The sequence below is a fragment of the Brevundimonas sp. GW456-12-10-14-LB3 genome (genome assembly GCF_059424365.1).
Map to the genome: position 1 here is coordinate 55,745 of NZ_JBWKZJ010000007.1, position 46,614 is coordinate 102,358.

General features: G+C 68.3%; 49 protein-coding genes and 1 tRNA gene (1 of these 50 running past the window's edge). 25 read left to right on the plus strand and 25 right to left on the minus strand.

Annotation, left to right across the window (positions count from 1 at the left end; genetic code table 11):
* Window positions 1–240 carry the final stretch of a tyrosine recombinase XerC gene (locus AC07XS_RS04930; protein ID WP_182713750.1) on the plus strand. 684 nt of this gene lie to the left of the window's left edge, so 240 of the gene's 924 nt are visible here — the last part of the coding sequence; the start codon falls outside the window, past its left edge; it ends in the stop codon at window positions 238–240.
* 4 nt (window positions 241–244) lie between these two features.
* On the opposite strand, the gene AC07XS_RS04935 is transcribed toward AC07XS_RS04930, so the two are convergent.
* Together AC07XS_RS04935 and AC07XS_RS04940 are read right to left on the minus strand one after the other, a co-directional pair.
* A complete protein-coding gene (locus AC07XS_RS04935; RefSeq protein WP_182713749.1) occupies window positions 245–1,078 on the minus strand; it encodes a hypothetical protein in 834 nt (277 codons plus the stop codon).
* A gap of 66 nt (window positions 1,079–1,144) precedes the next feature.
* Window positions 1,145–3,748, minus strand: coding sequence for a TonB-dependent receptor (locus tag AC07XS_RS04940; RefSeq protein WP_182713748.1), 2,604 nt, complete (start codon window positions 3,746–3,748; stop codon window positions 1,145–1,147).
* Window positions 3,749–4,029: 281 nt separating this feature from the next.
* Between AC07XS_RS04940 and AC07XS_RS04945 the strand changes: the two genes are divergently transcribed.
* A complete protein-coding gene (locus tag AC07XS_RS04945) occupies window positions 4,030–4,407 on the plus strand; it encodes a hypothetical protein (protein ID WP_054766780.1) in 378 nt (125 codons plus the stop codon).
* 14 nt (window positions 4,408–4,421) lie between these two features.
* Here the strand turns inward: AC07XS_RS04945 and AC07XS_RS04950 are convergent.
* Window positions 4,422–4,497, minus strand: a tRNA-Ala gene (locus tag AC07XS_RS04950).
* Between the two features lie 164 nt (window positions 4,498–4,661).
* On the opposite strand from AC07XS_RS04950, the gene AC07XS_RS04955 reads away from it, so the two are divergent.
* The 6 genes from AC07XS_RS04955 (at window position 4,662) to AC07XS_RS04980 (ending at window position 10,691) form a co-directional block, all read left to right on the plus strand.
* Window positions 4,662–4,967, plus strand: coding sequence for a YggT family protein (locus AC07XS_RS04955; protein WP_054764334.1), 306 nt, complete (start codon window positions 4,662–4,664; stop codon window positions 4,965–4,967).
* A gap of 106 nt (window positions 4,968–5,073) precedes the next feature.
* Entirely contained in the window at window positions 5,074–5,955 is an 882-nt protein-coding gene (locus tag AC07XS_RS04960) for a 3-hydroxybutyryl-CoA dehydrogenase (protein ID WP_182713747.1), read from the plus strand.
* Window positions 5,952–6,497, plus strand: coding sequence for a phthalate transporter (locus AC07XS_RS04965; protein WP_182713746.1), 546 nt, complete (start codon window positions 5,952–5,954; stop codon window positions 6,495–6,497). The genes AC07XS_RS04960 and AC07XS_RS04965 overlap by 4 nt, the downstream gene beginning before the upstream one ends.
* Window positions 6,498–6,547: 50 nt before the next feature.
* A complete protein-coding gene (locus AC07XS_RS04970; RefSeq protein WP_182713745.1) occupies window positions 6,548–7,789 on the plus strand; it encodes a DUF418 domain-containing protein in 1,242 nt (413 codons plus the stop codon).
* 41 nt (window positions 7,790–7,830) lie between these two features.
* Entirely contained in the window at window positions 7,831–9,714 is a 1,884-nt protein-coding gene (cobT, locus tag AC07XS_RS04975; protein WP_182713744.1) for a cobaltochelatase subunit CobT, read from the plus strand.
* Complete coding sequence (locus tag AC07XS_RS04980; RefSeq protein ID WP_182713743.1) at window positions 9,711–10,691, plus strand: esterase-like activity of phytase family protein; 981 nt, start codon at window positions 9,711–9,713, stop codon at window positions 10,689–10,691. The genes cobT and AC07XS_RS04980 overlap by 4 nt, the downstream gene beginning before the upstream one ends.
* 13 nt (window positions 10,692–10,704) lie before the next feature.
* On the opposite strand, the gene AC07XS_RS04985 is transcribed toward AC07XS_RS04980, so the two are convergent.
* Genes AC07XS_RS04985 through otsB form a run of 3 tightly spaced genes read right to left on the minus strand, consistent with a single transcriptional unit; the run spans window position 10,705 to window position 14,707 of the window.
* Window positions 10,705–12,117 (minus strand): trehalose-6-phosphate synthase, encoded by a 1,413-nt coding sequence (locus AC07XS_RS04985; protein ID WP_182713742.1) that lies wholly within the window; start codon window positions 12,115–12,117, stop codon window positions 10,705–10,707.
* Between the two features lie 42 nt (window positions 12,118–12,159).
* Window positions 12,160–13,944 (minus strand): glycoside hydrolase family 15 protein, encoded by a 1,785-nt coding sequence (locus AC07XS_RS04990; RefSeq protein WP_182713741.1) that lies wholly within the window; start codon window positions 13,942–13,944, stop codon window positions 12,160–12,162.
* Window positions 13,945–13,948: 4 nt separating this feature from the next.
* Window positions 13,949–14,707: a trehalose-phosphatase gene (otsB, locus tag AC07XS_RS04995; protein ID WP_227976023.1), complete on the minus strand. Its 759-nt coding sequence runs from the start codon at window positions 14,705–14,707 to the stop codon at window positions 13,949–13,951.
* A 168-nt stretch (window positions 14,708–14,875) separates the two neighbouring features.
* On the opposite strand from otsB, the gene AC07XS_RS05000 reads away from it, so the two are divergent.
* The 10 genes from AC07XS_RS05000 to truA all read left to right on the plus strand — a co-directional run bounded on the left by AC07XS_RS05000 (window position 14,876) and on the right by truA (window position 22,448).
* Window positions 14,876–15,868 carry a KpsF/GutQ family sugar-phosphate isomerase gene (locus AC07XS_RS05000; protein ID WP_054764326.1) on the plus strand — a complete coding sequence of 331 codons (993 nt, stop codon included), beginning with the start codon at window positions 14,876–14,878 and terminating at the stop codon, window positions 15,866–15,868.
* Window positions 15,869–15,875: 7 nt separating this feature from the next.
* Entirely contained in the window at window positions 15,876–17,165 is a 1,290-nt protein-coding gene (locus AC07XS_RS05005) for a glycosyltransferase family 4 protein (protein WP_224764298.1), read from the plus strand.
* A gap of 31 nt (window positions 17,166–17,196) precedes the next feature.
* Window positions 17,197–18,369: a polysaccharide biosynthesis/export family protein gene (locus tag AC07XS_RS05010; RefSeq protein ID WP_182713740.1), complete on the plus strand. Its 1,173-nt coding sequence runs from the start codon at window positions 17,197–17,199 to the stop codon at window positions 18,367–18,369.
* A 5-nt stretch (window positions 18,370–18,374) separates the two neighbouring features.
* Entirely contained in the window at window positions 18,375–19,037 is a 663-nt protein-coding gene (locus AC07XS_RS05015) for a hypothetical protein (RefSeq protein WP_182713739.1), read from the plus strand.
* A gap of 113 nt (window positions 19,038–19,150) precedes the next feature.
* Window positions 19,151–19,552, plus strand: a complete 402-nt coding sequence (locus AC07XS_RS05020) for an acyl-CoA thioesterase (RefSeq protein ID WP_182713738.1) — start codon at window positions 19,151–19,153, stop codon at window positions 19,550–19,552.
* 68 nt (window positions 19,553–19,620) lie between these two features.
* Window positions 19,621–19,878: a hypothetical protein gene (locus AC07XS_RS05025; protein ID WP_182713737.1), complete on the plus strand. Its 258-nt coding sequence runs from the start codon at window positions 19,621–19,623 to the stop codon at window positions 19,876–19,878.
* 64 nt (window positions 19,879–19,942) lie between these two features.
* Window positions 19,943–20,521: a peptide deformylase gene (gene def, locus AC07XS_RS05030; RefSeq protein ID WP_182713736.1), complete on the plus strand. Its 579-nt coding sequence runs from the start codon at window positions 19,943–19,945 to the stop codon at window positions 20,519–20,521.
* Window positions 20,521–20,763 (plus strand): hypothetical protein, encoded by a 243-nt coding sequence (locus tag AC07XS_RS05035; protein WP_182713735.1) that lies wholly within the window; start codon window positions 20,521–20,523, stop codon window positions 20,761–20,763. Before def ends, AC07XS_RS05035 begins: the two co-directional genes overlap by 1 nt.
* Window positions 20,764–20,781: 18 nt before the next feature.
* Complete coding sequence (gene fmt / locus AC07XS_RS05040; RefSeq protein ID WP_182713734.1) at window positions 20,782–21,705, plus strand: methionyl-tRNA formyltransferase; 924 nt, start codon at window positions 20,782–20,784, stop codon at window positions 21,703–21,705.
* Window positions 21,705–22,448, plus strand: a complete 744-nt coding sequence (gene truA, locus AC07XS_RS05045; RefSeq protein WP_182713733.1) for a tRNA pseudouridine(38-40) synthase TruA — start codon at window positions 21,705–21,707, stop codon at window positions 22,446–22,448. Before fmt ends, truA begins: the two co-directional genes overlap by 1 nt.
* Before the next feature lie 16 nt (window positions 22,449–22,464).
* Here truA and AC07XS_RS05050 read toward each other — a convergent pair whose 3' ends face one another.
* Together AC07XS_RS05050 and AC07XS_RS05055 are read right to left on the minus strand one after the other, a co-directional pair.
* Window positions 22,465–23,508 (minus strand): aspartate-semialdehyde dehydrogenase, encoded by a 1,044-nt coding sequence (locus AC07XS_RS05050; protein WP_182713732.1) that lies wholly within the window; start codon window positions 23,506–23,508, stop codon window positions 22,465–22,467.
* 207 nt (window positions 23,509–23,715) lie between these two features.
* Complete coding sequence (locus tag AC07XS_RS05055; RefSeq protein ID WP_182713731.1) at window positions 23,716–24,654, minus strand: DMT family transporter; 939 nt, start codon at window positions 24,652–24,654, stop codon at window positions 23,716–23,718.
* A 135-nt stretch (window positions 24,655–24,789) separates the two neighbouring features.
* Between AC07XS_RS05055 and AC07XS_RS05060 the strand changes: the two genes are divergently transcribed.
* Window positions 24,790–25,155 (plus strand): hypothetical protein, encoded by a 366-nt coding sequence (locus tag AC07XS_RS05060; RefSeq protein WP_182713730.1) that lies wholly within the window; start codon window positions 24,790–24,792, stop codon window positions 25,153–25,155.
* A 31-nt stretch (window positions 25,156–25,186) separates the two neighbouring features.
* Here AC07XS_RS05060 and dapB read toward each other — a convergent pair whose 3' ends face one another.
* The 3 genes from dapB to dnaK form a co-directional block, all read right to left on the minus strand.
* Window positions 25,187–25,936, minus strand: a complete 750-nt coding sequence (gene dapB, locus AC07XS_RS05065; RefSeq protein WP_054764315.1) for a 4-hydroxy-tetrahydrodipicolinate reductase — start codon at window positions 25,934–25,936, stop codon at window positions 25,187–25,189.
* A complete protein-coding gene (gene dnaJ / locus AC07XS_RS05070) occupies window positions 25,933–27,132 on the minus strand; it encodes a molecular chaperone DnaJ (protein ID WP_182713729.1) in 1,200 nt (399 codons plus the stop codon). Before dnaJ ends, dapB begins: the two co-directional genes overlap by 4 nt.
* Before the next feature lie 173 nt (window positions 27,133–27,305).
* Window positions 27,306–29,204, minus strand: coding sequence for a molecular chaperone DnaK (gene dnaK / locus AC07XS_RS05075; RefSeq protein WP_182713728.1), 1,899 nt, complete (start codon window positions 29,202–29,204; stop codon window positions 27,306–27,308).
* A gap of 236 nt (window positions 29,205–29,440) precedes the next feature.
* Here dnaK and AC07XS_RS05080 point away from each other — a divergent pair, with 236 nt between their 5' ends.
* The gene (locus tag AC07XS_RS05080) at window positions 29,441–30,064 is read left to right on the plus strand and encodes an alpha-ketoglutarate-dependent dioxygenase AlkB (protein ID WP_054764312.1); all 624 of its coding nucleotides are present in this window, start codon (window positions 29,441–29,443) and stop codon (window positions 30,062–30,064) included.
* Here AC07XS_RS05080 and AC07XS_RS05085 read toward each other — a convergent pair.
* On the minus strand, window positions 30,051–30,860 hold the full coding sequence (locus tag AC07XS_RS05085; protein WP_182713727.1) for a siderophore-interacting protein: 810 nt from the start codon (window positions 30,858–30,860) through the stop codon (window positions 30,051–30,053). The genes AC07XS_RS05080 and AC07XS_RS05085 overlap by 14 nt on opposite strands.
* The gene (locus tag AC07XS_RS05090; protein WP_054766777.1) at window positions 30,857–31,486 is read right to left on the minus strand and encodes a PadR family transcriptional regulator; all 630 of its coding nucleotides are present in this window, start codon (window positions 31,484–31,486) and stop codon (window positions 30,857–30,859) included. The genes AC07XS_RS05085 and AC07XS_RS05090 overlap by 4 nt, the downstream gene beginning before the upstream one ends.
* Window positions 31,487–31,594: 108 nt before the next feature.
* On the opposite strand from AC07XS_RS05090, the gene AC07XS_RS05095 reads away from it, so the two are divergent.
* From AC07XS_RS05095 to AC07XS_RS05110, 4 genes are read left to right on the plus strand one after another with little or no spacing between them, the layout of a single operon-like run.
* Window positions 31,595–32,344 carry a dienelactone hydrolase family protein gene (locus AC07XS_RS05095; RefSeq protein WP_054764310.1) on the plus strand — a complete coding sequence of 250 codons (750 nt, stop codon included), beginning with the start codon at window positions 31,595–31,597 and terminating at the stop codon, window positions 32,342–32,344.
* Window positions 32,345–32,401: 57 nt separating this feature from the next.
* The gene (locus AC07XS_RS05100) at window positions 32,402–32,857 is read left to right on the plus strand and encodes an Rrf2 family transcriptional regulator (RefSeq protein WP_054764309.1); all 456 of its coding nucleotides are present in this window, start codon (window positions 32,402–32,404) and stop codon (window positions 32,855–32,857) included.
* Window positions 32,858–33,808, plus strand: coding sequence for an NAD(P)/FAD-dependent oxidoreductase (locus AC07XS_RS05105; RefSeq protein ID WP_228184930.1), 951 nt, complete (start codon window positions 32,858–32,860; stop codon window positions 33,806–33,808).
* 58 nt (window positions 33,809–33,866) lie between these two features.
* On the plus strand, window positions 33,867–33,995 hold the full coding sequence (locus tag AC07XS_RS05110) for a hypothetical protein (protein ID WP_260171187.1): 129 nt from the start codon (window positions 33,867–33,869) through the stop codon (window positions 33,993–33,995).
* Between the two features lies 1 nt (window position 33,996).
* On the opposite strand, the gene AC07XS_RS05115 is transcribed toward AC07XS_RS05110, so the two are convergent.
* The 5 genes from AC07XS_RS05115 to typA all read right to left on the minus strand — a co-directional run bounded on the left by AC07XS_RS05115 (window position 33,997) and on the right by typA (window position 41,836).
* Window positions 33,997–34,461 (minus strand): OsmC family protein, encoded by a 465-nt coding sequence (locus AC07XS_RS05115; protein WP_054764308.1) that lies wholly within the window; start codon window positions 34,459–34,461, stop codon window positions 33,997–33,999.
* Window positions 34,461–35,501 (minus strand): tryptophan--tRNA ligase, encoded by a 1,041-nt coding sequence (trpS, locus tag AC07XS_RS05120; protein ID WP_182713726.1) that lies wholly within the window; start codon window positions 35,499–35,501, stop codon window positions 34,461–34,463. Before trpS ends, AC07XS_RS05115 begins: the two co-directional genes overlap by 1 nt.
* A 123-nt stretch (window positions 35,502–35,624) precedes the next feature.
* Entirely contained in the window at window positions 35,625–37,220 is a 1,596-nt protein-coding gene (gene murJ, locus AC07XS_RS05125; RefSeq protein ID WP_182713725.1) for a murein biosynthesis integral membrane protein MurJ, read from the minus strand.
* Window positions 37,221–37,256: 36 nt separating this feature from the next.
* Window positions 37,257–39,959, minus strand: a complete 2,703-nt coding sequence (gene glnD / locus AC07XS_RS05130) for a [protein-PII] uridylyltransferase (protein ID WP_182713724.1) — start codon at window positions 39,957–39,959, stop codon at window positions 37,257–37,259.
* Between the two features lie 44 nt (window positions 39,960–40,003).
* Window positions 40,004–41,836: a translational GTPase TypA gene (gene typA / locus AC07XS_RS05135; protein WP_152949182.1), complete on the minus strand. Its 1,833-nt coding sequence runs from the start codon at window positions 41,834–41,836 to the stop codon at window positions 40,004–40,006.
* A gap of 222 nt (window positions 41,837–42,058) precedes the next feature.
* Between typA and AC07XS_RS05140 the strand changes: the two genes are divergently transcribed.
* Window positions 42,059–42,370 (plus strand): UrcA family protein, encoded by a 312-nt coding sequence (locus tag AC07XS_RS05140; RefSeq protein ID WP_152949181.1) that lies wholly within the window; start codon window positions 42,059–42,061, stop codon window positions 42,368–42,370.
* On the opposite strand, the gene AC07XS_RS05145 is transcribed toward AC07XS_RS05140, so the two are convergent.
* The 7 genes from AC07XS_RS05145 to AC07XS_RS05175 all read right to left on the minus strand — a co-directional run bounded on the left by AC07XS_RS05145 (window position 42,367) and on the right by AC07XS_RS05175 (window position 46,609).
* Window positions 42,367–42,843: a GNAT family N-acetyltransferase gene (locus tag AC07XS_RS05145; protein WP_054764302.1), complete on the minus strand. Its 477-nt coding sequence runs from the start codon at window positions 42,841–42,843 to the stop codon at window positions 42,367–42,369. The genes AC07XS_RS05140 and AC07XS_RS05145 overlap by 4 nt on opposite strands.
* A gap of 11 nt (window positions 42,844–42,854) precedes the next feature.
* Entirely contained in the window at window positions 42,855–43,325 is a 471-nt protein-coding gene (locus tag AC07XS_RS05150; RefSeq protein ID WP_182713723.1) for a DUF6265 family protein, read from the minus strand.
* Window positions 43,326–43,358: 33 nt separating this feature from the next.
* Window positions 43,359–44,183: a helix-turn-helix domain-containing protein gene (locus AC07XS_RS05155; protein ID WP_182713722.1), complete on the minus strand. Its 825-nt coding sequence runs from the start codon at window positions 44,181–44,183 to the stop codon at window positions 43,359–43,361.
* Between the two features lies 1 nt (window position 44,184).
* Window positions 44,185–44,619, minus strand: coding sequence for a DUF1178 family protein (locus AC07XS_RS05160; RefSeq protein WP_182713721.1), 435 nt, complete (start codon window positions 44,617–44,619; stop codon window positions 44,185–44,187).
* 18 nt (window positions 44,620–44,637) lie between these two features.
* Complete coding sequence (locus AC07XS_RS05165) at window positions 44,638–45,477, minus strand: carbon-nitrogen hydrolase family protein (protein ID WP_182713720.1); 840 nt, start codon at window positions 45,475–45,477, stop codon at window positions 44,638–44,640.
* Window positions 45,478–45,481: 4 nt separating this feature from the next.
* The gene (grxC, locus tag AC07XS_RS05170) at window positions 45,482–45,739 is read right to left on the minus strand and encodes a glutaredoxin 3 (RefSeq protein ID WP_182713719.1); all 258 of its coding nucleotides are present in this window, start codon (window positions 45,737–45,739) and stop codon (window positions 45,482–45,484) included.
* Window positions 45,740–45,802: 63 nt separating this feature from the next.
* Window positions 45,803–46,609 (minus strand): ComF family protein, encoded by an 807-nt coding sequence (locus tag AC07XS_RS05175; protein ID WP_182713782.1) that lies wholly within the window; start codon window positions 46,607–46,609, stop codon window positions 45,803–45,805.
* Between the last annotated feature and the right edge of the window lie 5 nt (window positions 46,610–46,614).

The following is a 46,614-nucleotide window of genomic DNA, read 5'->3' on the forward strand; positions in this document are numbered from 1 at the left end:
CACGTTCAAGCCTCGGTCCAGCGACTGCGCGGCCGGCTGGGCCTGCCCGAACGCACCACCCCCCACGCCTTGCGCCACAGTTTCGCGACCCATCTGCTGGGGGCCGGCGCCGATCTGCGCTCGATCCAGGAACTGCTGGGCCACGCCAGCCTGTCCACCACTCAGAAATACACCGGCGTCGATGCGGAGCGCCTGTTGAGCGCCTATTCTGCGGCCCATCCGCGCGCGAGCGGCGCCTGACAGATCAGGGCGCCGTGGTCGTGACGGGCGTGCGCATCGCCAGGATTTCCCGTGTTCGCCGGGTGATGCCGTAGAGGACGCCGGGCTCGCTTTCATCCCAGTCGATCGCCTGTCCCTCGGCCTCTATGCCGAGGGTCTCCAGATGATCCAGAACTCCCCCGCCGTCGGGCAGGGCGACGACATAGAGTTCGGGCCGGTCGTGGCCGGTCAGATAGAGACGTCCGTCCGGTCCCCAGCCGCCGCCGGAAATGCTCATCGGCGCAATCCGCTCCAGAATGGAGGCCGGCAGCCCCCAGGCCTCCAGCCGTCGCCACTGGTCGTCGAACCGCACCAGGGTGGTGTGGCGGTGGTCGCGCGGCGCCTCGCCCCCGCGACCGTCATAGTTCGCGAACATGGCCCACCAGGCGCCGTCATGTCGATCAACCCAGGTGATCGAACCCGTCCCCAGACCCAGGGCGACGCTGCGCTTGTGATGCAGGTCGACGGCGTCGAAGACCTCCACCGTGCTGATCTGAGGAACGGCGGGAAAGTTGGAGCTGGCGCAGACCAGTTCGCCGTCGATCACGGCGCAGGAGTTGATGTGCGGAAATCGGGCGCGGTCGCCGGTCCATTCGGCCTGTTTGGCGCCCGTCTTCTTGTCATAGCGCACAATCGACCAGTTGGAGACGGCGTAGACGTCATCGGGTCCCACCGCCGCGCCCTGACGCGCCTCGGCCTCATAGCGACGCAGGGTCTGAGCCTCGCCCGCGAGAACGATCGGCGCGACCGCGTCGCCTCCGCCCGTCGGCGCGGCCTGGGCGGCGGAGACAAGCAGAGACAAGAGCATTGAAGCGAGCATGACGGAGGTTCCTTCAAAAGGACAGGGGCCGCCTCCTGGGGGAGGCGGCCCCTTGCGTGGCGGGGATCAGAAGCTGGCGGAGAGGCCGACCCAGTAGGTCCGGCCGTAGTTCGCCGATTCCTGAAGATAGGTTCGACCCGGGCCGGTCACTTCGCGACGGCCCGAGTTGGACAGGTTCTGGCCTTCCACAAAGACGGTGAGGCCGTTGCCGAAGCGCCAGCTGACCGAGGCGTCATAGACGTGGCGCCCCTTCCAATACTGGTCGGCGTTCGGGATGGTGTCGTTGATCGTTTCCAGGAAGCCGCCGATATAGTTGTGCGAGACGCGGGCCTCGATCGGGCCGCGCTGATACCAGATCGATTCATTGGTGGTGGTCGCAGGCTGCTGGAACAGGCCCGTGTGACGCTTGCCCGCCGTGGTCAGGAAGGTGAACTCCGTGTCCAGGAAGGTGGCGTTGGCGCTGACGCCCAGGCCGTCGAACGGCGCCGGCAGCATGGTCAGGGCCTGCTGGAAGGCGACTTCGACGCCGCGAATCTTGGCCGTTTCGGCGTTCGTCGGCGTCGAGACGATCACCGCCTCCACGCCCCGGCCCACGTCCAGGTTCTGGACCGAGCTGAGGGTGAAGATCTCGTTGGCGATGTCCTTGGTGAACAGGGCCACCGACATCAGCCCGTCGGTCGGATAGTATTCGAACGACAGGTCCAGACCCTCGCTCTCACGCGCCTTCAGGCCGGGGTTGCCGCGTGACAGGGTCGGCTGCGAGCCGTCGAAGCTGATGCTCTCGCTGGCGGCGAGCGAACCGAAGTCCGGTCGGCCGATGGTGTTGGTCCAGGCGGCGCGGACGACCATGTTTTGACGCAGGTTCCAGCGCAGGTGCAGGCTGGGCAGCCAGTTGTCGTAGTCGCCGCTGTTCGACACCGGCGTCAGGACGCCGCCGGACAGGCGGGCGGCGTCCGAACTGACCTCGGTCTTCTCATAGCGCAGTCCGCCCAGCAGGGTCAGGTCGCCGATCTTGTAGCTGGCCTGGGCGTAGCCGGCGAAGACGTCCTCGGTGACGTCATAGTCGCCGGTCGGGGCAGCGGTCTTGGCGTCGAAGCTGGCCGCGTTGGCCGCATAGAAGGCCTCCGCCGTGGCGACGTCGATGCGCGGCGTCAGACGATACTGGCCTTCGATCAGCTTGTCCGGCCCCGGACGATCGACCTGATCCAGCGTATAGATGAAGCCCGGCTTGGTCGTGTAGTCGGTGCGGCTGGACCGATAGCTGCGATCGCTGGAGCGCCACACGGCGCCGACCTTCGCCTTCAGGTTCCGCGTCTCGCCGCCGTCGTCGAAGGCCAGGTTGAACCGCGCCTGGGTGGTGTCTTCATCGGTCCGCAGCAAGGACACGCGCCGTTGCTGGAGATTGAACAGGGTTGGGTCGCGGAAGGCCGTCGGATTGGTCGGCGTGAACACCGGGAAAAAGTTCGAGGTGTCGTAGCGGAAGCCGAAGTTGGCGTTCGACGCCGTGCGGAACTCCATCGAGGTGTTGGGGGTCTCTGAGCCCGCCTGTGAATAGACCAGATCGCCGTCCAGCCGCCATTGCGGGGCGGCGTCCCACCGGAAGGCGGTGCGGCCCAGGCCGATCTCGCGACGGGTGATGGGCTGGTTCAGACCGATGATGTTGCGCCCGGTGGCGAAGGTTCCCGAGGTGCGGGTCTGGTTGGTCACATTGCCGACCGGCTCGGTGCGGAACTCGGTCCGCTCCTCATCGTCCTCCATCCGGGCGTACAGGGCCGAGGCCTCCCAGCGGAAATCGACGCTCGGCCGCCATTCCAGCTTTCCGTTCGCGCCCGAACGCTGTTTGGTATTGTTGTACCAGAACAGGCGCAGCTGGGTCGGCACCTGGATCCCGTTGCCGGTCGGAGAGCCCGAGTTCACCGGCTTGCCGGCCGCGTCGTATTCGCGGATCGAAGGCGCGGCCGATTCCGCCTGGGGAATGTCGTAGTCGAGCTGCTCGTGGGAGGCGCCGATCACCACGCCCCATTCGTCGGCCGCGCCGAAGCGGCGACCGGCGGCGAAGGCCAGGCGATAGGACGGATCGTCGTTGCGGACGTCGCCGTGCTGTTCATAGACGCCGTAGGAGGCCATGCCGTTGAAGAAGGGTTTGGCTGCGTCGAACGCGCTGCGGGTGGCGACATTGATCACGCCGCCGATGGCGTTGCCGTCGTTCTCGGGCGTGACCGTCTTGATCACCTCGACCCGGCCGGCCATCACGGAGGGCACGATGTCCATCGGCACGGTGCGGGCGCTTTCATCTACCGAACCCACGAAGGCGCCGTCGATGGTCGTGCGGTTGTAGGTGGAGGCCAGGCCCCGAAGGATCGGCCAGCGCGGCTCGCCCTGATCCTCCATCACCGAGACGCCGGGAATGCGGCGCAGGGCGGCGGCGGTATTGTGGTCCGGCAGCTTGCCGATGTCGTCGGCGGAGACGGCGTCCATCACCTCGAACTCAGCGCGTTTCACGGCGATGGCGGCGCGCTGCGCCTCGCGCTGGCCGGTCACGACGATCTCATCGACCTCGGCGGTCGGGTTGTCCTGAACCTGGGCCTGGGCGCTGGCCGCAAGTCCGGCGCTGATCAGGGCGGTGGTGGCGAGCAGAAACCGTTGCCGGCTCTGTGACGAAAAACACATGTTCTATCCCCCAACGTCGAATTTCGACGGGGCTCGCATAGGGGGCGGAGGCGACGTGCAGGCGTCTGTTCTGTGTCGCGCCCGACAACAGTGGGTGGAGATTCGATGGCGATTTCGCCGCTACGCGCCCTTTGCGACCCGAGGCTGTGCGGAGATTGCGACAGTCGGTCGATTGTCAAAACCTGAGCCGCCTCGGCGCAAACGGGACGTTAACCGAAGCGGCGCACCCTCTTGTCAATGTGGCCGCCGGAAACGTCTGGTCGGCCGTGGAGGGCCGGCCCATGTCGACCAAGATGACTTCGAGCGTGCGTCGCCACAGCGACCATTTCGAACCGCAGGACACCGATCCGCACGAGCAGCGCCGCCTGCGCGGCCAGTTGGAGCAGATCGACTACGCCGCCTATGTCGCCAATAAGGAGCTGATCGGCCACACCCTGACCGGTCTGGACGCCGCCTCGCTTCAGAAACTGGCGGTCCTGACCGCCGGCGCCCGCGCCAAATGGGGGGCCGAGGCCCTGCGCCTGGCCCATTCGGGCTCGCCCGTCACCCCCGACCAGGTCGCCCGCCTGACCGCCGCCCGCACCGCCTTCGACGAACTCGCCGAAGTCTACGAAGCCCTGCGCCGCATGGTCGAGCGCGGCTATGTGGTGTTGAAATAGGCTCTAAGGACGCCTGGTGGAGCCGAGGGGAGTCGAACCCCTGACCTCGTCATTGCGAACGACGCGCTCTACCAACTGAGCTACGGCCCCGTCCCAGTCAGGAGCGGGCCTCCAGGCGAGCGCGGGACATAGAAGGCGGGCGGGCGTGGTGTCAACGGGCTTGTGCGCGCAATCCGCGCAGGCGACCGCAGAAGATTGTCGGATGGGCGGGGGACGGCTAGAAGCCGAGGTTCGCGCCTTGCAGGAGAATACATATGGGCACCGCCCTGGTCTGGCTTGTGAACACCGTCATCGGCCTGATGGTCTGGTTCATCATCATCCAGGCGATCTTGAGCTGGCTGTTCGCCTTCGACGTGATCAACCATCGCAACCGGTTCGTCAGCCAGGTCGCCGACTTCCTGGACCGGATCACCGCCCCCATTCTGGAACCCTTCCGTCGGATCATTCCGCCGCTGGGCGGGATCGACATTTCGCCCATCGTCGTCCTGCTGCTGCTTCAGTTCGTCCGCATCCTGTTCAACGCCTCGGCGGCCCCGGTCCTGATCGGCATGTTGGGCTGAGGCGCCACGGCGGCGGGAGATTCCGACGCGAGACGGCGATTCCGCCCTTGCGCCCCGCCGCCAGCTTCCTAAAGGTGCCGGCCCCGACCATTATTGACCACGGTTCATGAGCACGATCACCACAGTCGCCGTCCTGGGCGCCGGACAGATGGGCGCAGGCATCGCCCATGCGGTGGCCCTGGGCGGCTATTCGGTCCGACTCTACGACGTGGCGCCCGCGCGGCTGCCGCTGGCCCAGGGCGAGATCGCCGCCAGCCTGTCGCGCCACGTCGGCCGCAATCTGGTGACCCAGGCCGAGGCCGACGCCGCCCTGGCCCGGATCGCCGTCACGACGGTCATGGCCGAGGCCGTGTCTGACGCGGACTTGGTCATCGAGGCGGCGCTCGAGGACGAGGCGGTCAAGAAGGCCCTCTACGCCGAGGTCGCCCCCCATCTGGGCCCGCAGACCCTTTTGGCCTCCAACACCTCCTCCATTTCGATCACTCGACTGGCCTCAGCTTCGGACCGGCCCGACCGGTTCATCGGCCTGCACTTCATGAAGCCGGCGCCGATCATGCGACTGGTCGAGATCGTGCGCGGCATCGCCACCTCGGCCGAGACCCACGCGGCGGCCGTCGATTTCGCCGAGAGCCTGGGCAAGACCACCACCGACGCCGAGGACTTCCCGGCCTTCATCGTCAACCGGATCCTGGTGCCGATGATGAATGAGGCGATCTTCGCCCTGTATGAAGGGGTCGGCAACGTCGCCTCCATCGACAAGGCGCTGCGCCTGGGCGCCAACCATCCGATGGGGCCGCTGGAGCTGGCGGACTTCATGGGACTGGACGTGGTCCTGGCCATCATGAACGTCCTGTACGACGGGCTCGCCGACAGCAAATACCGGCCCTGTCCGCTGCTGGTGAAATATGTCGAGGCCGGCTGGCTGGGCCGCAAGAGCGGGCGCGGCTTCTATGACTATTCCGGCGAGACGCCGGCGCCGACGCGATGAGTCGGTTCGAGACCTATGCCGACCTGCCGGGCCAGGCGACCATCCAGTCGCGGCCGGCGCCGCTCTATCCGATCCTGGCCTCTCTGGCCGGCGCCGCCTGGCCCCCGCTGATTCTGACCCTGCCCTTCTGGCCGCCCAACGCGATCGGGATGGGGCGTGACATCGACTGGCGGATTCTGGTGCTGCTGATCGGTCTGGCGGCCGTTCCTGCGGGCCTGTGGCGGATCAATCAGGAACGCCGTCGCGAGGGTCGGCCCGGGTCGCGCCTGGGCGTGGTCTGGCGTTTCATGCTGTTCGGCGGCCTGACTGCGGCCCTGGTCCAGGTGGTTGTCAGCCTGGTGATGGTGGTCCTGGGCTGGCTGGAGGCGGGCGACCTGATGCAGGGTCTCGGTGCGACCGAGACGACCCTCCTGATCTTCGGCGTGGGCGGCCTGCCCATCGCCATGATCGTCGGCGTCAGCTACGCCCTGTGGGCGGGTCTTTGCGTGGCCTTCATCGCCTTTGAGGCGCGGCCGACGATCGAGGTCGGGCGGCGTCGCTAAGCTTATCCGAGCGCCGCTCAGGCGCTGAATCGCTTCGGGGGAGGCTGTGAATGTCGACGGTGAACCAGACGACGGAACCGACCGGATTGGCGCCGGTCGAGGCGCCCGCCCGTATCGCTTCTCTGGACGTGATGCGGGGGCTGGCGGTCCTGGGCATATTGGCGGTGAACGTCGTCTCCTTCGGCCTGCCCTTCATGGTCTATGGCGATGCGGACCTCAGCCCCTTTCCGGTTACGGGCGCCAACGCCGTGGCCCGTTGGGCGATGGACGTCTTCTTCCACCAGAAGTTCATCACCCTCTTCGCCATGTTGTTCGGCGCTTCGATCTTTCTGGTGGGCGGTGAACGAAGCGATGCGGCGCGGGGGCGGTTGCTGCGCCGGCGCCTGTTCTGGCTGGCTGTGATCGCCCTGATCCACGGCCTGGCCTTCTGGTACGGCGACGTCCTTCTGCTCTACGCCTGGTCCGGCCTGTTCGTCATGCTGATGCGGTCCTTCTCCGCCCCCGTTCTGATCGGGGTCGGGCTGGGCGTCACCCTGGCGCTGGGGGCGATGCAGGCGGGGTTGAGCTGGCTGATGGTCGCCGGCCCCGCAGAAGTGGTCGAGGCGATGAAACAGGGCCAGCCGCAGAACAGCCAGGAGGCCGTCGCCGCCGCCATCGCCGCCTATCGCAGCGGCTGGGCCGGGGCCATGGGCCAGAACCTGACCGCCTGGTTCTTCCTCCAGGGCGCCAGCCTGGCCATGTTCGTCTTTTCGACCGTCGCCCTGATGATGACCGGCATGGGTCTGTTCAAGGCGGGTTTCCTCAGCGGCCGGGCGCCGACCTGGCTCTATCTCTTCGTCCTGGCGGTCGGGAGCGCGGTCCTGGCCCTTGTGGCGACGACCCATTGGACCGAAATCATGGCCGCGCCCGACGCCCATCCGACGCGAGGGCTGGCGGAGGCGGTCGCGGCCTTCCCGATCCTGGTGACCCTGGCCTATGTCAGCCTGATCGTGCTCGTGACCACGCGCGGACCGGCCTGGCTGGTCGCCCCGCTTCGGCCGGTGGGGCAGATGGCCCTCACCAACTATCTGAGCCAGACGCTGATCATGACCACCCTCTTTTACATGCCCTGGGGGCCGCGCCTGTTCGGTCAGGTGGACTATGTGGGCATGTGGGGCTTGGTGGCGGCCGTTTGGGCGGTCCAGCTGATCTGGTCTCCGCTGTGGCTGGCGCGGTTCAGAATGGGGCCGCTGGAATGGGTGTGGCGCTGCCTGACCTATGGGCGGCGCGTGCCGATCCGAAAAGCCGCCTGATCGCGCTTTTATCAGCGGCGTGAAAAGATTAACTGAGGAGCATGGCCGCCCCGGACACTCCCGCCGAAACCTTCAAACGCGCGCTCAGCCACGCCGCCCGCGCCCTGGCCGAGCAGCCTGAGCTGGAGGTGGTGTTCGGGTCGGACGGACCCAAGCTGGCTGGCGGGATTCTGACTCTGCCGCATCCCCCACGCGACCCCTCCGGTAACGAGAGCGCGTCCCTGCGAGGCCAGGCCGACCGCCTGGCCCTGCGTTTGGCCAATCATGACGCGGGGATCGACGCCCGTATGCGCCCCGCCGACACCCAGGCGGCCGAGGTTTTCGACGCGGTTGAACAGGCGCGGGTCGAGGCCGTGGGCTCCGAATTCCTGGCGGGGGTCAGGGACAATCTGGACGCCGCCCTGGTGACGCGGCTGGAGAAGACCGGGGCGCTTCGCATCCTCGAGCCCGAACGGGCGCCGGTTTCGGAGGCCGTGGCCCTCCTGGTGCGTGAACGGCTGACGGGCCGGCCTTCGCCCGACGGAACCAAATCCTTGCTGGATCTGGTTCGAGCCGGCATCGAGGCCAAGGCGGGCGATCAGTTGGACGCCCTGACCGCGACCGCCGGCGACCAGGCTCTGTTCGCCGAAAAGCTGCGCGAAGTGCTGCGCGCCCTGAACCTGGACCCGGGCGACGGCCAGGGCGAGGACGCCTCAGACGATCCGGGCGAGCAGGAGCCGGATCCCCAGGAGCCCGACGCCGACGATCAGCCGGACGAGGACGAGGAAGAGGGGGGCGGCGAGGGCTCCCAGTCCATGGAGGGCGACGCCGACGATCAGTCGTCGGAGCAGGAGCGCGAGAGCCGCCCCGAAGGCGCCCCCGCCGACCCTGAAGGCGAAGGCGCAGAGGACGGGCCGGAACTGAACGAGGGCCAGCAGCCCAATCGCCAGCAGACCGCCGACGACGGCCGGGCGGTCGACTTCTACCGCGTCTTCACCACCGCCTATGACGAGGTGGTGGACGCCGCCGACCTGTGCGATCCGATGGAGCTGGAGCGGCTGCGCAATCTGCTGGATCAACAGCTCACCCTGCTGGCCAGCCTCGTCTCGCGCCTGGCCAATAAGCTGCAACGGCGGCTGCTGGCCCAGCAGAACCGCGCCTGGACCTTCGATCTGGAAGAGGGGATGCTGGACACGGCCCGGTTGACCCGGATCGTCACCGACCCGACCGCGCCCCTGTCCTTCAAGGCCGAGAGCGAGAGTCCGTTCCGCGACACGGTCGTGACCCTGCTGCTCGACAATTCGGGTTCGATGCGCGGGCGGCCGATCATGGTGGCGGCGGTCTGCGCCGATATTCTGGCCCGCACGCTGGAGCGTTGCGGCGTCAAGGTCGAGATCCTGGGCTTCACCACCCGGGCCTGGAAGGGCGGACAGAGCCGCGAGGCCTGGATCAGCGCCGGCAAACCCGCCAATCCGGGCCGGCTGAACGACCTGCGTCACATCATCTACAAGGCCGCCGACGCACCCTGGCGCCGGGCCAAGAAGAACCTCGGCCTGATGATGCGCGAGGGCCTGCTGAAGGAGAACATCGACGGCGAGGCCCTGCAATGGGCGCACAACCGCCTGCTGGCCCGCACCGAGCAGCGGCGCATCCTGATGGTCATCTCGGACGGTTCGCCGGTCGACGACTCGACCCAGTCGGCCAACGCCGCCCTCTATCTGGACAAGCACCTGCGCCAGGTCATCGCCGAGATCGAGGATCGCTCGCCGGTCGAACTGTTGGCCATCGGCATCGGCCATGACGTGACCCGCTGGTACCGCAAGGCCCTGACCATCGTCGACGTGGAACAGCTGGCCGGCGCCATGACCGAAAAACTGGCCGAGCTGTTCGAGGCGGACGTCGCCGCCCCGGCCGCGCGCCGGCCGCGTCAGAAGATCGCCGCATGAGACGTCGTCTACCGCGTCTCGCGGCGGCCTGGGCGGCCTTGGCCCTGACGGCCTGCGCCGCGACTCTGGGCCCGCCACAACCGTCCCTGTCAGACGAAGACGGCTGGTCCTTCGCCGCCGCCGCGTTGAAGCCGGTCGGTCTGGGCCTGCCCGGGGCCGTCCTGGCGCCCGGCGTGCGTTTCGCGGGCGGGATCGAGATCGTCGCCGGCCTGGGATCGCCGCTGCACGGGCTTTCCGATCTCAAACTGAGCGGCGACGGCGGCTTTATCGCCGTGTCCGACGCGGGGGATCTGGTTCGCGGCGTCTTGCGCCTGGACGCGCGCGGCCGTCTGATCGGCTTGGACAGACTGGCGTCGCGCGAACTGACGTTGGAAGACGGACGGCCCATCGCCGCCAAGATCGACGGCGATGCGGAAGGGCTGGCTTTGACCCGCTCCGGCGACCTGTTGATCAGCTTCGAACGTCGCCATCGAATTTGGAACTATGGCCCGTTGTCGGCCATTCGTGCGCCTCGTCCCGTTTCCGCGCCCGACGCAGCCTTTGCGGACAATGAAGGCATGGAGGGTCTCGCCGCCTCGCTGGGCCAAACCCAGGGCTGGCGCGCGGTGGGCGAAGGCGGCGGGGTCTGGGACTGCACCGCCAGCGGCTGCCGCACCGTCGTCTCGCCGCCGGCGGAGGCGCCCCGCGATTCCGACTATCGCTTCACCGGTCTGGATCGCGATCCGTCCGGCGAAGGCTGGTTCGTGGTGGAGCGCCGCTATACGCCGCCGATCGACATGCGGGGCCGGGTGCGCCGCATGGCGCCGGATGGGTCGCTGGGGCCGGTGCTGATCGAACTGAAACTGCCCGGCACGACGGACAATTTCGAAGGCGTCGCCGCTGAGCGGCGCGGCCAGGGGACCCGGCTCTACCTTGTGTCGGACGACAACGCCAATCCGGCTCAGCGCACCCTGCTTCTGGCCTTCGATATTCGCTAGATGCGGCGCTAGATCAGGCCGCGCCCGCCCATTGGGCCTTTTCCGGTTCGCCCTCGATCGCCAGCAGGGTCTTGACGAAGGCGTCGCGCCAGATCCCCACGTCGGTGTTGCGCACTACCTGCATCAGGGCCTCCCATCGCCGCACCCGCTCGGCCAGGGGCATTGTCAGGGCCTTCTGGATGGCGTCCGACAGCTCCTCGCGGCTGTAGGGATTGACCAGAAGCGCCTCACGCATCTGTTCCGCCGCCCCCGCGAACCGGGACAGGATCAGGACGCCGGGATCGTCGGGGTTCTGGGCGGCGACATATTCCTTGGCGACCAGGTTCATCCCGTCGCGCAGCGGCGTCACCAGCCCAACCCTGGCGGCGCGATAGATCCCCGCCAGCTGGTCGCGGCGGTAGGTGCGGTTCAGATAGCGGATCGGCTGCCAATCCATGTCGGCGAAGGCCCCGTTGACCCGCCCGGCCAGGGCGTCCAGCCGCGCCCGCATGTCCTGATAGGAATCCACATCGTCCCGCGAGATCGGCGTGACCTGGAGCAGGAAGACCTCGCCGCGCATCGACGGATTGTCCTGCAAAAACTGCTCATAGCCCAGCAGCCGCTCCTCCAGCCCCTTGGAATAGTCGAGCCGGTCCACGCCGACGATCATGGCGCGGAAGGCCGCCGAGGCCGCCATCCGATCATAGGTCCGGGCCCCGAGGGTCGAGTTCTTCGCCGCCAGGAAGCCGTCCACATCGATGCCGATGGGGAAGACGCCGGTCTGAACCCGGCGGCCGAAACATTCCAGCCCGCCATGACCGAACAGCTCGCCCTGGGCCTCGCTGACCACATAGTCGGTGAAGAGGTCGCACCATTCGCGCGTATGGAAGCCGATCAGATCGAAGTCGAACATGGACTCCACCAGCCGCCGGTGATGCGGCAGGGTCACCAGCAGCTGGCGCGTCGGCCAGGGGGTGTGCAGGAAGAAGCCGATCCGGTTGCGGACGCCCAGACGACGCAGATCCCGCGCCATGGGGATCATATGGTAGTCGTGGATCCAGATGACGTCGTCCGGCTTGATCACCGGCGCCAGAACCTCGGCGAAGCGGCGGTTCACCCGCTCATAACCCTCGCCGTAGGAGCGTTCGTACTGGGCCAGGTCGATCCGGTGGTGGAACAGCGGCCACAGGGTCTTGTTGGCGTAGCCGTTGTAATATTCCTCGACGTCCTGGGGCTCCAGATCGACCAGTCCGACGGTCACGCCGGCGCGGTCCTCCACCTTCATCTCGCCGGTGAAGCTGTCGATCGTCTCTCCAGACCAGCCGAACCAGAGGCCGTCGTATTTTCGCAGGGCCGCAGACAGGGCCATGGCCAGGCCGCCGGCGGAGCCCGCAGCGGGATCGGTCGGGGCCGAAACCCGGTTGGATACGACGATGAGACGGCTCATGACTTCACTTCGGCAGCGATCCCAGCCCCGGGACCAGAAAGATCAACGCACGTCGGTCCAGGATCGGCTCAACATCACGGCGCAATTGATGATCCCGACCAGGGAGTAGGTCTGGGGGTAGTTGCCCCACAGCTCCCCGTCCTCGACGGAAATGTCTTCGCTCAAGAGGCCGGCCTGGGTGCGACGGGCCAGCATCTCTTCGAATATGGCGCGCGCCTCCTCCACCCGGCCGTTCTGATGCAGGGCCTCGATGAACCAGAAGGTGCAGAAGTTGAACGCGGTCTCCGGCTCGCCGAAGTCGTCCGGTTCGACATAGCGAAACAGGAAGGGTCCTTTTTTCAGATCCCGCTCGATCGCATCGAAGGTGGCCACCTGGCGCGGATCATGCGCGTCCAGAAAGCCCAGATCCGTCAGTTGCAGCAGGGAGGCGTCCAGTTCGCGCCCGCCGAAACTGGCGGCGAAACGCCCCTCGTCCGTCAGGAAGGTTTCCGCCTCGATCCGCTCTCGGATGGCCGCCGCCCGCTGACGCCAGACGTCGGCGCGGGCCTGCAGGCCCAGATGATCCGCCGCCTTGGCCAGACGGTCGCAGGCCGCCCAGCACATGACGGAGGAATAGGTGTGAACCCGCGCGATGGTGCGGAACTCCCACAGGCCTGCGTCGGTCTGGTCGTGCATGGCGAAGGCCCGCTCCCCGACCTTCTCCAGGGCGTGGAAATCCTCGATCGTTCCGGGACGCAGCAGGCGCTGGTCATAGAAGGCCTGGACCAGGGGCAGGACGATCTGACCGTAGACGTCGTGCTGCAGGTGCTCATGGGCCTGATTGCCGATCCGCACCGGCTTCATGCCGCGATAGCCCTCGACCGTATCGACGATGCTCTCGCCGATGCCCGGCTCCAGCCCCACCCCATAGACCGGCTGGACATGGCCGCCGGCCGAGGCGTCGACGAGGTTGCGCAGATAGCCCAGGTAGTTCTCGAGAATGTCGACCGCCCCCAGCCGGTTCAGCGCCCGCACCGTATAATAGGCGTCGCGGATCCAGCAGTAGCGATAGTCCCAGTTGCGCCCGCTCTCTTTGAATTCGGGAACGGAGGTGGTCATGGCCGCGACGATGGCGCCGGTCTCTTCATAGGCGCAGAGCTTCAGGGTGATGGCCGCACGGATGACGGCCTCCTGATAGTCCAGCGGCAGATAGAGTTTGCGGACCCAGTCCTGCCAATAGGCGACCGTGCGGTCCAGCGCGGCCTGAACCCCCGGTCCCACATCCTGATCATAGCCCTCGTCCGGGCCGAAGAAGAAGGCGTGCGGCCGTTCCAGCCGAAAGATCCGCTCCTCCAGAACGTGAGAGACGGGACAGTCGGTCGTCAGACGGAAGGTGACGTCCGGGCATAGGAACCGGATGTGATTGGAGCCCGAGGTGTGGGGCGCCCGCCGCGCGCCCCAGTCGGACGAGGGGCGCAGCCGGACGCGGATACGCGGCGTGCCGTGCAGCGGTCGAATGATCCGCCCGAAGGCGAGGGGGCGGTAGGTTCGCGAATGTTTCGGATGGCGCGGGGCGAAGTCGATGATCTCCACCGCGGCCCCGTCTTCGGCCGTCAGAACGGTCTTGAGCACCGGCGTATTGCGGACATAGGCCTGGCTGACGTGTTTCAGCCCCTCCAGCTCAATGGCCCAGTAGCCATGCTCGGGCGCCTCTCCGTTCATCAGGGCCGAAAAGACGGGATCGCCGTCGACGCGCGGGGCGCAGGCCCAGACGAACCGACCCTGACGGTCGATCAGGGCGCTGATCGCGCAGTTGCCGATGGGGAAGAGATCGAGATTGGGCGTCATCGATTCAGGCCCCCGCCACCGCTTCCAGCCAGGTCAGGACGTCGTCCACGTCGTCCAGGCGATAGCGGGCCGCGGTTTCGCGCTCAGGCCCGACGAGCACGCCATAGCCGCCCAGGGCGGCGGCGGCCTCGAAACCATGTTCATCGGTCAGGTCGTCGCCGAGCATGACGGGGGTCGCCCCCTTGAACGGCTCCTCCTGCATGAAGGCGGCGACGGCTGTGCCCTTGTCGGCGCCCGGCGTCTTCAACTCCAGCACCATATGGCCAGGCTGCAGCGCCAGGCCTGTCTCGGCCTGCAGCTGCCGGGCCAGTCGCTGCGCCGCCGCGCCCTGGTCGGGCGCCAGTCGATAATGCAGGCCCGCAGAGACTCCCTTGTCCTCGACGATCACTCCCTGCCGGTCAGCGGCGAAGGCGTGAAAGGCGTCCAAAGCCCTGGCGACGGCGGCGTCGGCCGTCGTCCTCTGGACCGGGCCGCCTTTCAGGCGCCGCTCCAGTCCATGAACGCCCGAGGCGGATTCAAGGGCCCGGTCGGTGATCCGGTCGATCTCTCTTATGGTGCGGCCGCTGACCACGGCCACCCGGCCGTCGAGGCGATCCTGCACCGCCTTCAGCACGGCCGTGCGGCGCGCCACGGGACCGACCTCGTCCGGCGTCGGCGCCATGGGCGCAAGGACGCCGTCCAGGTCGAGGAACAGGGCGATTCCCTGGGCGGCGACCGGCGGTCGGGGCAACAACAGATCGGCGGCTCCGGCGTGAGACGGCATAGGTATCTGACTCTTTACGGCTTCCCCAGGCCCCCATAACGCGCCAAAGCGGCAAAGGTTGACCCGAAAGCGACAAAGTCGTCTGAAAGAGGCGGTGCGCGCCGCCGAGGGGACTGTCTGCGGCCGTGCGTTGAAACAAGGAGAGCCCGGCCGCGGGCCTGACCAAACATGACCGAGATCGCCCATTCCTCGCCCGAAGACATCGCCGCCATGACGGGGCGCGCCCGCGAGGTCATGCGGTTGAACATCGAGGCGCTGGAAGCGCTGGAGCGGATGATCGACGTCTCGATCGCGCGGGCGGTGGATGTGATCATGAGCCGCCCCGGCTATGTGGTCGTCACCGGCATCGGCAAGTCCGGCCACATCGGCGGCAAGATCGCCGCCACCCTGGCGTCCACCGGCACCAACGCCTTCTTCGTCCATCCGGCGGAGATGAGCCACGGCGACCTGGGCATGCTGCGACCGGATGTGACGGTCCTGGCCATCTCCAACTCGGGCGAGAGCCGCGAACTGCGCGATCCGCTGATCTTCTGCCAGCGCAACGGCATTCCGGTCATCGCCATCACCCAGCGTCCGACCAGTTTCCTGGGACGCAACGCCGCGGTCTGCCTGACCATGCCCAAGGTGGCTGAGGCCTGTCCGAACGGCCTGGCGCCGACCACCTCGACCCTGATGACCCTGGCCCTGGGCGACGCCCTGGCCATGGTGCTGATGGACCGGCGCGGGTTCAGCGCCCTGGATTTCGGTCTGCACCACCCCGGCGGCGCCTTGGGCATGAGCCTGCAAAGCGTGCGGGAATGGATGGGCGACAACGCCGCGGCCCCGGCCAGCGTGCCGCTGAACGCCAGCTTCAGCGAAGTGGTCTCAGCCATTACGGAAGGCCGAAAGGGGGCGGTCGCCGTCTTGAAGGCGGACGGCGCCTTGGCGGGGATCGTCACCGACGGCGACCTGCGTCGCGCCTTCCAGCGCGACATCACCGGCCTGACCGCCGCCGACATCATGGGGGCCAATCCGATCACGGTCGATCCGGACGCGCGGATGAGCGACGTCGTCGACCTGCTGACCGCGAACAAGATTTCCAATCTGTTTGTGGTGGAGGAGGGGCGGCCGACCGCCATCGTCCATATCGCGGAACTGATGCAGGCCGGCTACGTCGCCTGAGCCGCTGATGATGCGTATCCTCTATGACGCCAGCCGGCTGATGAGCCGGGCCGAACGTTCCGCCCCCACCGGCGTCGATCGTGTCTGTCTGGCCTATGCCGAATGGCTGCTGTCACGGCCCGACGTCGTCACCCTGCCGGTTCGCGGGCGCAAGAACCGCCTGGTCGCCGTCCAGCCCGAGTGGTTCCGGGACTTCGTGGTCGATCTGCGCGCGCGTTGGAGCGGGGCGGGCGTCGCCCCCGCCGACGTGGCGCATGAAGCCTTGTTGCTCGAGGCTCTGGCCGCCCCCGCCCGACCCGCAGAGTCTGTCATCAGTCCCCCGCCCCCGCCGGAGCGTGAGAAGCCGGCGGACAAGGGACGGGTGTTGAAACAGTTCTTCAAATCCCGTCACGTCGCGCCCCTGCCGGCCGCCGACCTCTATCTGAACGTGGGCCATACGACCCTGCATCAGGCCGACGCTCTGAGGGATCTGGAAGCGGCGGGTGTGGAACGGGTCGTTCTGATCCATGATCTGATCCCCATCACCCATCCGGAGTTCTGTCGGCCGGGCGACGGCGCCAAACACCACGCCCGAGTGACCCACGCCCTGCGTCACGCCAGTCGGGTGATCGTCAACTCGGCCTATACCCGCGACGAGTTGCGGGCCTTTGCGGCGCGAGAAGGTTTGCCGCAGCCGCCGGTCCATGTGGCGCACCTGGGCCTGGAACCGGCCTTCGTCGCCGGCGATGCGGTGGCGACCAGCCGTCCTTATTTCGTCCATGTGGGCACCATAGAGGCGCGAAAGAACCTGGCCCTGTTGCTGACCTTGTGGCGGCGGCTGGAGGAACGGCTGGGCGAACGCACCCCCTCCCTGGTCCTGGTCGGGCGCTACGGCTGGGAGAATGAGGCGGTGCTGGATCATCTGCAGCGCTCGCCCAATCTGCGGGGGATCGTTCACCAGGCGGCCAACCTGTCCGACGAGGTGCTGGCGCGCCTGATGCGGGGCGCGCGGGCGGTGCTGGCGCCCTCGTCGGTCGAGGGGTTCGACCTGCCTGCGGTCGAGGCGGTGGCCATGGGCCGCCCCCTGATCGCCTCCGACATTCCGCCGCACAGGGAACTGACGCCCCAAGCCGAGTTGATCGATCCCCTGGACGGGCTGGGCTGGCTGGCGGCGATCGAGCGGGCGACCATGACGTCTCCGCCCGCCGCCTCGGAAGGTCGCGCTGCGCCGTCGTGGGAAGCCCATTTCGACATCGTCGCTCGGGCGGTCGGCCTGGCGGCGGCCTCGCCTCTGGCGGGCGGTGCGAAAGGCGGGTAATCAACGCGCGAACAAGGGCCGATCCGTTTCCATGACTCGCACCATCCTGCCGCTTGCCATCGTCGCCATCCTGAGCGGGTGCTCCACCCTGCCGCGCGACGGGCCCTCGGGCGCTTCCATCGACGCTGGGGCCTCTACAGCCCAGGCCCTGGGCAGCTACGCCCTCGTGCCCCTGACCTATGAGGTGACGGAGCGGATGAAGGCGGTGCCGCCTCAGTTCTTCGGCACCCTGGCGGCCGCTTCCAGCGAACAGCCGGTCGATGTGATCGGCGAGGGCGATACGCTGGCGATCTCGATCTATGATCCCTCCGGCGCCCTGTTCGGCGGCAGCCTGGGCGGGACGTCGGCTTCGGCGCGCACGGTTCCCAGCCTGTCCGGCGGTTCCCAGGCCCTTCCGGGCGTCACGGTCGATCGCAGCGGCTCGGTCTCCGTGCCCTTCGCCGGTCCGGTCCGCGTCGTCGGCCTGACCTCGACCCAGGCGGCGGCCGCGATCCGCCGCGCCCTGGTCGGCAAGGTCGCCAATCCCCAGGTTCTGGTGGGGATCTCCGGCAACGCCTCCAACACCGTCAACGTCCTGGGCGACGTTCGCCAGCCGGGGCGTGCGCCGCTGGGCGTCAACAGCGACCGGATTCTGGACGTCATCGCCGCCGCCGGCGGATCGGCCCGCCCGACTGACGATCTGACGATCAGCATCCAGCGCGGCGGGCAGACCTACACCGCCCCCCTGTCGGCCGTGACGACCGAGTTCAGCGAGAACGTGCGCCTGCAAAGGGGCGACGTGATCAACGTCCAGTACAAGCCGCGTCGGTTCTCCACCTTCGGCGCTCTGAACGCCGTCACGCAGGTCGACATGCCCGCCGGACCCATGACCCTGACGGGTGCCATGTCCAAGGTCGGAGGGCTGAACACCGCCACCGCCAACGCCCGGCGCGTTATGGTCTTCCGCTTCGAGCGACCGGAGGTGGCCCAGGCTCTGGGGATCAACCAGCCGGCCACGCCCAAGGGGGTGCCGGTGGTCTATCAGCTGGACTTCAACAACGCCGCCAATGTCTTCGCCGCCACCAATCTGGAGATCATGCCCGAGGACGTGATCTATGTGCCCCTGGCCGGCGCGGCAGAGGCGCGCAAATTCTTCGAGTTCGTTCAGAGCGTGACCCGCGTCGTCTATGACGTGTCGGTGACCAGCGCGATCAACGTCGACTGACGCCCGTGCAGGCGTGGCGCGCCCTTCTGTCCCGGCTGACGGGGCGCGCCGCCGCAGTCGCGACTGATATGGTCGATCCGGCCGGCGCCCCAGACCCCTTCGTCCGTCCTGCGGAAATCCCCTCGGAGGCTCCCTCGCCTCTGGATCAGGCGCTGGACGAGATCGAGGCGGGCGCCCTGGAGGTCTACGCCCGCGCCGGCCTCCCGACCCGCCCCGGCCATTATCGTCGGGCGCCGAACCAGACCGTCTGGGATTTCGTCGCTGCGAATCTGACGCCTCAGGTGCGATTCGCCCTGGCCTTGGAGCATCCGCCGGAGACGGGTTGGCGCTTCGCCCGGCTTCAGGACCTGGGCGCGCGATCCGATCGTCCCGACCTGCGCGCGGCGTCACGGTTGCTGAACGAGATCGCCGATCTGCGCCTCGCGCGGAGGGGTGTTCTGACCGAAGATCATCTGCTGGTCGCCATGGAACTCGGCGGGGCCTGGCGGGCGTTGAGGGACGCCAAGGCCGCGCCTGCGTCGGCGGCCCCACCCGCACCCAAGCCCCGCAAGACGCCCCGCAAGCCTTCGGCCAAACCCTCGACCGAACCGGCAGCCATGCCCCCTAGGAAGCGCCGGTCCAAGGCCGCCTCCGCTGCAACGGCGTATAAGCCCGCCAAGCCGGGCTGAGGCGGGCGGCCCGTTTCTGCAGGCGGCGTAACTCGCAACAATATTGCCGGCTCTGTTTTGTATCGCGCAAACTTGATCTAAGAGCGAGCTGTCCTCGAACGCCAGAGCCTCCCATGTCCGACGCGCCCCAGTTCCCCCCCGAAACCCAGCCGGTCGGCCGGATCATCGCCATGCCGGCCGACACCAACCCCGAAGGCGACATCTTCGGCGGCTGGTTGCTGGCCCAGATGGACGTGGCCGGCGCGACTCCTGCCTTTGAACTGGCCCAGGGACGCTGCGCCACCGTGGCCCTGGACGGCATGGTGTTTCACCAGCCCGTCTCCGTCGGCGACGAGGTCAGCATCTACGCCAAGGTCATCGGCACGGGCCGCACCTCGATCCGCATCCATGTCGAGGCCTGGAAGCGGTCGCGCGGTCAGCCGCTGGCTACGTCTGTGCGCGTGACCCAGGGCGTCTTCACCTATGTGGCCATCGACCAGAACCGCAAGCCGCGCCCCCTGCCGGGCAAGGAATAGAGCCGCAGGCCGCCCGCCAGGCCTCGACTCCGTCTCCGGCTTCAGACTAGTTTCGACCGGGGGACGTCATGATCATCATCGCTGCCTATGTCGCCGGTCTGTTTCTGATCCTGCGCGAAGCCATCCCTTGGATTCGCGCGGTCTCCTCCGGCGAAATCCAGACGCGCGGCCATCGGCGTCAGACGATTCGCCGCGCTGAGGACCCTCAAAGATTCGCAGCCCTGGCCAAGAGCCGTTTTAAGGCCATGGGTCTGGGCGCCGTCGTCCTGGCCTGCGCCGTCGGCTGGACGGTGTGGGGGGTCTTGAGCGTCATCCTGCGCGCTTGAGGGGGCAGGCCCCTCCGACGGCGGAAATCTTGACCTGTCGCCAGGTCGCGCCTACGTCCCGACCATGGCCATCCGACGTATCCTCACCATCGACAATGCCGCCGACCTGGCGATCCTGAAACAGGTGTCCCAGCCGGTGGCCGCTGTCGATGACGCCGTGCGCGCCCTGATGGACGACATGCTGGAGACCATGTACGCGGCGCCGGGCATCGGCCTGGCCGCCGTTCAGGTCGGCGCCCTGGACCGGGTCATCGTCATGGACCTGGGCGATCGCGACGGAACGGTCTGCGAAACGGAAGAGGAAGACACGCCGGAGGCCGCCGAGGCGCGCCGGAACCCGCGCTTCTTCGCCAATCCTGAGATTCTGTGGGCGTCGGACGAACTCTACACCTATGAAGAGGGCTGCCTGTCCATCCCCGAGTATTTCGACAAGGTGGAACGCCCGGCCCGCGTCCGCATTCGCTATCTGAACCGTGACGGTCAGTCGGTGGAGGAAGAGGCTTCGGGCCTCTACGCCGTCTGCATCCAGCACGAGATGGACCATCTTAACGGCGTGCTCTTCATCGACCACCTGTCGCGGCTGAAGCGGGAACGCGCCGTGACCAAGGTCAAGAAGGCCGCCAAGGACAGGATCGCCGCCTGATGACGAAGCGCAACCCTCGCCCCATCCGGCGCGGCCAGCCCCTGGTCATCGACACCCAAGGGCGCCGTCGCTTGACGCGCAGCCAGAAGATTGGCGTCGCCGGGGTCGCGACCCTCGCCGGCGTGGCCTTGCTGGGCGTGGTGGCGGGCCTGCTGCTGGACCGGTTGCTCGATTTCGACGACGCCCTGGACGCCGGCGGCGAGTGGGATGAGGGCGGCGGCGTCTTCACCCGCTGGCAGTAAACCTCTAAAGGCGAGCCCATGCGCCTTGCCTTCATGGGAACTCCAGATTTCGCCGTGCCGTCCCTGGCCGAGCTTCTCGCCTCGGGCCACGAGATCGTCGCCGTCTATTCGCAGCCGCCGCGCCCGAAGGGCCGGGGCCGGAAGCTGACGCCGTCGCCGGTTCACGCCTTCGCCGAGACCATGGGTCTGCCGGTCTTCACGCCCGAGAGCATGAAGTCGCCCGAGGCCGTCGCCGACTTCCAGAGCCTGGACCTCGACGCCGCCTGCGTCGTCGCCTACGGCCAGATCCTGAACGCCCAGGTGCTGGCCGCGCCCCGACTGGGCTGCCTGAACCTGCACGGCTCGCTGCTGCCCCGCTGGCGCGGGGCCGCGCCGATCCAGAGGGCCATCATGGCCGGCGATGCCGAGACCGGGGTCCAGATCATGCAGATGAGCCTGGGCCTGGACGAAGGGCCGATCCTGCTCAGCGAAATCATGGACATCCGGCCCGACGACACGGCCGCCAGCCTGTCCGAGCGCATGGCCCATGTCGGCGCCGCCCTGTGGCCCCGCGCCCTGGCCGCCATCGAGCGCGGCGGCGTCGCGCCAACCGAACAGGTCGGCGAACCCACCTACGCCCGGAAAATCACCCCCGCCGAGGCCCGCATCGACTGGACCCGCCCGGCGGCCGAGGTGGACGCCCATATCCGCGGCCTGTCGCCCTTCCCCGGCGCCTGGTTCGAGGCCCCCTCGGAAGCCGGCCCGGTTCGGATCAAGGCCCTGCTGTCGGCCCTGGCGGAGGGATCGGGCGCGCCTGGAACCGTGCTGGACGACGCCCTGACCGTGGCCTGCGGGACCGGCGCTGTGCGGCTGATCCGGGTTCAGCGCGAGGGCAAGGCGGCGCAATCGGCCGATGAGATGCTGCGCGGCTTTGCCCTGCCGGCCGGGACTGTGCTCGGCTGATGCCGCGCTACAAGCTGACCCTGGAATACGACGGCACGGCCTACAACGGCTTTCAGGCTCAGGAGGACCAGCCGACGGTGCAGGGCGCGGTCGAGGCCGCCATACTGGCCTTTTCAGGCGAGCGGGTGCGGATCGCCGCCGCCGGCCGCACCGACACGGGCGTCCATGCGACGGCCCAGGTGATCCATGCCGATCTGGAGCGCGACTGGCCGGTCGATACGGTGCTGAACGCCGTCAACGCCCATCTGATCAAACAGGACGTCTGCGTCCTGGCGGCCGAATACGCGCCCGATCCCGACTGGCACGCGCGGTTCTCCGCGACCGGCCGGGGTTATCTGTACCGGATCCTGAACCGCCGTCCTCAACCCGTTTTGGAGCGGGACCGGGTCTGGCACGTCAAGAAGAGCCTGGACGCCGAGGCCATGCACCATGCGGCCCAGGTTCTGGTCGGCCTGCACGACTTCACCACCTTCCGCGACGTGGGCTGCCAGTCCAAGTCGCCGGTCAAGACCCTGGACGTGGCGCGCGTCAGCCGGTTCGGCGAGGAGGTGCATCTGGTCTTTCAGGCCCGCAGCTTCCTGCACCGCCAGGTCCGGTCCATGGCCGGCACCCTGGTGGAGGTGGGTCTGGGCCGCTGGACCGCCCGTGACGTCAAGGCGGCGCTGGAGGCGAAGGACCGCGCCCGGTGCGGCCCCGTCGCCCCCTCGGCGGGGCTCTATCTCAGCGGCGTGCGCTACGACTGAACCCCGCCTAGACCGGTCAGCCGCGCTGCTGAACCAGCACCTCGGCGATCTGAACCGCGTTCAGGGCCGCGCCCTTCCTCAGATTGTCGTTCGAGACGAACAGAGCCAGGCCGTGCTCGACCGTCGGGTCGGGACGCACCCGACCGACGAAGACTGGGTCCTGGCCTGCGGCCTCCAGCGGGTTCGGCACGGCCGTGACCACCACGCCCGGCGCTTGAGCCAGCAAGTCCAGCGCCGTCTCGACCGACATCGCGCGCTCGAACTCGGCGTTGATCGACAGGGAGTGGCCGGTGAAGACCGGCACCCGGACGCAGGTGCCCGAGACCGGCAGGCCGGGAATGTCCAGGATCTTGCGGCTCTCGTCCCGCAGCTTCAGCTCCTCGTCGGTATAGCCGTCCTCGCCCAGCTTGTAGTTCAGGGCCACCACATTGGCGGCGATCGGCACGACCCACTTTTCCGGCGCGCCGAAGTCCACGGCCCCGCCGTCGCGGGCCAGGGCCGCGCCCTGCCCCACGATGGCGCGCGCCTGGTCCTCCAGCACGCGAATGCCCTCGATCCCGCCGCCCGAGACGGCCTGATAGGTCGAGACGGTCAGGCGCTTCAGCCCCGCCGCGTCATGCAGGGGCTTCAGCACCGGCATGGCGGCCATGGTGGTGCAGTTGGGGTTGGCGATGATCCCCTTGGGCAGGTCAGCCAGGGCGTGGGGGTTCACCTCGGCCACCACCAGCGGCACCTGGGGGTCGCTGCGCCAGGCGGACGAGTTGTCGATCACCACCGCCCCAGCGGCCGCCACCTTGGGCGCCAGGGCCCTGGACGTATCCCCGCCGGCCGAGAAGAAGACGATGTCCAGACCGGCGTAGTCGGCGGTCGCCGCATCCTCGACCACGATCTCGGTCTCGCCGAAGCGGATCGTCCTACCGGCCGACCGGGCCGAGGCGAACAGGCGCAGCGAGGCCAGAGGGAAGTTCCGCTCGGCCAGCAGGCCGCGCATCATCTCGCCGACGAGGCCGGTGGCGCCGACGATACCGACGTGGGGCGGGTTGGACGGGGAAAAGGACATTCAGGCGTCTCCTGGGAGGGTGGAGGCGCGGGGTTCAGCCGGATCGACCGCCCCGCGCATCGGCGGGGCTGGGTTCGAGTGGGCGCTTCAGACCTCGCGCATACCCGAAACCGCCCCGCCGAAGCCGGTGGTTTTCAGGGTAATCGCTTTGGTCATGGAGAGGGTCACAGCTAAGCTGTCTAGGACCGAAACCCCGGTCTGTAAACCTCAGACGGGCGGGGCGGTCGTCTGCAACAGGGCCTGGCGGCGGCGGACACGTTCACGCCAAGCCGTATAGAGGCCGCTGGCGGCGATCAGGGCGGCGCCGGCCAGGGTGTCGGCGGTCGGGGTGGTCTTCATCAGCCAGGCGCCGAAGGCGACGGCGCCGAGAATCTGCAGATAGTCGAACGGGGCCACGACGGCGACGGGCGCCTTTTGCAGGGAGGCGGTCATCAACAGCTGGGCGACGCCGCCCGCCAGGCCCGACCCGGCCAGGAGGGCGAAGGTCGTCAGGGCGTGCATCCGGCCGACGAAGGGCAGAAGCAGGGCGCCGACGATGGACGAGCAGACGAAGAACCAAAAGACGATCGCCGCCACATGTTCGGTGTCGCGCAGCTGCCGCAGGGTGATCGTGACCGCCGCCGTCAGAAGGGCGGCGGCCAGGCCGAAGCCGACGCCGGCCAAAGGCAAGGGGGCTGAGTTCGCCCCGGAAACAAGCGACAGGGGGCGGGTGACGATCAGCACGCCGATGAATCCGACCGCTACCGCCGCCCAGCGCCGGGGGCCGACCGCCTCCTTCAGAATGAGGAAGGACAGGATGGTGGCGAAGATCGGGGCGGTGAAGCTGATGGTCGTGGCCTCGGCCAGCGGCAGAAGCGTCAGGGTCTGGAAGACGCACAGGATGGAGGCGACGCCCAGGGCGCTGCGGCCCAGATGCGCCAGGGGGCGGCGCGTGGCCAGGCCCGCCAGGCCGCCCGGCTGGGTCAGCACCCAGATCAACACCACCGGCAGGCCGAAGAAGGCGCGGTAGAACAGCATCTCCGGCGCGGTGACCCCGTCCAGGGAGGCCAGTTTCAGAACCGCCGCCATGATGGAAAAGGCGCCCGCCGCGGCGATTCGAAGGGCGATGCCCCTCGCAATGTCTTCGCTTCCGGTCGTCTTGCTCATGCCGCTCCTGTCGCAGGAACCCATAGGCCTTCGCGTCGCCGCCGCCCACCCCGGCGGAGCGATTTCCATCCGGCCGCGTTAAGCCTCCGGATCGGCAAGCTTCGCTGCAACATCGACAGGGTTCGGAGGCGCTCTATGGAAAATCTGCTGGATCAGATCGGTCAATTTCTGAACGGCCTCTTGGGCCTGGCCAGCGCCGGTTTCGACGGCGTCAATCAGGTCATGGGTCTGATCATCGCCGTGATCGCCGCCCTGATGATGGTCGACTGGCGATCCTTGGGCTCAACGGCCTTGGGGGCGACCCTGGTTCATCTGATCGTCCTGGCCGTCCTGCCCGTCCTGAACGGCGGCGACTTCGCCCTGCCGGCCATCCTGACGGCGGGGTTTTGGCTGACGGGCCTGGCCCTGTTCCTGGGCTACGCCATCGTCATCGCCGTCTTCTTCTTCATCAAGACCTTGCTGACGGGCGCGGCCTTCGGGCGCCGCAGGGTGCTGCACTGAGTTCAGCGGGCTCGGGCGGCCGGGCGCGGCTTCAAGCCTGCCGGAAGCCCAGCACGTCCTGCATGTCGTAAAGGCCGGCGCGGCGGGTGCGGACCCAGGCGGCCGCCGCCACAGCCCCCTTGGCGAAAAGCGACCGGTCGATGGCCGAATGGCTGAGGGTCAGGACCTCGTCTTCCGAGGCGAACAGCACCGTATGTTCGCCGATGATGCCGCCGCCCCGGATCGAGGAGAAGCCGATCTTGCCGGTCTCGCGCTCGCCCTGGACGCCGTCATAGGGTTTGGAGCGGATCTCGGCCAGGTCCGTGAAGCGGCCCTCGGCGGCGGCCTCGCCCAGCATCAGGGCGGTGCCGGACGGAGAATCCACCTTGCGGCGGTGGTGGGCCTCGGTGATCTCGATGTCCCAGTCCTGGGCGTCCAGACGCTGGGCCGCGTGCTGGACCAGGCCGATCAGGATGTTCACGCCCAGGGAGAAGTTGCCGCTCTTGACGATGGCGATCTTCTCGGCGGCCTTCATCAGCTCGGCCTCCTGGGCCGGGGTGAAGCCGGTGGAGCCGATGACCAGGGCCGGGCCGCCGCGCTCGGCCGCAGACTGGGCCAGGGCGACCGAGGCGTCCGGCGTCGAAAAGTCGATGATGACGTCGCACAGGGAGATGTCGGCGGTCTCGCCCCAGTCGAACCGGGCGGCGACGACGACGTCCTCGCGCGCATCCAGAACCTGTGACACCGCGCGACCCATCCGGCCGCGATAGCCGGAAATGCCGGCGTGGAAGATGGCGCTCAAACCGCGTTCTCTTTCGACCCGTCCGCATCCTGGCTGCCCAGGATGTCGGCCCAGAAGCGCTTCGCCTTGCCGGCGAAGCTGGAATTCCGGGGGTTCTGCGCCTCGCCGAAGGACAGGGCAAGCTCTTGCAGCAATTCCTTCTGACGCGGGGTCAGGTCGGTGGGGGTTTCGACGAACAGTTCGACGACCAGATCGCCGCGCGCGCGGCCGTTCAGATGGGGCATGCCCTTGCCCTTGATCCGCACGGTCTTGCCGGTCTGGGCGCCGGCGGGCACCTGGACGGCGGCCTTGCACTTGCCGTCGCAGGCGTCGGAGACCAGGCAGGGGGCGTCGATCTCGCCGCCCAGAGCCGCCACCGTCATCGGCACGGGCACGGTGACCAGCAGGTCGAGGTTGTCGCGCTCGAACAGGTCGTGTGGCGTCACCGACAGGAAGACGTACAGGTCGCCGCGCGGGCCGCCGCGCTGGCCGGCGTCGCCCTCGCCGGTCAGGCGGATGCGCGAGCCGTCATCGACGCCGGCGGGGATCTTCAGGTTCAGGGTGCGGGTCTTCCGCACCTGGCCGTGCCCGTGGCAGGTCGTGCACGGGTCGGCGATCATCTGGCCCGCGCCGTGGCAGCGGGGGCAGGTCCGCTCGACCTGGAAGAAGCCGTTGGCCTGGCGCACGCGTCCGGCGCCGTTGCAGGTGGTGCAGGTGACGGGCTTGGTGCCCGGCTTGGCCCCCGAACCCTCGCAGGTCTCGCAGGTCAGGGTGGCGGGCACGTCGATCTGGACCTCGGCCCCGCGATAGGCCTGCTCCAGCGAGATCTCCAGGTCGTAGCGCAGGTCCGAGCCGCGGCGCGGTCCGCCCTGCTGGCCGCGGCCCTGGCGGCCGCCGAAGGCGTCCCCGAAAGCGTCGCCGAAGACCTGGGAGAAGATGTCGTTGAGGTCGGAGAAGCCCTGGCCCTGGCCGAAGGGATTGCCGCCCCCGCCGCCGTTGACCCCGGCGTGGCCGAACCGGTCATAGGCCGCCCGCTTCTGGTCGTCGGACAGGACCGTATAGGCCTCGGAAATCTCCTTGAACTTGGCCATGGACTCTTCCGAGCCGCCGTTCCGGTCCGGGTGGTGGATCATGGCCAGCTTGCGATAGGCCGATTTCAGGCCGGCGGCGTCGATCGTCCGCTCGACGCCCAGAATTTCGTAATAGTCACGCGCCATCGGGCGTCAGTCCTCATTACTTCCCCTGCCGCCCGGCCCGAACCTCTGCGGGCTCTGGAAAAGGCGGTGTCCCGGCTGACATGGGGGCCGGAACGCTTGATGCAAGTTTCATGAAAAGACCCCGCCTATCGCAAGACAAGCGGGGCCGTATCATTTCAGCGGCCTGTTGCGGATCAGGCGCTCTTCTTCTCGTCGGAGTCCGAGACGTCCTCGAACTCCGCATCCACCACGCCGTCGTCAGCCGGCTGGCCTTCGGCGGGCGCGCCCTGCTGGGCGGCGTACATGGCTTCGCCCAGTTTCATCGAGGCCTGGACCAGGGTGTTGGTCTTGGCGCGGATGTCCTCGGCGTCCGTACCCTCGCGGGCGGTCTTCAGGTCGGCCAGAGCGGTCTCGATCGCGGTCTTGACGTCGGCCTCGACCTTGTCGCCGTGGTCGGCCAGGGCCTTTTCGGTCGAGTGGATCAGGCTGTCGGCGGCGTTCTGAGCCTCGACCAGATCCTTGCGGGCCTTGTCGGCGGCGGCGTTGGCCTCGGCTTCCTTGACCATCTTGTCGATGTCGGCGTCCGACAGGCCGCCGTTGGCCTGGATGCGGATCGACTGCTCCTTGTTGGTCGCCTTGTCCTTGGCCGAGACGTTGACGATGCCGTTGGCGTCGATGTCGAAGGCGACCTCGATCTGCGGCATGCCGCGCGGCGCCGGGGGGATGCCCATCAGGTCGAATTGACCCAGGAGCTTGTTGTCCGCCGCCATCGGGCGCTCGCCCTGGAAGACCCGGATCGTCACGGCCGACTGGTTGTCGTCGGCGGTCGAGAAGGTCTGGCTCTTCTTGGTCGGGATGGTGGTGTTGCGCTCGATCAGCGGGGTGAAGACGCCGCCCAGGGTCTCGATGCCCAGGGTCAGGGGCGTCACGTCCAGCAGCAGCACGTCCTTGACGTCGCCCTGCAGAACCCCGGCCTGAACCGCGGCGCCCAGGGCCACGACTTCATCGGGGTTCACGCCCTTGTGCGGCTCCTTGCCGAAGAAGGCCTTCACGGCCTCCTGCACCTTGGGCATGCGGGTCATGCCGCCGACCAGGACGACCTCGTCGATGTCCGAGGCCTTCAGGCCGGCGTCGGCCAGCGCCTTCTTGCACGGCTCGATGGTGCGGGCGACCAGGTCGTCGACCAGGGCCTCCAGCTTGGCGCGCGACAGCTTGATGTTCAGGTGCAGCGGGCCCGAGGCGTTCATGGTGATGAAGGGCAGATTGACCTCGTACTGGGTCGTGGAGCTGAGCTCCTTCTTGGCCTTCTCCGCCTCTTCGCGCAGGCGCTGCAGGGCCAGCTTGTCCTGGCGCAGGTCAACGCCCTGTTCCTTCTTGAACTCGTCGGCCAGATAGTCGGCCAGGCGCACGTCGAAGTCCTCGCCGCCCAGGAAGGTGTCGCCGTTGGTCGACTTCACCTCGAAGACGCCGTCGCCGATCTCCAGGATCGAGACGTCGAAGGTGCCGCCGCCCAGGTCATAGACGGCGATCTTCTGGCCGTCGTTCTTCTCCAGGCCATAAGCCAGGGCGGCCGCGGTCGGCTCGTTGATGATGCGCAGGACTTCCAGGCCGGCGATCTTGCCGGCGTCCTTGGTGGCCTGGCGCTGGCTGTCGTTGAAATAGGCCGGAACGGTGATGACGGCCTGGGTCACCTTCTCGCCCAGATAGGCCTCGGCGGCCTCCTTCATCTTGGTCAGGGTGAAGGCCGAAATCTGCTGGGGCGAATAGTCCTTGCCGTGCGCACGCACCCAGGCGTCGCCGTTCGGACCCTTGACGATCTCATAGGGCACCATGCCCTTGTCCTTCGCCACGACGGGATCGTCGAAGTTGCGGCCGATCAGGCGCTTGATGGCGAAGAAGGTGTTGGCCGGGTTGGTGACGGCCTGACGCTTGGCCGGCTGACCCACCAGGGTCTCGCCGCCGTCCTGAAGGGCGACCACCGAGGGGGTGGTGCGGGCGCCTTCGGCGTTCTCGATGACCTTGGGGTTCTTGCCGTCCATGACGGCCACGCAGGAGTTGGTGGTGCCGAGGTCGATGCCGATAATCTTGGCCATGGGCGTACTGTTCTCTCCGTATCGGCGGGCGATGCGGCGGCCTTCGATGAAGCGCCGCGCGTGACCGCCCCCTGTGGGTTGGCGTGATGGTGCCGGATAGCCCCAAATTTCTCGGGGTTTCTCCGAAGCTGGCCCCGATATGGGAAAGTCCCATACGGCTGCAAGGGCGTTCTGCGATTCAGCGATGCGCCGGCCCCGGTTTTCCCGCAGGATGAGGCCATGTCCCCGGTTTCAGCATGATTTCAGAGGTCCAAACCGCCGTTCAAGGCTTCCGCCTGTGGCCCGGCGCCCTGGACGGTCCGGCCCAGGCCGATCTGGTCGATGCCGTGTTCGCGCGTCTGGAGGCTGCGCCCCTTTATCGGCCGATCACCCCTGGCGGGCGGCCGTTTTCGGTGCAGATGAGCAATTTCGGGCCGCTGGGCTGGGTCTCGGACCGCAGCGGCTATCGCTATCAGCCGACGCACCCGCAGACCGGGCGGGCCTGGCCGGATATTCCGCCGGTGCTGCTCGACTTGTGGCGGGCGACCGTCGGCGGGCCTCAGCAGCCGGACGCCTGTCTGGTCAATCTGTACCGCGAGGGGGCGAAGATGGGCCTGCACCAGGACAGGGACGAGGCGGACCTGACGGCTCCGGTTCTTTCGGTGTCGCTGGGCGAGGCGGCCCTGTTCCGTATCGGGGCGGTCGAGGGCGGTCGCACTGCGACGCTGCGGCTGGACAGCGGCGACGTCTGCGCCCTGACCGGGCCGGCGCGACTGGCCCGGCACGGGGTCGACCGCGTCCTGGCGGGCTCGTCGCGCCTGATCCCGGGCGGGGGACGGCTGAATCTGACCCTGCGCGTGGCGGGGATCAATCCTCGATGACCTCGTGGGCGCCGGCGCCGCCGAGGCGCCAATAGCCTGCCGCCTTCACGGACTTGGCCGAAAAGCCGAGCGCCAGCACGCGTGTGCGCAGGGCCTTGGCCACGGCGGATTCGGCGGCGATCCAGACATAGGCGTCCTTGCGATCCACCTCGGTCAGGGCCCGATCCGCCGCCGTCAGCAAGGCGTCGGAACGGCCTCGGGGCGCGCCGTCGCGGATCGCCCAGGTAAAGGCGACATCTGCGGCGCTTTCGAAGGTCCAGGTCGACTCCATATCCGCAACCTCGACCACCACATGGGCGCGTGCGTCGGCGGGCAGTTCCTCCAGACGGCGGGCGATGGCCGGAAGGGCGGTCTCGTCGCCGATCAGCACATGATCGGCATAGGCGGTGGGGACGATGAAGGAGCCGCGCGGCCCCCCCACCCCCAGGACCGAGCGGGTCTTCGCCGCCATGGCCCATTCGGTCGCCGGACCGCCGTGGCCGGTGACGAAGTCCAGGGTCAGGCGACGGGCGGCGGCGTCATAGGCGCGGGGGGTGTAGTCGCGCATCACCGGGCGCGGCTCGGCGAAGACTGGACCGTCCGGCCCGAGCGTCGGCAGGACCGGCGCCTGACCCTCGGCGACCGGGAAGATCTTCACATGGTCGTCGAAGCCCAGGGAGACGAAGCCGTCCAGATCCGCGCCTTCCAGCACGATGCGGCGATAGGTCGGCGTCAGATCCTCGATCGAGGCGACGGCCAGGGTGCGGAACTTCAGTTCGTGCCGCACGCGACGCGGGATGCGCAAGAGCCCGGTCATGCCTGTTCCACCTTGTCGGCGGCCTCGTTCAGTATGGCGGCGATGGCCTGAATCTGGGCCTCGGTCAGGGCGGTCTCGCCCGTCAGACGGCCGTGAATCGTGTGGCGCAGGCGGCCGATGGCGTCCTGGATGGCGGTCGGCCTGAGGGCGCGGGCGGCGAACTTGTCCATCGTCGCCTCGGCGGCGCGCAGGATCGCCTCGTTCTCGGCCAGCAGGGCGCGCCCGGCCTCGGTGATCGAATAGAGTTTCTTGCCGCCCTGGGCCTCGGAGTCCAGCGCGCCCATTTCCTCCAGCAGGGTCAGGCTGGGATAGATGACGCCGGGGCTGGGCGAATAGGCGCCGCCCAGTTTCGTCTCGACCGCCTTGATCAACTCATAGCCGTGGCTGGGCTTTTCGGCGATCAGCGACAGCAGGACCCAGCGCAGGGTCCCGTGGTCGAACAGGCGGCCGCCGCCGTGGCGTCCGGGCCCATGGCCGCGCCCTCGCCCTTCGCCGCCCCAGCCCGGACCGAAGCCCGCGCCGCGTCCGCCGCGCATGCCTCGCCCGAAGGCGTGGCCGAAGCCGCCGTGACGGCCATGTTTTTCGCCGCATCCGTTGCGGCCGTGGAACATCCCCGTGGTCCTCATCATCGCTTCCTTTTCGATATATCTATTCACAAGTTTTCAGATATATCGAAATATCGAAATCCGCAAGGGGGGCTGGTTTTCGGCGCGCCGCTGCGGCGTATGTCCAGGATGGACGATCTGAAACGCCGCTGGGCCCGCCTCGAACCCCATCTGACCATCGTCGGCCCGGACGACGATCGGCCCCGCCCGGCGGTCCTGCTGTTCCACGGCTGCGGCGGTCTGCGCAGCCATCTGCCCCGCTATGCGGAGGCGGCGAAGGCGGCCGGCTGGCGGGCCTTCATCGTCGATTCCTATGGGCCGCGCGGATGGGGCCGGGCCTTCACCCTGACGGCGGTCTGCACCGGCCTGGCCTTCCGGGGCTATGAGCGGGCCGGCGACGTCCTGGCGGCGATCCAGGGGATTTCGGCCCGCCCGGACGTGCACGCGACCCGGCTGGCCCTGGCCGGCTGGAGCCACGGCGGCTGGTCGATCATGGAGATGATGAGCGCCGACCCTGCGCCCAACACCCTGGGCGTGGCCGATCCCGGTGCGGCCGACCTGTCGGGTGTTCGCGCCGTCTGGCTGGCCTATCCCTATATAGGGCCCTTCGCCTTCAACCGGATGAAGCCCTGGCGGCATTGCCCCCGGGTGCTGGCCGTCACCTGCAAACGCGACCATCTGACCACGGTGCGCAACGCCGAACTGGTCAACGCCATGATCCGCAACTGCGGCGCCGAGGTCGAGAGCTGGGTCGCCGCCGGCACCCACGCCTTCGACGAACCGACCAACAACGGCCCGATGCGCCACGACCCGGACCTGACCGAGGAATCCCTGCGCCGCTTCCGCGCCTTTCTGACCGACGTCGCGCCGCACGTTTGAAAAAAGAGTGCCGTCTCCGTCTTGACGATCGGCTTATCACGTAACAATTGAAGTTACATGAAAAGGGACTCCCGCCTCTCCAACATCCTCCACGCCCTGCTCCACATGGCCGAGTACGAGGCGCGGAGCGGCGCATCCATGACGTCGGATCAGCTGGCCGTCTGCCTGTCGACCCATCCGGTCGTGGTGCGCCGGACCATGGCGGGCCTGCGCGAACAGGGGCTGGTGGTCTCGGAAAAGGGGCGTGGCGGCGGCTGGCGGCTGGCCCGGCCGCTGGATCAGGTCACTCTGGGCCAGGTCAACACCGCTCTGGGCGAGCCCGGTCTGTTTCCCGAAACCCCGCCGGTCGAGGCCGACGGCTGCCTGGTCGAGGCGGCGGTCAACGACGCTCTGGCCGAGACCTACGCCGAGGCCCGCGCCCTGCTGGTCGCACGGCTGAACGAGATCACCCTGGCCGATCTGGCGGCGGACTTCGCGCGCCGAATGGCCGACCACCCAAAAAGGATCTGCTGAATGCCCATCTCAACCTCCATCGTCCCGAGTGAGCCCATGCCGCACGAAGCCCTGATCCTGGGCGGCTCCTACGCCGGCCTGTCCGCCGCCCAGCAACTGGTCCGCGCCCGTCGTCGGGTGCTGGTCATTGACGACGGAAAGCCGCGCAACAGGTTCGCCGCGCGCGCCCATGGGTTTTTGAGCCAGGACGGCAGGCCGGGGGCCGAGATCGCCGCCGCCGCTCGGGCCCAGGTCGCCGCCTATCCTACCGCAGCCTTTCGCATGGCCGAGGCGGTCGAGGTCGAGCGGATCGACGGCGGCTTTTCGGTCGTCTTCGCCGACGGGACGCGGACCACCGGCCGCCGTCTGCTGCTGTCGCACGGGGTCGAGGACGTGCTGCCGGACATTCCGGGCGTCAAGGAACGCTGGGGCCGGACGGCGCTCCACTGTCCCTGGTGCCACGGCTATGAGATCGGCGGCGGCTCGATCGGGGTGCTGGGGCGCGGCGACCATGCGGTCCAGTACGCCGCCACCGTGGCGGAGTGGGGCCAGGTCACCCTGTTCATGGGGCTGGAGGTCGGACTGTCGCCCGAGGACGCCCATCTGCTGTACCGGCGCGGCGTGACCATCGAGACCACGCCCATAGAGCGGCTGGAGGGGGACGCCCCCACCCTGACGGGCGCGCGCCTGGCCGACGGGCGGTTTGTGGCGTTAAAGGCCCTCTTCGTCGGCGCCCAGATCCAGGTCGGCAATCCTTTCGCCGAGCGCCTGGGGTGCGAAATGACCGACACGCCCATGGGCCGGGTGATCAAGGTGGACGGGATGCAGCAGACGACCCAGCCGGGCGTCTTCGCCGCCGGCGACCTGGCGCGGGCCGCGTCCAACATCACCCTGGCGACCTCGGACGGCATGATCGCCGGCCACGCCCTGTTCCGCTCGCTGGTGGAGGAGGAGACGCAGCGCGCGGCCTGATTGGCGCGGCGACAACATGTCGCCTTCCGCGCGAGTCTGATCAGGCTAGGTTGTGCGCATGCAAGTTTCCGCCAAGACATCCATCGCGCTCAAAGGGCTGCTCGTTCTGGGCGGCCTTGTTGCGCTCGTCGGGGCGGTCGGCATTCTCGGCGCGCCGGTCTTCATGGCAATGGCGCTGAACGGCTAGGTCAGCCGATCGTCGCGATCGTCGTGATCGTCGCGCGTACGGAATGGGCCATTTCGCAATGGTCGTGGGCCTGGTGGTGCAAGGCGTCCAACTCGTCCTGCGTCGGCACGCGACCCGTGAAACTGGTGCATGGGTTCAAGGTCACTTCGGCGATATAGCCGCGCCCTTGGTCGTTCTTGCCCATCTTGCCGAAAGCCTCGTCGACATAGGTGTCGACCACCAGGCCGGCGTTGGCGGCGAAGGCCAGGAACCACAGCATGTGGCAGCTGGACAGGGAGGCGATCATCGCCTCTTCGGGATCGACGGCGGAAGGATCGGACATCGGCAGGGGCACGCTGGCCGGCGCCGACGACCCCGGCACGACCGTCCCGCCGTCGAAGGTCCAGGAATGGGCGCGGCTGTAACGCTTGTCGAGGAAGGGCTGATCACCGCGGCTCCAGGCGACCTTCGCCTCGTACTTGCCCATCACGTCCTCCAGAAGCCGACCATCTTCTTGACCTCTTCCACCACCGGATCGGCGATTTCGGCGGCGCGCTCGGCCCCGGCCTTCAGCACCCGGTCGATCTCTACGGGATCGTCCATCAGCCGGCGCATCTCGGCCGTGACCGGCGCCAGGGCCGAGACGGCGAGATCCGCAAGAGCCGGCTTGAAGGCGCCGAAACCCTGGCCGCCGAACTGTTCGATCACCTGTTCGCGCGTCAGCCCGGCCAAGGCGGCGTAGATGGCCACCAGATTCTTGGCCTCCGGTCGGTCGTTCAGCCCGTCCAGGGTTTCCGGCAGGGGCTCGGGATCGGTCTTGGCCTTGCGGATCTTGGACGCGATGGTGTCGGCGTCGTCGGTCAGATTGATCCGGCTGTTGTCGGACGGGTCCGACTTGGACATCTTGGCCGCCCCGTCGCGCAGGGACATGACGCGCGTCGCCGGCCCCTGGATCACCGGTTCGGGCAGGGGGAAGAAGCCGGGAACGCCGAAGTCGTTGTTGAACTTGGCGGCGATGTCGCGGGTCAGCTCCAGATGCTGTTTCTGGTCCTCCCCGACCGGCACTTCCGTCGCCTTGTACAGCAGGATGTCGGCGGCCTGGAGCACCGGATAGGTATAGAGGCCGACCGAGGCCCGCTCCTTGTGCTTGCCGGACTTCTCCTTGAACTGCGTCATCCGGTCCAGCCAGCCCAGGCGGGCGACGCAGTTGAAGATCCAGGCCAGTTCGGCATGGGCGCGCACGGCCGATTGCGGGAAGATGATCGACCGGGCCGGATCCAGACCCGAGGCCAGATAGGCGGCGGCGATCTCGCGCGTCTGGGCCGCCAGCTTCTCGGGCTCCTGCCAGACGGTGATGGCGTGCAGGTCGGCGACGAAGACGAAGACCGGCGCGCCCTGGTCCTGCAGTTCGACGAACCGCTTCAGGGCGCCCAGATAGTTGCCCAGGTGCAGGGCGCCGGAGGCCTGGATGCCGGACAGGATGCGGCGCGGGCCGGTGTAGAGGGCCGGAGGGGTTTGATCGGTCATGGGGTCGGGTCTCGGAAAGTCGGAATCAGGTGTGACGAAGGGGGCGGCGGTTCAGCCGCGCCATCGCCAGGTGGAGATCAGGCCCGAAAGGATCATGGCTCGCGCTTATCGTCTCGGCGGAGTTCAGTCCAGACCGGAGACGGCCGAACCGCCGGGCTCGCGGCGCAGGGTGGCCTTCAGCTCCGCCACGGTGACGGCGCGGAAGGCCAGAAGACAGACGCCATAGACGCCCGCGCCCAGGCCGCAGACCACGAGCACGGCGATCTCCTTGGCCAGAAGCAACCGGCTGAGCAGTCCGTAGTTGATCCCCGCCAGCAGCAGCAGGCCGGCCATGACCGCGCTGGCGGCCAGGACGCGGGAGAGTCTGGAAACGAAGGCCGGCGACGGCCGCCAGCTGTTCTCGCGAACCAGAACCCCGGCCAACAGGCCGACATTGATCCAGGCCGAGACGCTGGTGGCGATCGCCAGGCCCAGCACCCCGTCCCAGCCCTGGGCGCTGAACCAGAAGAACAGGCCCGAGCCCAGGATGACGGTGATGACCACGCTGACCACCGCGAAGATCATCGGCCGGCGCGTGTCCTGGCGCGCGAAGAAGGGCGGGGTCAAAACCTTGGCCAGGACGAAGGCCGGCACGCCCCAGGCGAATTGGCGCAGCACATCGGCGGTTCGGGCGGCGTCGGCGCTGGTGAAGGCGCCGCGCGTCACCGTGGCGTCGATGATGAAGAAGGGGATGACGAACAGGGCCACGGCGGCCGGCAGGGTGAAGGCCATGGCCAGGTTGATCCCGTCATCCAGCGTCTTCTGCCCGCCCACGTGATCGCCGGAGACGAAGGCCTTGGTCAGGCGCGGCACCAGGGCCAGGCCGATGGCGACCCCGACCAGACCCAGGGGAAGCTGGTACAGCCGGTCGGCGTTATAGAGCACCGACCGCGCGCCTTCGTCCGATCCGGTCAGGAACTGCGACACCAGGGAGTTGATCTGCAGGGCGCCTCCCGCCAGGGCGCCGGGCACGGCCAGAGCCAGGGTGTGGCGGACATTGGGCGTGATCCGGGGCAGGCCGATCCTGAGCCGCACGCCCAGCCGCCGCACGCCCCACCACAAGAGGCCCGCCTGAATGACGCCTGACACCGTCACCGCAGCCGTCACCATCAGCAGCACGGTCTCCTGCGGGATCGGCAGGAACATCGGCGGCAGCAGGGCGGCCAGGGTGCACAGGTTCAGAAACACCGGTACGGCGGCCGACAGCGCAAACCGTCCGCCGGTGTTCAACACCCCTGACAGCAGCGAGGCCGCGGTCATACAGGCCAGATAGGGCATGGCCAGCTGGGTCGCGATCACAGCGGCGCGCAGCACCTCGGGTCGACCCTGATAGGCCGACAGCAGCCAGGGCATGATCCAGGGCATCACCACCTGAAGCAGGATGCAGAAGCCGGCGACCACCGCCAGCATGAAGCTGAGCGCCTCGGATGCGGTGACGGCGGCGGCCTCTTCGCCCTCGCGCGCCCGGACCCCGCCGTAGACGGGGACAAAGGCCTGGGCGAAGGCGCCCTCGGCGAACAGGCGGCGGAACATGTTGGGCAGCATCAAGGCCGTGGTGAAGGCGTCCATCATCGGCCCCTGGCCGAAGCGCGCCGCCAGCGCCATGTCGCGGACAAATCCCAGAATTCGACTGCCCAGGGTCAGGCTGGACTGAACCAGGGTGTTGCGGGCGAGGCTCATGCGGACCGGGGGAGGAAGGCTGGAGAAAGGCGAGGCTTAGCGCGCTTCCGTCGGCGGCGATACGGATTTGGCGCGGGTCCGCCGCCCCAGTTCGGAGACGTCGCGCGCGCTGGCGCGGGCCGAGGCGACCTTGCGGCCCTCCGGCGCCGGGGCGCGGCTGTCCAGTACCGCTTCCAGGGCCGCGCGCAGTTCGGCGACCCGCTGTTCCGAGGTGATCTTCCGACCCTTGCGATCGACCACATAGAAGCTGTCCACCGCCCGCTCGCCATAGGAGGCGACATGGGCCGAGCGGATGTTCAGCCCTTCGTCGCTGAAGACCCGCGACAGGGCCGCAAGCAGGCCGGGCCGGTCGGCGCCCGAGACCTCGACCACGGTGGCGGTCTCGCTGGCGTGGTGATCGACCATGACCACGGGCCGGACCTCGAAGGCGGCCTTTCTGGCGTTGCCGGCGGGGGCGGGCGCCTTGCCGATGCGGCCCTCGCCGCGCGCGGCCTTCTCCAGCGCCTCGATCAGGGCGTTCAGCCGGCGCGGCTCGGCCTGGCCGTAGGGCAGGCCCGCCCCGTCCTGAACCCGAAAGACGTCCAGCACCACTCCCTCGTCCGTGGTCGCCACCCGGGCGTCCGTGACGTCGGCGCCCAGGGCGGCCATGGTCTGGGCCAGGTCGGCGAACAGGCCGGGCCGGTCCAGGGCGGCGATGGAGATTTCCGTGGCCTGGACCGGCAGGCCCTCCACCGGCGTCAGGGGGGCGGCCCGGGCGGCGGCGCCGGTCTGGCGCGCCCGCTCCACCAGGGCCGGATGGGCCGCCAGCGGGTCCGCTCGCGCCACGTCTTCGCCCCGGAACAGGGCGGCGACCTGGTCATAGAGGGTCCGCATCAGCTGGCCCTTCCAGCCGTTCCAGACCCCCGGCCCAACGGCGCGGATGTCGGCCACGGTCAGGACCAGCAGCATCCGCAGCCGCTCCGGATCGCCCACCAGTTCGGCGAAGGCGCGGATGGTGCCCGGATCGGACAGGTCGCGCTTCTGGGCGTAGTCGGACAGGGCCAGGTGGCTGCGCACCAGCCAGACCACCAGTTCGATGCGGCGCGGATCGACGCCCAGTCGCTCGCAGGCCCGGCGCGCGGCGATGGCCCCGTCCTCCAGCTGGCCGCGCTCGCCCCCCTTGCCGACGTCGTGCAGCAGCATGCCCAGCATCAGGGCTTCCATGTCCGAGATCAGGTGCACGATCTCGCTGGCCATCGGGTGGTCGGCCTTCAACTTGCCCCGGGCGATGTCGTTGATGACGCCGATGGCCTGGAGGGTGTGCTCGTCCACCGTATAGGCGTGGTACATGTTGAACTGGGTCTGGCCGACGATCCGCCCCCATTCCGGCAGGAACCGCCCCAGCAGCCCCGTCTCGTTCATGATGGTCAGGGTGCGATAGGGCCTCTGACCATGCGCCAGGACGTCAAGGAAGGCCCGCGACGCCACCGGATCGCGTCGCAGACGGGGCGTCACCAGCGACAGGGAGCGGGTCACGGCGGAGAAGGCGTCGGGGTGCAGGTCGAGATCGTGCCGGTCGGCGCAGACGAACAGGGTCAACAGCTTGACCGGATCGCGTTCGAACACCGAGGCGTCCTCGACCGACAGCCGCCCCTGGTCGATCCAGAAGCCCTCGATGTCCAGTTTTCGGCGACTGGGTCGAAAGGCGATCAGGCGCGACAGACCCTGGGCCGTCTTCTGGTGCCGCGCCTCCAGCTTGGCCGACATGGCCCGCGTCAGGGCGCCGACGTCACGAGCGTAGAGGAAATAGCGCCGCATGAACCGCTCGACCGCCGGCTCGTCGCCCCGACCCTGCCAGCCCATGCGCCGGGCGACCTCGGGCTGCATGTCGAAGGTCAGCTTCTCCTCCGCCCGCCCGGCGACCAGATGCAGATGGATCCGCACCCGCCACAGGAAGTCGAAGGCGTCGTCGGACGTCCGGCGTTCGCGCGGGGTGAACAGTTCGTCCATCACCGTCGCGCCCAGTCGGCTGTCCGGCGCCAGGGATCGGGCGATCCAGTACAGGGTGTTGAGGTCGCGCAAACCTCCCTTGCCGTCCTTGACGTTCGGCTCGACCTTGTAACGGGTCACGCCGGCCTTCTGGTGCCGGGCGGCGCGTTCCTCCAGCTTGGCGGCGATGAAGGGACGGGGGTCGGCCTTGGCCACCATGTCGCGGAACCGGCCGATCATCAGCTCGGACAGGCGCGCGTCCCCCGCCAGATGGCGCGCCTCCAAGAGGGTGGTCCGCACCGTCATGTCCGTGCGCGACAGGCTGAGGCATTCCTCCACCGACCGCACGGATGGCCCGACCTTGATGCCCAGATCCCACAGAACATAAAGGACGAATTCGATCACCGTGCCCCCGCGCGGCGTCGCCTTGGCGGGCCGCAGGAACAACAGGTCCAGGTCGGAATAGGGGGCCAGCACGCCCCGGCCGTAACCGCCCACGGCCACCAGGGACAGGCGTTCGCTCTCGACCGGGGAAACCGGGAACAGGACCTCGGTCGCCACGCGCCACAGGGCCGACAGCATGTCGTCGGCGGCCCTGGCGTAGAGGCGGGCGACTTCCCGCCCCTTCATTCCGCCGTCCAGCTTGCGCTCGGCGCGAGCGCGGGCGACGTCATAGGCTTCGCGCAGAACGACAGAGACCGCCGCGCGCGGGTCTTTCGCGCGGGCGGCCTCGTCAAGGCGGTCATCCAGACTGGGCGGAACGAGGGTCATGTCCGGCCCATATAGGCGCCGAACCCCTATGCGTCAGTGAAGGATTATTCGGGGCGAACGCGCTTCTTGCGGAACGACGGGTTCAGCACCTGTTTGCGCAGACGAATGGACTTCGGCGTCACCTCGACCAGCTCGTCGTCGTCGATATAGGCGATGGCCTGTTCCAGCGACATCTGGCGCGCAGGGGTCAGGCGAACGGCCTCGTCCTTGCCGGCGGCGCGGACGTTGGTCAGCTGCTTGCCCTTGATCGGGTTGACGTCCAGGTCGTCCCAGCGCGCGTTCTCGCCGATGATCATGCCCTGGTAGGTCTTTTCGCCGGCGCCGACGAACATGACGCCGCGATCTTCCAGGTTCCACAGGGCGAAGGCGGCGGTTTCGCCGTCGGAGTTCGAGATCAGCACGCCCTTAAGACGGCCGGCGATGGCGCCCTTGTGCGGCTCATAGTGGCTGAACACCCGGTTCAGCACGCCCGAACCGCGCGTATCGGTCAGGAACTCGCCCTGATAGCCGATCAGGGAGCGCGACGGGCACTTCAGCTGGATACGGGTCTTGCCGGCGCCCGACGGACCCATGTCGGTCATTTCGGCCTTACGGGCCGACAGCTTCTCGATGACGATGCCCGAGAATTCGTCGTCGACGTCGATCATGACGTCCTCGATCGGCTCCATCTTCTCGCCGTTGGGCCCTTCCTGGAAGACCACGCGCGGACGCGAGATCGACAGTTCGAAGCCTTCGCGGCGCATGTTCTCGATCAGAACGCCCAGCTGCAGTTCGCCGCGGCCGGCCACCTCATAGGCGTCGCCGCCTTCGGTGGTGGTGACGCGGATGGCGACGTTGGCCTCGGCCTCCTTCAGCAGGCGGTCGCGGATGACGCGCGACTGGACCTTGTCGCCCTCGCGACCGGCCAGGGGGCTGTCGTTGACCGAGACGGTCATCGAGATGGTCGGCGGGTCGATCGGCTGGGCGGGAAGGGCCTCGGTGACTTCCAGGGCGCACAGGGTGTCGGCCACGGTCGCCTTGGACATGCCCGCGATGGCGACGATGTCGCCGGCCTCGGAGCCCTCGTCCAGCGGCTGGCGCTTCAGGCCGCGGAAGGCCAGGACCTTGGTGATGCGACCGCGCTCGATCTCCTTGCCGTCGCGGTCCAGGGCCTTGATGGCCATGCCGGGCACGGCCTTGCCGCTCTCGATCCGGCCCGTCAGCAGACGGCCCAGGAAGGGGTCGGATTCGATCAGGACGTTCAGAATCTGGAACGGCTTGTCGACGTTCTGCTGCTGCTTGGGCGGCGGGACGTGACGGACGATCAGGTCGAACAGGGGCGCCAGATTGTCGTTCGGCTGGTTCAGGTCCAGCGTCGCCCAGCCGTTGCGGCCCGAGGCGTAGATGTGGGGGAAGTCCAGCTGTTCGTCGGTCGCGCCGATGGCGGCGAACAGGTCGAAGGTCTCGTTGTGGACCCGGTCCGGATCGGCATGGGCGCGGTCGACCTTGTTGATGCACAGGATGGGGCGCAGGCCCATCTTCAGGGCCTTGGTCAGGACGAACTTGGTCTGGGGCATGACGCCTTCCTCGGCGTCGACCAGCAGGACGCAGCCGTCCACCATGCCCAGGATCCGCTCCACCTCGCCGCCGAAGTCGGCGTGGCCGGGGGTGTCGATGATGTTGATCCGGGTTTCGCCGGCCTCGCCGTTCCAGAGCACCGAGGTGCACTTGGCCAGGATGGTGATGCCGCGTTCCTTTTCCTGGTCGTTCGAGTCCATGGCGCGCTCGGTCGTCGCCTCATTGGCTCGGAAGACGCCGGACTGGGCCAGAAGTTGGTCCACCAGGGTCGTCTTGCCGTGGTCGACGTGGGCGATGATGGCGACGTTGCGCAGGTTCATTTGATAATCGCGAAAAGGCGCGGCCGAGATGCGGGCGGCCGCTGGTCATGAAAAGGCGTGCAGGGAGCGCGCGCCTCTTACAGCCATGTGGACGGAAAGACCAGAGCGGGCGTTTCGCCGCCTGCCGCCGCCTTACCGATATTTCATTCCGGACGCCGCATCCGCGCGGTCGAGCCCACTCCTCTACCCCTCGACGGCGTGACCGTTTGGACAAGGGAGACGATGATGACGGGCTTAATGGGATTGATGCTGGCGGCGGCCGTTCTGGCGCCCGGCGGCGCGCCGGACATGCGCGTGGACGCCAAGGGGCTGAGCATGGGCCGGACGGGGGACGCAGCGGTTCTGGCCGATCGAATTCAGACGGCCAGCCGAGACTGGTGCGCCCAGCATCGGGCGGTTCTGACGCCTAGCGACCTGGGGCTGCCGCAGGTGTGCGAGCGGGAAATGCGGCGCCGCGCCTATTATCAGCTGCCTGCTTCCGAACGCCGCCTGTTCGTCAAGGCCGGCGGGCGTCGCCTGCTGAACCAGTTTTAGAGACGACGCACCATATAGCGGGCGTCGGCGCCGTAGCTGGCCAATTTGGCGGCCATGCCCGGCGCCGTCTGCTCAACGAAGCCGTGGCGGGACCAGAAGGCGACGGCGTCATTGACGGCCACCAGGGCGACGGCGGGCCAGCCGTCCTCCGTCGCCTGTTCCGCCAGCCGTTCGACCACGGCGTGGGTCAGCCCGCCGCCCCGCGTCTCGGGGTGCAGGGCCAAGTCGTGTAGATAGAGGACGGCCGGGTCCGTCGGCAGGCCTTCGATCACCGTGTTCAAGGGCGGCGCCCCATCGGCCCGCCAGGGATAGGCGATCAGATACCCCTGCGCCGGGGCGTCCCCATCCGTCAGTACGAAACAGCCGCGCGGATAAAGGGCCAGCCGGTTCTCGAAACAGGCCCGCGCCTCGAAATGATCGGGGAAGGACAGACGGGCGATCTCGACCACGGCGTCGATGTCGCTCGGCCGCATCGGACGCCAGACTAGCTGGGGCAGCGCGCGTTCAGCTCCGCCTTGTGGAAACGCCATCGAATAATCCTCTCCTGGCCGTCCAGCACGCCTTCGATCCGGGCGTTCAGGATGTCGCCGTCGCGTTCATAGACGACCCGTTTTGGAAAGTCGTCGTCGGCCGCCTGTTCGAACACCACCCGGCTCGGTCCGGAGGCGACCACCGGAAAGACGGCGGCAGGCTGGCCCTCCGGCTGGGCGAAATAGGCCAGGGGCGCGGCCGGGGTCGGATCGACCGGGGCGATGCGCGACAGCTCCCACCCCGCCCGTCCGCCGCGGATGGTCAGCGATGTCCCCAGCATCAGGTTCAGGCGCGGATCGGTCCAGGTCTCGGACACTTCGCGGCCCGGTTCGCAGGACAGCCAGTAGCCGGCCATCCAGCCCAGATCGGGACGCAGGTCCGGCCCGGTCTGAAGGGCGGCGGCGAGAAGCAGCGGGGTCAGCATGGTCGATTTTCCTCTCCGGTCGACGTCGACAGGCTAGGCGGCGTGCGGGCTCGACGGCTTGTAGGTTTGCGACGCTATGGCTCGGGCCAGGGCGTGCTGCTCCCGGGCCCATTCCGTGGCGGTGCAGCCCAGGAAGCGCCGGAAATCGCGGGCCATCTGCGGTTGGTCGAAATAGCCGGCCTGTAGCCCCGCTTCGAGCCAGCTCTGAGCCTCGCCGTCCGGCTGTGCGGCGTGGTCGAACACCCGGCGAAAGCGGAAAATCGAACGCAGCAGGCGGGGCGAGACACCGACCCGGTCGGCGAAGCGCCGCTGAAGCGCCCGTTGCGCCCCCGACGACCGAGGCGGCGCGGGCCGCTCGGCGGCCGCCTCATCGATCTCTGGGCGAACGATCGGGTCGATCGTCCAGTCCCCGTGCTGCTTCTGGCGGGTCAGCCAGGCGACGAAGGCCTCCGCCTGGCCCGTCGGATCGCCCGGCGGCGGATCGAACCCGATGAGGCGTTCGACCATGTCCAGCCGTCTGTCGGTCGCCTCGACCAGCGGTCGACCCAGAAAGTCACGCGCCCCGTCCGGTTCGAACCGGACGGACACCAGTTCGATGGGACCGGTCGGCTTCATGGCCAGGGGACAGGTCATCTGTCCGGCGAACAGGGCCGCGGGCTGCAGGTGGAAAGCACCGTCCTCGCCCTGTTCGGCGTAGGGGGCGCCGAGGTCGAACACCAGTTCGGGGCAGCCGTCAGGCGCGATGCGCTGGACGGTTGGACTGGGATCGGGGGCGGCGTAGGTCCAGATCACGCGGACGAAGGGCCGCAGGGCCGCTGGCGGCGCGAACTCCTGATACCGCTCCTCCCCCGAGGTCACCTCAGTTGACCTTGGAGGGGTCCGGCGGCGGGGCGGGCAGGGGGGCGACCGGGACGCCGTCCTCCTTCAGCTTCTTCACCTCGGCGGGCGTGGCCTCGCCGTAGATCTCGCGCTTTTCGGACCGGCCTTCATGGATGTCGCGGGCCTCGCGGGCGAAGGCGTCGCCGACATAGTCGAAGTTCGCCTCGACATGGGCGCGCACCTCGCGCGCGGCCTCCATCATCATGGTCTGCATCCGGGCCGCGATCTCGGGGGCCGCGTCTGACTTGCGCGTGCCGCTGACCGCCGGGGCCATGATCGCCTTCTGCACCGAACGCGAGCCGCAGAACGGGCATTCCACCAGCCCGCGCGCGGCCTGGTCGTCATAGTCGGCGGACGAGCCGAACCAGGCTTCGAAACCGTGGGCCTGATCGCAGTTGAGAGCGTATCGGATCATGGGTGGTCAGGGGCTGAATCAGCGGGCGGGCAGAAAGTCACGATCGTGGGTCAGGGCCGGCACGGCCGTTCGGGCCTTGGCCGCCGCCTCCATGTCCAGCTTGGCCGTGAGAACGCAAGGGTCGTCGTGATCCGCCTTGGCCAGAATCTCGCCCCAGGGGCCCACGACCGTCGAGCGGCCCCAGGTGCGGCGACCGTCCTCATGCAGGCCGCCCTGGGCCGGGGCCAGGACGAAGGCGCCGGTTTCGATGGCCCGGGCCCGCAGCAGCACCTCCCAATGGGCTTCTCCGGTCGGAACCGTAAAGGCGGCGGGCACGGCGATCATCGAGGCCCCGGCCTTGGCCAGCTGGCGGTGCAGGTGGGGAAAGCGGATGTCGTAGCAGATGGTCAGGCCCAGCCGGCCCCAGAGCGTGTCGGCGACCGCCGCCCCGTCACCGGGCCGCACCGTGGCGCTTTCGCGGTATTTTTCGCCGTTGGGCATCTCGACGTCGAAGACGTGCAGCTTGTCGTACCGGGCGACGATCCCGCCGGACGCATCGATCAGCAGCGACCGGTTGGCGGCTCGCCCGTCGCCGGTATGGCCGGACCGGACGATGGCCGAGCCGATCAGCAGCCAGATTCCCAGTTCCGCCGCCAGACGGCGCAGGCCCAGGACGGCGACGTCAGCCTCTTCATCCGTTATCGCGGCGTCGCGTCGGTCGCGGCGCTGTTCCAGGACATTGGTCCCTTCCGGCGTCAGGACGAATTTCGCCCCGCCCGCCGCCGCCTCGCGGATCAGGGGCTCGACATGGGCCAAAGCCGCCTCGGCCGTCGCCGGCGTGCGGGTCTGGATCAGGGCGATGTCGAGCCCGCCGCTCATCGCATCAGGCCGTCAGAAGCGGGTCGAGCTTGCCGTCGCGGTCCAGGGCGTGGATGTCGTCCGAGCCGCCGACATGCTGACCGTCGATGAAGATCTGGGGGAAGGTCATGCGCCCGCCCGACTTCTCGACCATCTCGGCCTTCTTTTCGGGGTCGTTGGAGGCGACGATCTCATGATAATCGACTCCCTTCTTCTTCAGCAGCGCCATGGCGCTGTAGCAATAGGGGCAGCCGGGCTTGGTGTAGATGACGACGTCGGCCAAATCAGAACTCCAGATTAAGCATGTCCCTCAAGCAGCGAGCCGCCGCGTGGGGAGCGATAGGGACTACATAGTCAGTTCACGGGCGTTTCGCACCCGCGCGATCACGGCCAGATCCACGGCCCGCGCCCCGGCCTCGAGCAGGGCGCGCGCGCAGGCCTCGCCGGTCGCGCCCGTGGTCAACACATCGTCGATCAGAAGGATGCGGCGCCCCTTCAGGCGGCGTCGCCCGGCCTCGGTCACGGCGAAGGCCTTTTTCACATTCAGCCGTCGGCCGCGGCGGCTCTTGCCGCCCTGGCTCGCCGTATGGCTGGCCCGGATCAGGGCGTCGGGCAGATAGTCCAGCCCCGCCCTTCGGGCCAGGGGGCGGGCGATCTCGGCGGCCTGGTTGAACCGGCGCGACAGCAGTCGCAACGGGTGCAGGGGCACGGGGACCACGGCGTCGGCCTCAGCGACCAGTTCAGCGCCCGCTCGGCTGATCCAGCGCGCGAACAGGGCGGCGAACTGCTGCTGGTCCCCGTGTTTGAAGCGCAGGATCAGGCTTCGGGACGCCTCGTCATAGACGCAGGCGGCGCGGGCGCGGGCGAAGACATAGGGTTGGGCGATGCAGGCTGCGCAGCGGGTTTCGGCGAAAGGGCCGCCGTCGAATTCGAAGGCCGCGCCGCAGCCGTCGCACACCGGCGCCTCCAAGAACCGTATGCGGCTCCAGGCGTCGGGCGTCAGGCCGGCAGCGGCCGTGGCCTCGGGGCTGTCATGCGCCAGGGGCGGCAGGACCAGATCGGCCAGTCCCCGCGCGAAGTCCAGGCCGGCCCGCCGCAAATGACGCGCCGCCCCTTCCCAGGCGCGCCCCAAACCCCCATCCTGAAGGTCCATCAGCC

What these genes read in the sequence shown, in the direction of transcription:
- AC07XS_RS04960 (WP_182713747.1), top strand. Translation starts at nt 5,074, where the DNA reads ATGAGCACGATCACCACAGTCGCCGTCCTGGGCGCCGGACAGATGGGC.
- glnD (WP_182713724.1), bottom strand. Translation starts at nt 39,959, where the DNA reads ATGACCCTCGTTCCGCCCAGTCTGGATGACCGCCTTGACGAGGCCGCC.
- def (WP_182713736.1), top strand. Translation starts at nt 19,943, where the DNA reads ATGGCCATCCGACGTATCCTCACCATCGACAATGCCGCCGACCTGGCG.
- AC07XS_RS04945 (WP_054766780.1), top strand. Translation starts at nt 4,030, where the DNA reads ATGTCGACCAAGATGACTTCGAGCGTGCGTCGCCACAGCGACCATTTC.
- AC07XS_RS04955 (WP_054764334.1), top strand. Translation starts at nt 4,662, where the DNA reads ATGGGCACCGCCCTGGTCTGGCTTGTGAACACCGTCATCGGCCTGATG.
- AC07XS_RS05020 (WP_182713738.1), top strand. Translation starts at nt 19,151, where the DNA reads ATGTCCGACGCGCCCCAGTTCCCCCCCGAAACCCAGCCGGTCGGCCGG.
- dnaJ (WP_182713729.1), bottom strand. Translation starts at nt 27,132, where the DNA reads ATGGCGCGTGACTATTACGAAATTCTGGGCGTCGAGCGGACGATCGAC.
- AC07XS_RS05080 (WP_054764312.1), top strand. Translation starts at nt 29,441, where the DNA reads ATGATTTCAGAGGTCCAAACCGCCGTTCAAGGCTTCCGCCTGTGGCCC.
- AC07XS_RS04965 (WP_182713746.1), top strand. Translation starts at nt 5,952, where the DNA reads ATGAGTCGGTTCGAGACCTATGCCGACCTGCCGGGCCAGGCGACCATC.
- AC07XS_RS05000 (WP_054764326.1), top strand. Translation starts at nt 14,876, where the DNA reads ATGACCGAGATCGCCCATTCCTCGCCCGAAGACATCGCCGCCATGACG.
- AC07XS_RS05055 (WP_182713731.1), bottom strand. Translation starts at nt 24,654, where the DNA reads ATGAGCAAGACGACCGGAAGCGAAGACATTGCGAGGGGCATCGCCCTT.
- AC07XS_RS05005 (WP_224764298.1), top strand. Translation starts at nt 15,876, where the DNA reads ATGATGCGTATCCTCTATGACGCCAGCCGGCTGATGAGCCGGGCCGAA.
- AC07XS_RS04985 (WP_182713742.1), bottom strand. Translation starts at nt 12,117, where the DNA reads ATGAGCCGTCTCATCGTCGTATCCAACCGGGTTTCGGCCCCGACCGAT.
- AC07XS_RS05160 (WP_182713721.1), bottom strand. Translation starts at nt 44,619, where the DNA reads ATGATCCGATACGCTCTCAACTGCGATCAGGCCCACGGTTTCGAAGCC.
- AC07XS_RS05060 (WP_182713730.1), top strand. Translation starts at nt 24,790, where the DNA reads ATGGAAAATCTGCTGGATCAGATCGGTCAATTTCTGAACGGCCTCTTG.
- trpS (WP_182713726.1), bottom strand. Translation starts at nt 35,501, where the DNA reads ATGACCGATCAAACCCCTCCGGCCCTCTACACCGGCCCGCGCCGCATC.
- AC07XS_RS05025 (WP_182713737.1), top strand. Translation starts at nt 19,621, where the DNA reads ATGATCATCATCGCTGCCTATGTCGCCGGTCTGTTTCTGATCCTGCGC.
- otsB (WP_227976023.1), bottom strand. Translation starts at nt 14,707, where the DNA reads ATGCCGTCTCACGCCGGAGCCGCCGATCTGTTGTTGCCCCGACCGCCG.
- AC07XS_RS05145 (WP_054764302.1), bottom strand. Translation starts at nt 42,843, where the DNA reads ATGCGGCCGAGCGACATCGACGCCGTGGTCGAGATCGCCCGTCTGTCC.
- AC07XS_RS05175 (WP_182713782.1), bottom strand. Translation starts at nt 46,609, where the DNA reads ATGGACCTTCAGGATGGGGGTTTGGGGCGCGCCTGGGAAGGGGCGGCG.
- AC07XS_RS05110 (WP_260171187.1), top strand. Translation starts at nt 33,867, where the DNA reads ATGCAAGTTTCCGCCAAGACATCCATCGCGCTCAAAGGGCTGCTCGTT.
- murJ (WP_182713725.1), bottom strand. Translation starts at nt 37,220, where the DNA reads ATGAGCCTCGCCCGCAACACCCTGGTTCAGTCCAGCCTGACCCTGGGC.
- fmt (WP_182713734.1), top strand. Translation starts at nt 20,782, where the DNA reads ATGCGCCTTGCCTTCATGGGAACTCCAGATTTCGCCGTGCCGTCCCTG.
- AC07XS_RS05090 (WP_054766777.1), bottom strand. Translation starts at nt 31,486, where the DNA reads ATGAGGACCACGGGGATGTTCCACGGCCGCAACGGATGCGGCGAAAAA.
- AC07XS_RS05100 (WP_054764309.1), top strand. Translation starts at nt 32,402, where the DNA reads ATGAAAAGGGACTCCCGCCTCTCCAACATCCTCCACGCCCTGCTCCAC.
- AC07XS_RS05140 (WP_152949181.1), top strand. Translation starts at nt 42,059, where the DNA reads ATGATGACGGGCTTAATGGGATTGATGCTGGCGGCGGCCGTTCTGGCG.
- AC07XS_RS04970 (WP_182713745.1), top strand. Translation starts at nt 6,548, where the DNA reads ATGTCGACGGTGAACCAGACGACGGAACCGACCGGATTGGCGCCGGTC.
- AC07XS_RS05165 (WP_182713720.1), bottom strand. Translation starts at nt 45,477, where the DNA reads ATGAGCGGCGGGCTCGACATCGCCCTGATCCAGACCCGCACGCCGGCG.
- typA (WP_152949182.1), bottom strand. Translation starts at nt 41,836, where the DNA reads ATGAACCTGCGCAACGTCGCCATCATCGCCCACGTCGACCACGGCAAG.
- AC07XS_RS05115 (WP_054764308.1), bottom strand. Translation starts at nt 34,461, where the DNA reads ATGGGCAAGTACGAGGCGAAGGTCGCCTGGAGCCGCGGTGATCAGCCC.
- truA (WP_182713733.1), top strand. Translation starts at nt 21,705, where the DNA reads ATGCCGCGCTACAAGCTGACCCTGGAATACGACGGCACGGCCTACAAC.
- dnaK (WP_182713728.1), bottom strand. Translation starts at nt 29,204, where the DNA reads ATGGCCAAGATTATCGGCATCGACCTCGGCACCACCAACTCCTGCGTG.
- AC07XS_RS05095 (WP_054764310.1), top strand. Translation starts at nt 31,595, where the DNA reads ATGGACGATCTGAAACGCCGCTGGGCCCGCCTCGAACCCCATCTGACC.
- AC07XS_RS05085 (WP_182713727.1), bottom strand. Translation starts at nt 30,860, where the DNA reads ATGACCGGGCTCTTGCGCATCCCGCGTCGCGTGCGGCACGAACTGAAG.
- AC07XS_RS05035 (WP_182713735.1), top strand. Translation starts at nt 20,521, where the DNA reads ATGACGAAGCGCAACCCTCGCCCCATCCGGCGCGGCCAGCCCCTGGTC.
- AC07XS_RS05150 (WP_182713723.1), bottom strand. Translation starts at nt 43,325, where the DNA reads ATGCTGACCCCGCTGCTTCTCGCCGCCGCCCTTCAGACCGGGCCGGAC.
- AC07XS_RS04935 (WP_182713749.1), bottom strand. Translation starts at nt 1,078, where the DNA reads ATGCTCGCTTCAATGCTCTTGTCTCTGCTTGTCTCCGCCGCCCAGGCC.
- AC07XS_RS05105 (WP_228184930.1), top strand. Translation starts at nt 32,858, where the DNA reads ATGCCCATCTCAACCTCCATCGTCCCGAGTGAGCCCATGCCGCACGAA.
- AC07XS_RS04990 (WP_182713741.1), bottom strand. Translation starts at nt 13,944, where the DNA reads ATGACGCCCAATCTCGATCTCTTCCCCATCGGCAACTGCGCGATCAGC.
- AC07XS_RS05050 (WP_182713732.1), bottom strand. Translation starts at nt 23,508, where the DNA reads ATGTCCTTTTCCCCGTCCAACCCGCCCCACGTCGGTATCGTCGGCGCC.
- AC07XS_RS05010 (WP_182713740.1), top strand. Translation starts at nt 17,197, where the DNA reads ATGACTCGCACCATCCTGCCGCTTGCCATCGTCGCCATCCTGAGCGGG.
- cobT (WP_182713744.1), top strand. Translation starts at nt 7,831, where the DNA reads ATGGCCGCCCCGGACACTCCCGCCGAAACCTTCAAACGCGCGCTCAGC.
- AC07XS_RS04940 (WP_182713748.1), bottom strand. Translation starts at nt 3,748, where the DNA reads ATGTGTTTTTCGTCACAGAGCCGGCAACGGTTTCTGCTCGCCACCACC.
- AC07XS_RS04980 (WP_182713743.1), top strand. Translation starts at nt 9,711, where the DNA reads ATGAGACGTCGTCTACCGCGTCTCGCGGCGGCCTGGGCGGCCTTGGCC.